The sequence below is a fragment of the Pseudomonas benzopyrenica genome (assembly GCF_036884265.1).
GTDB classification, from domain to species: Bacteria; Pseudomonadota; Gammaproteobacteria; order Pseudomonadales; family Pseudomonadaceae; genus Chryseomonas; species Chryseomonas benzopyrenica.
Window position 1 is genome coordinate 3,514,071 of the sequence record NZ_CP145723.1, and the last position, 55,281, is coordinate 3,569,351.

Consider the following 55,281-nt stretch of genomic DNA (forward strand, 5'->3'; position numbering starts at 1 on the left):
CCATGGTCGATCGCATCCGCGAGGTCGTGCCCAACGCCAAGCTGGTCTACAACAACAGCCCGTCGTTCAACTGGACGCTGAGCTTCCGCCAGCAGGTGTTCGACGCCCTGCAGGCCGAGGGCAAGGACGTGTCCGCCTACGACCGCGCCAAGCTGATGAGCGTGGACTACGACGACACCGAGCTGGGTCGCCTGGCCGATGCGCGCATCCAGAGCTTCCAGCGCGACGCCGCGCGGGAAGCGGGCATCTTCCACCACCTGATCACCCTGCCCACCTACCACACCGCGGCCCTGTCCACCGACAACCTGGCCAAGGGCTACTTCGCCGAAGAAGGCATGCTGGCCTACGTCAAGGGCGTGCAGCGCCAGGAGATCCGCCAGGGCATCGCCTGCGTCAAGCACCAGAACATGGCCGGCTCGGACATGGGCGACGACCACAAGGAATACTTTGCCGGCGAGGCCGCGCTCAAGGCGGCGGGCAAGGACAACACCATGAACCAGTTCCATTGATCACGGCCACTGTGGAGGACACGCTCATGAACCTGAACGACAACCCCAGCCTGGACGATCTCAAGCAACTCTTCGCCGGGCTCAAGGACAAGAATCACAACCACATTCTCTGGGTCTGCGAGAGCGGCGCGGTGCACGTTGACCGCCTGCCTGGCGGCGAGACGCCCGAGCAGTTCGAAGAGCGCCATCCCAGCCTGCGCATCCGCTTCAAGACCTACAACAGGGGTGGCGGCTACGTCGGCAAGTCGGCGGCGGCGGACGACAACTTCATCAAGAGCGTCCACGCCGCCCTGCAGGAACACTGGCGCCTGGCCGGTCGGCAGCAACGCCCGGCCTATGTGGACCGCTATTACTAGCAATGAAAAAGGGCGCGACGGGTAGTTGACCACCCGCCACGCCCTGCCCCACTTTCGAGGCGACTCGCCTGACCCCGCATGGCCCTGCGAGGTTGAGCGAGTCGCCTCTTCTCTTTCTCTACAGCACGAACAGATCCACGAAGCGGTGCACCGGAGTCGCTTCCAGCCCTGCCTGGTTCTTGCACAGGTCGAAGATCTGGGCGCAGCGACCGGCCGGGAAGCGCGTCGCCAGGTTGTTCTGGAATTTGCGCTCCAGCAGCGGAATGCCCTCTTCACGACGACGGCGATGACCTACCGGGTACTCGATGGCGATCTTCTCGGTGCTGCTGCCATCGGTGAAGAACACCTGCAGGGCGTTGGCGATGGAACGCTTGTCGGCTTCCAGGTACTCGCGGCTGTAGCGCTCGTCCTCGACGATCTCCATCTTCTCGCGCAGTTGGTCGATGCGCGGATGGGCCTGGTGGAAGGCATCCTCGTAATGCTCGGCGACCAGGTCGCCGAATAGCAGCGGTACGGCGATCATGTACTGCAGGCAGTGGTCGCGATCGGCGGCATTGGCCATGGGGCCTTGCTTGGAGATGATACGGATGGCCGATTCGTGGGTGGTCACCACGATCTTCTCGATCTGATCGACACGATCGCGCACCTGGGGATGCAGGATCACCGCGGCTTCGGCGGCGGTCTGGGCATGGAATTCCGCCGGGAAGCTGATCTTGAACAGCACGTGTTCCATCACGTAGCTGCCAAAGGCCTGGGGAAAGCTGAATTGGCGCTGGTCAGCCGGCTTGGTGGCCAGGTCCTTGTTGGTGTGGCTGAACAGCACGTCGTAGAAGCCCCACTGGGGCGCGCTGAGTACGCCAGGGATGCCCATCTCGCCACGCAGGGCGATGTCGGCCAGGCGCACGCCGCGGCTGGAGGCGTCGCCGGCGGCCCAGGACTTGCGGCTGCCGGCATTGGGCGCATGGCGATAGGTGCGCAGCGCCTGGCCATCGACGAACGCATGGGACAGGGCTGACAGCAGTTGCTCGCGGTTGGCGCCCATCAGCTTGGCGCTGACCGCGGTGGACGCCAGCTTGACCAGGAAGACGTGGTCCAGGCCGACGCGGTTGAAAGAGTTCTCCAGGGCGAACACCCCCTGGATCTCGTGGGCCATGATCATGGCCTCCAGCACCTGGCGCATGGTCAGGGGTGCTTCGCCCTGGGCGACGCGGCGCTGGGAGAGGTGGTCGGCCACCGCCAGGATGGCGCCGAGGTTATCGGAAGGGTGGCCCCATTCGGCCGCCAGCCAGGTGTCGTTGTAGTCCAGCCAGCGAATGATGCAGCCGATGTCCCAGGCCGCCTTGACCGGATCCAGGCGATAGCTGGTGCCGGGCACCCGCGCGCCCTGGGGTACCACGGTGCCTTCCACCTGGGGGCCGAGCAGCTTGGTGCACTCGGGGAAGCGCAGGGACAGCAGGCCGCAGCCGAGGGTGTCCATCAGGCAGTTGCGGGCGGTGTCCAGGGCTTCCCGGGATTCCACCTGGTAGTTCAGCACGTAGTCGGCCAGGTCCTGGATGACCTGGTCGTAGTCGGGCCGGTTGTTGAGATCGACGTTGGCGCTCATGGGTTTTGGTTCCTTATCGCGGCCTTGGGCCGCTCCTACAAGTTTGGTCATGGATCGCTCCCGTAGGAGCGGCCCATGGCCGCGATCAGAGATATTCAGCGATTGGCGATGGGCGTGAAGGCCCGCTGCTCGACACCGATGTAGTCCGCGCTGGGGCGGATGATGCGGTTGTCGGCGCGCTGCTCGAAGACATGGGCACACCAGCCGGCCGTGCGCGAACAGACGAAGATCGGGGTGAACAGCGGCGTCGGGATGCCGAGGAAGTGATAGGCCGAGGCGTGATAGAAGTCGGCGTTGGGAAACAACCCCTTCTCTTCCTTCATGGTGCGATCGATGGCTTCTGAGACGGGGAACAGCACCCTGTCGCCCACTTCCGCCGCCAGTTGCCGGGCGTAGTCCTTGATCACCTCGTTGCGCGGATCGCTGTCGCGGTAGATGGCGTGGCCGAAGCCCATCACCTTTTCCTTGCGTTCGAGCATCTGCTTGAGGCCGGTGACCGCCTCCTCGGGCGAGGCGAAGCGCTCGATCAGCGCCATGGCCGCCTCGTTGGCGCCGCCATGCAGCGGGCCGCGCAGGGAGCCGATGGCGCCGGTGACGCAGGAATAGAGATCCGACAGCGTCGAGGCGCAGACCCGGGCGGTAAAGGTGGAGGCGTTGAATTCGTGCTCGGCATAGAGGATCAGCGAGACGTTCATCACCCGGGCGTGCAGGTCGCTGGGTGCCTTGCCGTGCAACAGGGTGAGGAAGTGGCTGGCGATGTCCGGGGCGTCACTGCTGCAGTCGATACGAGTGCCGCTCTGGCTGAAGTGATGCCAGTAGAGCAGGATCGCCGGGAAGGCGCCGAGCAGGCGGTCGGCGACCTGCTGCTGGTCGGCGAAGCTGTGCTCCGGCTCCAGGGTGCCCAGCAAGGAGGCGCCGGTGCGCATCACGTCCATGGGGTGGGCACTGGCGGGAATGCGCTCCAGGCCTTCCTTGAGTGGCTGCGGCAGGTCGCGCAGGGCAGCCAGGCGCTGGCGATAGGCGTCCAGTTGCGCCTGGGTAGGCAACTCGCCATAGAGCAACAGGTGAGCCACCTCCTCGAAGTCGGCCCCGGCGGCCAGTTCGCGGATGTCGTAGCCCCGGTAGGTGAGCCCGGCGCCGGTCTTGCCGACGGTGCATAGCGCGGTACGGCCGGCGACCTGGCCACGCAGGCCGGCGCCGCCGAGGGTTTTGCTGTCTGCCATCGTCTCGCTCCTCTTGGAGTTGTTGTGCGAAAAAGCGGGCGTTCAGGGTGGAGCGTCAGTGCTTCTGCTGCTGGAACAGGCGATCCAGCTGGTCCTCGTAGCGGTGATAGTCGATGCGGTCATAGAGCTCGGCGCGGGTCTGCATGGTGTCGACCACCGCCTGCTGGCTGCCATCGCGGCGGATCGCCGTGTAGACGTTTTCGGCGGCGCGATTGGCGGCGCGGAAGGCCGACAGCGGATAGAGCACCAGGCCGACCTCGGCCCCGGCCAGTTCCTCGGTGGTGAACAGCGGCGTGGCGCCGAATTCGGTGATGTTGGCCAGGATCGGCACCCCCACCGCCTGGGCGAACTGGCGGTACATGGACAGCTCGGTGATGGCCTCGGGAAAGATCATGTCGGCGCCGGCCTCGACGCAGGCGCAGGCGCGGTCGATGGCGGCCTGCAGGCCTTCCACCGCCAGGGCGTCGGTGCGCGCCATGATGACGAAGTCCGGATCGGTGCGGGCATCCACCGCGGCCTTGATCCGATCGACCATCTCCTGCTGGCTGACGATCTCCTTGCCCGGCCGATGACCACAGCGCTTGGCGCCGACCTGATCCTCGATGTGCATGGCCGCGGCGCCGGCCTTGATCAGCGCACGGGTGGTGCGCGCCACGTTGAAGGCCGAGGCACCGAAGCCGGTGTCGACGTCCACCAGCAGCGGCAGATCGCAGACATCGGTGATCCGGCGGACGTCGATCAGCACGTCTTCCAGGCCGCTGATGCCCAGGTCCGGCAACCCCAGGGAGCCGGCCGCGACCCCGCCGCCGGAGAGGTAGACGGCCTGGAAGCCGGCGCGCTTGGCCAGCAGCGCATGATTGGCGTTGAGGGTGCCGACCACCTGCAGCGGGCGTTCGGCGGCGACGGCGGCGCGGAATTTCTGGCCGGGACTGACGGCAGGCATGGCGTTACCTCGACTGATCGGTGACTAGGGGATGGTGCTGCAGGTTGCGCTTGGAGGCGGCGATGTGGCGGCGCATCAGCAGTTCGGCCAGTTCGCCATCGCCTTCGGCCAGGGCATCGAGGATGCGATGGTGCTCGGCGAAGGCCTGGCGCGGCCGATTGGGGGTGGCGGAGACCTTGAGCCGGTACATGCGCACCAGGTGATAGAGCTCGCCGCAGAGCAGTCGCACCAGCATGCCGTTGCCGCTGGCCTGGATGATGCGGTAGTGGAAGTCGTGGTCGCCTTCCTGCAGGTAGTAACCGGTGCCGGCCTGGAACGCCGGATCGCGCTCGTGGGTATCCAGCAGCTGGCGCAGTTCGTCGATGCCCTGGGGCGTGAGGCGTTCGGCCGCCAGGCAGCAGGCCATGCCTTCGAGGGATTCGCGGATCTCGTAGAGTTCGACCAGCTCGGCCAGACTCAGGGCGGCGACCCGCGCGCCGGCATGGGGCACCCGCACCACCAGGCGCTGGCCTTCCAGCCGGTGGATGGCCTCGCGCAGCGGCCCGCGGCTGATGCCGTAGGTGCGCGCCAACTCGGGCTCGGAAATCTTGCTGCCCGGCGCCACGTCGCCACGGACGATGGCCTCGCGGATCCGGCGGAAGACCTGCTCGGAGAGGGTCCCACTGTCGGTCTCGGGCGCTTCGACCTGGAGGGGGCTATCGATCATTGTCGACACCTTTTGTGTTTATGAGTCAGATAACTACGCCTGAACGCCATTACAGTCAATCTTTGTCGACAATCCAGCTGTGACAGCCTGTATCTCGCTCTCGCCCCAGGCGGTTCGCTACACTAGCGCGCTGCCCACCCCAGCCGACCTCGCCATGCCCCTCTGCCAGTTGCATCCCCTGCCCTACCACGCCGATCCCACGGTGCGGTTCGCCCTGTTGCAGGGCGAGCCCGGCGCGGTGCTGCTGGACTCCGGGCGGCCGGTAGCCGAGCGCGGTCGCTACGACCTGATGGCGGCCTGGCCGCGCGAAGTGCTGCAACCCGACTTCGGCGAGTCGGGGCGAGCCTTTTTCGCCCGGACACGCACCGCCCTGGCCAGCCTGGGCCACGCGGACCTGCCGGAGGACGTGGACCTGCCCTTCGCCGGTGGCCTGCTGGGTTATCTCGGCTATGACTTCGGTCGCCGCCTGGAGCGCCTACCGGACGGCGCCCGCGCTGACCTGCAGCTGCCCGATGCCCGCCTGGGCCTCTATGCCTGGGCGCTGATCAGCGATCATCAGGCGCGGACCAGCCAACTGGTCTTTCATCCCAGGCTGGACGAGACGGAAAGGCAACGCCTGATCGCGCTGTTCGCTACCGATGCACGCCCCGAGGCCGACGGCTTCCGCCTGACCGCGCCCTTCGCCGCCGACATCGACCGCGCCACCTATCGCCAGCGCATCGAGGCCATCCAGGCCTATATCGCCGCTGGCGACTGCTACCAGGTCAACTTCGCCCAGCGCTTTCGTGCGCCCTTCCAGGGTTCGCCCTGGCGCGCCTACCGGACCCTGCGTGCGGCCTGCCCGACGCCCTTCTCCGGCTATCTGGCGCTGGAGCGCGGCGCCCTGCTCAGCCATTCGCCGGAGCGCTTCCTACGGGTGAGCCGTAGTCAGGTGGAAACCCGGCCGATCAAGGGCACCCGGCCGCGTCGGCCCGACGCCCAGGCTGACGCCGCCGAAGCCCGTGCCCTGCTGGCCAGCCCCAAGGATCGCGCCGAGAATCTGATGATCGTCGACCTGCTGCGCAACGACCTGGGGCGCAGTTGCCGGATCGGCTCGGTACGGGTGCCCGAGCTGTTCGCCCTGGAGAGCTATCCCAACGTCCATCACCTGGTCAGCGCCGTCACCGGTGAACTGGCCGCAGGGCTGGACGCCCTAGACCTCTTAGCTGGCAGTTTCCCTGGTGGCTCCATCACCGGCGCGCCGAAGATCCGCGCCATGCAGATCATCGACGAGCTGGAAGAGACCCGCCGCGGCCCCTACTGCGGTTCGCTGCTCTATCTGGACGTGCGCGGTGAGAGCGACAGCTCCATCCTGATCCGCAGCCTGCAGGCCGAAGACGGGGTGCTCAGCTGCTGGGGCGGCGGCGGCATCGTCATGGACTCCCACTGGGAAGACGAATACGCCGAATCCCTGGCCAAGGTGCGGGTGCTGCTGGAGACGCTGGAAGCCCACAGCTGATCCGGCTTTGCTACCATGACGTCATCTCTTCCCCGGCTGGAGCCCGCCATGTCCCTCGATCTCGCCCGCCTCAACGCCGACCTCGGCCGCGATCCCGAAAAGCTCGTCGCCTGGGCCCTGGGCCTGGGTAAGAGCGCCATCGTCACCACCAACTTCCGCCCCTTCGAGGCGGTGATCCTGCATATGGTCAGCCAGGTCAAGCCGGACATCCCGGTGGTCTGGATGGACAGCGGCTACAACACCCCTGCCACCTACCGTTGCGCCGACGAGATCGTGCGCAAGCTGAACCTCAACCTGGTGACCTACCTGCCCAAGCGCTCCCGCGCCCACCGCGAGGCCATCGACGGCCCGGTGCCGGGGCTGGACGATCCGCGCCACGCCGCCTTCACCGAAGAGGTCAAGCTGGAGCCCTTCGCCCGCGCCCTGCGCGAGACCGCCCCCGAGGTCTGGTTCACCGCCCTGCGTGCCACCGACACCGCGGTGCGTGCCCAGATGGATCCGGTCAGCGTCAATCCGGACGGCCTGATCAAGGTCGCGCCGCTGCTGCACTGGACCTCCAAGGACCTCTACCAGTACCTCACCGCCCACGACCTGCCCAACGAATTCGACTACTTCGACCCCACCAAGGGTGACGAAAACCGCGAGTGCGGCCTGCACCTCGCCCACTGAGTCGATGCCTCCCGCGCGCCCCCTCCCGGGCGCGCCCTGCTCCTGCTGAAACCTCGCCCATGACCGCTTCCCGCCCTATCCACTCCCGCAAGGGCGTCTTTGCCGTGGTGCTCGGCAACGCCGTGGAGTTCTTCGACTTCGGCGTCTACGCCACCTTCGCCGTGCTGATCGGCCAGGTGTTCTTTCCTTCTGACAATCCCTTCGCCAGTCTGATGGCCAGCGTCATCACCTTTGGCGTCGGCTTCGTCGTCCGCCCGCTGGGCGCCATTCTTATCGGCGCCTGGGCCGACCGCGTCGGGCGCAAACCGGCGATGCTGCTGACCATGGTGCTCATGGCCCTGGGCACCGGTGGCATCGCCGTGCTGCCAGGCTACGAGCAGATCGGTATCGCCGCGCCCATCCTGCTGGTGCTGACGCGCCTGTTGCAGGGCCTGGCCTGGGGTGGCGAAGCCGGCCCGGCCACCACCTACATCCTGGAAGCGGCGCCGCTGCACAAGAGGGGCACCTACGCCTGCTGGCAGGTAGTGGCCCAGGGCCTGGCCGCGGTGGCGGCCGGGCTGATCGGCTATGGCCTGACCCTCTGGCTGACGCCGGAGCAACTGCTGGCCTGGGGCTGGCGGCTGCCCTTCCTGCTGGGCTTGGCGATCCTGCCCATCGGCCTCTATATCCGTCGCGGCCTGGTGGATACCCACGTCGGCGAAGCCCGGGGCACCGGCGCGGTGCTGGGCGAGGTGCTGGCCACCCAGCGGCGGCCACTGCTGCTGGGGCTGCTGATCCTCTCCGGCAGCACCATCACCCAGTATTTCCTCAATTACATGACCACCTTCGCCCTGGTGGAACTGAAGCTGCCGGCCGGGATCGCCATGCTCGCCACCCTGGTGATGGGCGCGGCCATGGCGGTGTGCTCGATCCTGGGCGGCGTGCTCAGCGATCGCTATGGCCGGCGCATCGTGCTGATCCTGCCGCGATTACTACTGCTGGTGCTGCTCTATCCGGCCCTGGAACTCATCACCCAGGCGCCTGGCTCCGGTACCTTCCTGCTGACCCTGGCGGTGCTCTCTGGCCTGCATGGCATGAGCGGCGCGGCGCTGATCGTGCTGCTCGTGGAAAGCTTTCCCCAACGGGTGCGGGCCACCGGTTTCTCCCTGGTGTACGCGGTAGGCGTGGCGGCCTTCGGCGGCACGGCCCAGATCGTGGTGACCTGGCTGATCGGCGCCACGGGGGATCGCATGGCGCCGGCCGCCTATCTGCTGCTGGCCAATCTGGTCTGTCTCGGCGCCGCCTGGTTCGCCGCCGAGACCTGCCCGGGGCGTCAGCCGGCGGAGCGCTCCGCGGCATAACCCTCTTCCCGACGGTTCTTGCGCTCCAGGCGGGTATAGACGATGCCGGTCAGCAGCAGGCCGAATACCAGCACCGCGGCCAGCAGATAGAGCCCCGAAGCCAGGGTACCGGTCGCGGCCTTGAGCGCGCCGATGCCATAGGGGCCGAGATAGCCGCCGAGGTTGCCCACCGAATTGATCAGGGCGATACCGGCGGCGGCGCTGGCCCCGGCGAAGAAGCGACCCGGCAGGGTCCAGAACAGCGCGGTGAGGGAAAACAGACAGAAGGCCACCACCGACAGCGCCGCCAGCTGCAGCACCGCGGTACCGAACCAGGCACTGCCGGCCATGGCCAGGGCGCCCACGGCATAGAGCACCGCCAGGTGCCCATAGCGATCGCCCAGACGATCGGAACTGCGCGGCACGATGAGCAGGCCGAGGATGCCGAAGGCATAGGGGATGGCGGAGATGAAGCCGGTGGTGAGATCGCTGCCACCGAACTGGTGGATCAGCGTCGGCAGCCACAATCCGAGACCGTAGATGCTTAGGGTCACCGGCAGGTAATACAGCGCTAGCAGCAGTACCCGACGATCCTTGAGCGCATGCAGGGGATTGCCATGGCGGGTCTGGTCGAAGAGGTGCAGGTCCTTTTCCAGCTCCGTGGCCAGCCAGCGCTTTTCCTCGGCGTCCAGCCAGGTGACCTGCTGCGGGCCGTCCGGCAGCCGGGTCAGGGTCGGCCAGGCCAGCAGCACCGCCGGGGCGCCGATGCAGAGGAACAGCCACTGCCAACCGTGCAGACCAAGGGCGCCATCCAGCTGCAACAGCATGCCCGACAGCGGTCCCGTCACCAGCATGGCGATGGGCTGGGAGAGGATGAACAGCCCCATGATCTTGCCGCGATGGCGCACCGGGAACCACTGGGTGAGGTAGTAGAGCACCCCGGGAAAGAAGCCGGCCTCGGCGACCCCCAGCAAAAAGCGCATGACATAGAAGCTGTTGGGCCCCTGGACGAAGGCCATGCCCATGGTGATGGCACCCCAGGTGATCAGGATGCGGGCGAACCAACGACGCGCACCGAAGCGTTCCAGCAGGAGGTTGCTGGGCACCTCGAAGAGGAAATAACCGATGAAGAACAGGCCGGCACCGAGGCCATAGGCGGCATCGCCGATGCCGACGTCGGCGCCCATGTGCAGCTTGGCGAAGCCCACGGCAGAGCGGTCGATGTAGGCGACCAGATAGAGCAATACGAGAAAGGGGATCAGCTTACGCGTGATCCGGCGGATGAGGACGGATTCGGGGTGCATGGCGTTCTCCGACTTGTTGTTGTTGTGCGGTTGAAGCGCAGATTGCTCAAAATTCTAACGTACTATCATTGAATCGTTAAACACCAAAATTAAGCCATTAATCGACTCTTAAGGTAATTTTGATAATACTAAAATATTGTTACGAAGTAGGAAATCTTACCTCTTGATTTCCGCTGATCCGCGTTACAGAGCCGCTTGGCCCGCGATAACATCGGTTATCGCGCTGATGGTGTTATAGTGATGGCACGACGACTTCGGATGCCTTTCGATGAATTACAAGACACCGCTGCCGCGCAAAAGCAGACACGCTCGCATCGTCCACGAACTCGGTACTCAGATCGTGTCTGGCCAGTTTTTGCCAGAACAACGCCTGCCTCCCGAGTCGCAACTGTGCGAAGACTACGAGGTGAGCCGGCCCGTCCTGCGGGAAGCCACCAGAGTGCTGGTCGCCAAGGGCTTGGTCAGATCCAAGCCCAAGGTCGGAACCGTTGTGAAGCCACGCAACGAGTGGCATCTGCTCGACCCCGACGTCCTGCATTGGCTGTTGCAGAGTGATTCCCGGCACTCCTTTTTTGAAACCCTGGTCAAGGTGCGTAACATCATCGAGCCGGAGGTCGCTGCCATGGCGGCGGCCAATGCCCAGCCCGAAGACCTGACGGCGATCGAAGAAGCCTATGAGCGCATGGAGCAGGCCGAGGATCTGACCGCCATGGCCGAGCCGGACATGGCCTTTCATCTGTCCATCGCCAATGCCACGCACAACGAGTTGCTCATTCACCTCTACAGCATCATGCTGATCCCGGTACGGGACTACCTGGAACGCTCTGCGGCGCTGTTCAAGGATGAAAGCCTCGGTCTGCTGGTACCACGACACAAGGCCATCCTGACCGCCATTCAGCATCGCGATCCGATCTGCGCCCGCCATGCCGCCATCGCGCAGCTGGCCGGGGTCGATGACCTGGTCACCGAGACCTTCCGGACGGATCCCTTGTCTGCCAAGGAAGTTTCGTATGATCATTAAGGGCAATAACCCACTCGCGGTATGCCCTCATGTCCAGCAGCTACCACGCTTCCACCGTCGAACAGCTCGGCCAGCGTCTGGCGGCTGGGCAATTCCCACCCGGTAGCTCGCTCAAGGTAGAGGCGGACCTCTGCCAGGAACTCGGCGTCAGCCGTACCATCCTGCGCGAGGCGATCAAGACCCTGGCGGCCAAAGGCATGCTGGAAGTCGGTCCTAAGGTCGGTACCCGGGTCCTGCCGCTCAGCCGCTGGAACCTGTTCGACACCCAGGTGGTGGGCTGGTTGGCCACGGGCGGCCTGCCCGCGCATTTCGTCAAAGACCTGCTGGACCTGCGCCACGCCATCGAGCCGGCCGCGGTGCGCTGGGCCTGCGAAAGAGCCACCCCCGAGCAGGTCCAGGCGATTCAGGTCGCCTACCAGCATCTGGAAGCCTCCCTCGACGGTGGCGACTACAACACCGCCGACCAGCGCTTCCACGAATGTGTCCTGGCGGCCAGTCACAATCAGTTCATCGAGCAGATGGTGCCCGCGCTGGGCGCGCTGCTGGCAGCCTCCTTCACCCTGTCGTCGGCCGACCCTGACGAGCTGCGACGCACCCTCCCCCTGCACAAGACCCTTGCCGATGGCATCGCGTCCCGCGATGCCGCGCGCGCCGTCTGGGCCTGCATGATGCTGATCGACAGCGCAGCGGTGACCCTCGCCCGCTATACCGACTGACGTCCCGGTCGGCAACCTCGGCGTCTCTCCAGGTTCCTATGCTTGGATTTTCCGTCCTGCCACAACAAGAGAGGTGAACGATGGATTGGCAGCCGCTGCTTCCCCAGCGCTTCAAACTGGCCGAGGGCCCCTTCTGGGACCAGGAGACCCAGGCGCTCTACTGGGTGGACATCGCCGGCTTCAAGGCCTGCCGCCTGCGCGGCGAGCACTACCAGGAATGGCAATTGGATAGGCCCTGCTCCGCCTTCGTGCCTACAACCCGTGGCGACGCCCTGGTGACTTTGCCGGATGGCGTCTTCCGCCTGGATCTCGATTCCCCGCCAGAGCGTCCCGCCCTGGAGCTGTTCTGCGTCGCCGATCCCGATCCAGGCAATCGCGGCAATGAAGCGCGCTGCGATGCCCAGGGCCGGCTCTGGCTCGGCACCATGCAAAACAATCTCGATGCCCAGGGTGGCGATGTGGCCATCGATCGCCATTCGGGCGGGCTGTTCCGCATCGACCCTGATGGCAGCGTCAGTCGTCACGCCAGCGATCTCGGCATCGCCAATACCCTGGTGTGGAGCGCAGCCGACAACCACGTCATCAGTGCCGACACCCTGAAGGACACCCTCTATCGCTATCCACTGGATGCCAGCGGCAACCTGGGCGAACCCACCGTTTGGGCCGGTCCCCACGAGCGCGGCTCGCCGGATGGCTCGGCCATCGACAGCGAAGGCTGTGTGTGGAACGCGCGCTGGGACGGCAACTGCCTGCTGCGTTTCTCGCCCGAGGGCGAATTGCTGGAGATCGTCGAGCTGCCGGTCCAGCGCCCCACCAGCTGCGTCTTCGGCGGACCGGATCTGCGCACCCTCTACGTCACCAGCGCCGCCGCCGATGGCGTCCTCGACGGCGCCCTGCTCACGGCGACCGCGCCGGTAGCCGGCATGCCCTGCCACCGTTTCGCCGGCTGATTCATCCTACCGACCCTGGCGCCCTCTGCGGCGCCTTTCAGCGCCAGACCCTATGTAACAGCCTGGTGACAGAGGTGACGAAAAATCCTGTCACCTTTTCCTTGCACCCGCATTCATCCAATCATACTATCAATAAAGAGCGGCGTCGTCTGACCTCCACGACGGCAGCCCGCCGCCTTGCATTGCCTGGCCACACCAATAAAAACAAGGAGTTCCAGCTATGTTCCGTGTTCCGGGAGTTCGTTCTCTGCTGCGTGCCGCCCTCGCCGCCGGTGCCGTCAGCCTGTCTCTCTCCGCCTTCGCTGCCGATCCGGTCAAGATCGGCTTCCTGGTCAAGCAACCCGAGGAACCCTGGTTCCAGACCGAGTGGGCCTTCGCCGAGAAAGCCGCCAAGGACAAGGGTTTCACCCTGCTCAAGATCGCCGTGCCGGATGGCGAGAAGACCCTCGCCGCCATCGACAGCCTGGCTGCCAACGGCGCCAAGGGCTTCGTGATCTGCCCGCCCGACGTCTCCCTCGGCCCGGCCATCGTGGCCAAGGCCAAGCTCAACGACCTCAAGGTGATGGCGGTGGACGACCGCTTCGTCGACGCCAAGGGCAAGTTCATGGAAGACGTGCCCTACCTGGGCATGGCCGCCTTCGAGGTCGGTCAGCAGCAGGGCGCGGCCATGGCCGCCGAAGCCGAGAAGCGTGGCTGGAAGTGGGATGACACCTATGCGGTGATCAACACCTACAACGAGCTGGATACCGGCAAGAAGCGCACCGACGGTTCGGTGGAAGCCCTGAAGAAGGCCGGCCTGCCCGCCGACCACATCATCTTCGCCCCGCAGAAGACCCTCGACGTGCCTGGCAGCATGGACTCCACCACCTCGGCCCTGGTCAAGCTGCCCTCGGGCGCCAAGCACCTGATCATCGGCGGTATGAACGACAACACCGTGCTGGGCGGCGTCCGCGCTACCGAAAGCGCCGGCTTCAAGGCCGAGCAGGTGATCGGCATCGGCATCAACGGCACCGACGCCATCGGCGAACTGAAGAAACCCAACAGCGGCTTCTTCGGCTCCATGCTGCCCAGCCCCCACGAAGAGGGCTACCAGACCGCCAGCATGATGTACGAGTGGGTGACTACCGGTAAGGAGCCGCCCAAGTACACCGCGATGGACAAGGTCACCCTCATCACCCGCGCCAATTTCCAGCAAGAGCTGGAAAAGATCGGCCTCTGGAAGTGATGACCCCGGCGGCGCCGGTCCTGGCGCCGCCCCCTTTCATATTGGAGCCTTTATTACGATTTAGCGAGCTAGCGACAAACAAGGCGAAAAGGCTTTAGGAAACGCAGTTTACGATTAGTAAATGAGCATTCCGACGGGGCTGGCCCTCCAGAGGCTTTTCAACACAGTTTGGCCGACGCGCAGCAGATCGTAAAAAGGTTGTGACAGGAGTGCCTCATGGCAGCCTTGGAACACACCACCGCCCAGAGCGCCGACAGCCTCGGCTTCGTTGGCATCGGCAAGACCTTTCCCGGCGTCAAGGCGCTCGCCGACATCTCCTTCAGCGTGCGTCCCGGCTCGGTGCACGCCCTCATGGGCGAGAACGGCGCCGGCAAGTCGACCCTGCTGAAGATCCTCAGCGGCTACCACGCTCCCACCACCGGTCACCTCAACATCGACGGCCAGGAGCTGGTGTTCAAGAGCACCGCCGAAGCCATCCGCGCCGGCGTCGCGGTGATCCAGCAGGAACTGCAGCTGGTGCCGGAGATGACCGTCGCCGAGAACCTCTTTCTCGGTCACCTGCCGGCGCGCTACGGCATCGTCAATCGTGGCCACCTGCGCCGCCAGGCCTTGGACCTGCTCAAGGGCCTGGCCGAAGAGATCGACCCCAATACCAAGGTCGGGCGCCTGTCGCTCGGTCAGCGTCAGCTGGTGGAGATCGCCAAGGCGCTCTCCCGCGGCGCCCGCGTCATCGCCTTCGACGAACCCACCAGCTCGCTGTCCGCCCGCGAGACCGATCGGCTGATGACCATCATCGCCCGGCTGCGCGACGAAGGCCGGGTGGTGCTCTATGTCTCCCACCGCATGGAAGAGGTCTTCCGCATCTGCGACGCGGTGACGGTGTTCAAGGACGGTCGCCACGTGCGCACCATCGAGCGCTTGGCCGACATCACCCCCGACCAGCTCATCACCCTGATGGTCGGCCGGGATCTCGCCGATATCTACGACTACCGGCCGCGCGAGATCGGCGGCGGCTGCCTCAAGGTCGAGGGCCTGCTCGGCCAGGGCCTGCAGCAGCCGGTGGGCTTCGAGGTCTGCCAGGGCGAGATCCTCGGCCTTTTCGGCCTGGTCGGCGCCGGCCGCACCGAGCTGCTGCGCCTGCTGGCGGGCCTGGAAAAGCACAAGGCTGGCAGCCTGAGCCTCAAGGGCGCCCCGGTCAGCCTCAGGTCCCCACGCGACGCCATCGCCGCTGGCATCCTGCTGTGCCCGGAAGATCGCAAGAAGGAAGGCATCGTGCCCCTGGCCAGCGTGGCCGAGAACATCAACATCAGCGCCCGTGCCCATCACGCCAGCCTCGGCTGCCTGATCCAGGGTCGCTGGGAAAAGGCCAACGCCGAAAAGCAGATTCGCGCCCTCAACGTGAAGACCCCGCACGCCGGGCAGAAGATCAAGAATCTCTCCGGCGGCAACCAGCAGAAGGCCATTCTCGGTCGCTGGCTGTCGATGCCCATGCAGGTGCTGCTGCTCGACGAACCCACCCGCGGCATCGACGTGGGTGCCAAGTCGGAGATCTACGCCATCATCCATGACCTCGCCGCCCGCGGCATCGCCGTGGTGGTGGTCTCCAGCGACCTGATGGAGGTCATGGGCGTGGCCGATCGCATCCTGGTGATGAGCGAAGGCGCCATCACCGGCGAGGTGGCCCGCGCCGAGTTCAACGACGAGCGGCTGCTGCAGCTCGCCCTGCCCCGTACCCGTGCCTGAGGGCGCGCCTTGCTGGTCGAGATAACAATAAAGAGGTCCTATCCATGTCCGCCCAACCCCACAGCCTGACCCCGCCGCGCCGCGGCTTCGACATGCGTCGCTTCCTCGACGACTGGGCCATGATGCTGGCCGCGCTGGTCATCTTCGCCCTTTGCGCGCTGTTCGTGCAGAACTTCCTCTCGCCGCTGAACATGCGTGGCCTGGGCCTGGCGATCTCCACCGTGGGCATCGCCGCCTGCACCATGCTGTTCTGCCTGGCCTCCGGCCACTTCGACCTCTCGGTGGGCTCGGTCATCGCCTGTGCCGGCGTGGTCGCGGCGGTGGTGATGCGCGACTTCGACAGCGTCTTTCTCGGCGTCGCCGCCGCCCTGGCCATGGGCCTGGTGGTGGGCCTGATCAACGGGCTGGTGATCGCCAAGCTCAAGATCAACGCCTTGATCACGACCTTGGCGACCATGCAGATCGTGCGCGGCCTGGGCTACATCTTCTCCGACGGCAAGGCCGTGGGCGTCTCCCAGGAGCAATTCTTCGTGTTCGGCAACGGCCAGCTGTTCGGCCTGCCGGTGCCCATCGTCATCACCCTGCTGTGCATCCTGTTCTTTGGCTGGCTGCTCAACTACACCACCTTCGGCCGCAACACCATGGCCATCGGTGGCAACGAGGAGGCCGCGCTGCTGGCCGGCGTCCACGTCGACCGCACCAAGATCATCATCTTCGCCATGCATGGAGTGATCGGCGCCCTGGCCGGCGTGGTCCTGGCCTCGCGCATGACCTCCGGCCAGCCGATGATCGGCCAGGGCTTCGAACTCACGGTGATCTCCGCCTGCGTGCTGGGCGGGGTCTCCCTGGCCGGCGGCATCGGCATGATCCGCCACGTGATCGCCGGCGTGCTGATCCTGGCGATCATCGAGAACGCCATGAACCTGAAGAACATCGACACCTTCTACCAGTACGTCATCCGCGGAACCATCCTGCTGCTGGCGGTGGTGATCGACCGCTTCAAGCAGCGCTAAACCCAGACTCTGCCCTCCCCCGCGGCGCCACGGGCGCCGTGCCGGGGACCGCTTTGCCCGTGAAATGCCCGAGGACAAGACAATGACCACGCCCAAACGCCCGCTCCGCTCCGCCCAGTGGTTCGGCAGCAACGACAAGAACGGCTTCATGTACCGCAGCTGGATGAAGAATCAGGGCATCCCGGACCATGAATTCCAGGGCAAGCCCGTCATCGGCATCTGCAACACCTGGTCCGAACTGACCCCCTGCAACGCCCACTTCCGCAAGATCGCCGAACACGTCAAGCGCGGCATCTACGAAGCCGGCGGCTTTCCGGTGGAATTCCCGGTGTTCTCCAATGGCGAATCCAACCTCAGACCCACCGCCATGCTGACCCGCAACCTGGCCAGCATGGACGTGGAAGAAGCCATCCGCGGCAATCCGGTGGACGCCGTGGTGCTGCTGACCGGCTGCGACAAGACCACGCCAGCGCTGCTGATGGGCGCCGCCAGCTGTGACGTGCCGGCCATCGTCGTCACCGGTGGCCCCATGCTCAACGGCAAGCACCACGGTCGCGACATCGGCGCCGGCACCATCGTCTGGCAGATGCACGAGGCCTACAAGGCGGGTGCCATCGACCTCAACGAATTCCTCTCCGCCGAAGCCGGAATGTCGCGCTCGGCCGGCACCTGCAACACCATGGGCACCGCCTCCACCATGGCCTGCATGGCCGAAGCCCTGGGTACCTCGCTGCCGCACAACGCCGCCATCCCGGCGGTGGATTCGCGTCGCTACGTACTGGCGCACCTGTCCGGCATGCGCATCGTCGAGATGGTGGAAGAAGACCTGCGGCTGTCGAAGATCCTCACCAAGGAAGCCTTCGAGAACGCCATCCGCGTCAATGCCGCCATCGGCGGTTCCACCAACGCGGTGATCCACCTCAAGGCCATCGCCGGCCGCATCGGCGTGGACCTGGAGCTGGACGACTGGACCCGCGTCGGCCGCGGCACCCCCACCATCGTCGACCTGCAGCCCTCCGGCCGCTTCCTGATGGAGGAGTTCTACTATTCCGGCGGTCTGCCGGCGGTGATCCGCCGCATGGGCGAAGCCAACCTGCTGCCCCACCCCGAGGCCCTGACCGCCAACGGCAAGAGCCTCTGGGCCAACTGCGCCGAGGCACCCATCTACGGCGACGACGAGGTCATCCGCGCCCTGGACAACCCCCTGCGCGCTGACGGCGGCATCTGCGTGCTGCGCGGCAACCTGGCACCCAAGGGCGCGGTGCTCAAGCCATCGGCCGCGACCCCCGCGCTGATGCAGCACCGTGGTCGCGCCGTGGTGTTCGAGAACCTGGAAGACTACAAGGCGCGCATCGTCGACCCGGACCTGGATATCGACGAGACCTGCGTGATGGTGCTGAAGAACTGCGGACCCAAGGGGTATCCGGGCATGGCCGAGGTGGGCAACATGGGCCTGCCGGCCAAGCTGCTGGCCAAGGGCATCACCGACATGGTGCGCATCTCCGACGCCCGCATGAGCGGCACCGCCTACGGCACCGTGGTCCTGCATGTGGCACCCGAGGCCTCGGCCGGCGGCCCGCTGGCGGTGGTTCGCGAAGGCGACATGATCGAACTGGACTGCGCTTCCGGGCGCCTGCACCTGGATATCCCCGACGAAGAACTGACCGCGCGCCTGGCCGACTGGCAACCGCCGGCCGACCAGCTGCTGGCCGGCGGTTATCGCCGCCTCTACGTCAACCATGTGCTGCAGGCCGACGAAGGCTGCGACTTCGACTTCCTGGTCGGTTGCCGCGGTTCCGAAGTGCCCCGTCACTCCCATTGACCGGCTCTACCGTTGGGCTTCGCTACGCTCAACCCAACCTACGGGGTCTCGTAGGTTGGGTTGAGCAACGCGAAGCCCAACAAACCACAACACCCGCTGTTCCCTGTACAACAACAAACCGAAAAGGTGGTCGAGATGAAACGCACGTTAGCCCTCACCGGACTTGGACTGTCACTCATGATCAGCACCCTTACCGCCCAGGCGGCCGGCCTCACCAGCCAGCAGTCGAGCTTTGGCAAGCTGCCCGATGGCACTCCCATCGAGAAGTTCGTCCTGACCAACAGCCACGGCATGCAGGCCACGGTAATCACCTACGGCGGCGTATTGCAGGCGCTCAAGGTGCCCGACCGCAAGGGCCATGGCGAAGACGTGGTCCTGGGCTTCGATGACGTCCAGGGTTATCTCGACAACCCCACCGTATTCTTTGGCGCCACCATCGGCCGCTTCGGCAACCGCATCGCCGAGGGCCGTTTCAGTCTCGACGGCAAGAGCTACCAGATCCCCCAGAACGACAAGACCAACGCCCTGCACGGCGGCCCCCAGGGCTTCAACACCAAGGTGTGGAAGGCCGAGCCGGCCAAGGGCGACGGCTGGGTCGGCGTGACCCTGAGCTATGTCTCCCCCGATGGCGAGATGGGCTTTCCCGGCACCCTGACCACCCAGGTGACCTACCAGCTGGACGAGCACAACCAGCTGACCCTCAAGTACCGCGCCAGCACCGACAAGCCGACGGTGCTCAACCTGACCAATCACAGCTACTTCAACCTGGCGGGCGCCGGCAGTGGCACCGTGCTCAAGCAGGTGGCGATGCTCAATGCCGACACCTACACCCCGGTGACCGCTAAGCTGATCCCCACCGGCGAATTGCCGCCCGTGGCCGGCACGCCCATGGACTTCCGCAAGCCGACCGCCATCGGCAAGCACATCGCCGACGACAACCAGCAACTGAAGTACGCCGAACCCAAGCAGGGTGGCTATGACTTCAACTGGGTGCTCAACACCGCTGGCGATCTGCAGAAAGCCGCTGCCGTGGTGACCGACCCGGGCTCCGGCCGCACCCTGACCCTCTACACCACCGAACCGGGCGTGCAGTTCTATACCGGCAACTTCCTGGAAGGGAACATCAAGGGCAAGGCCGGCAAGACCTACGGCCACTGGGGTGCCTTCACCCTGGAAACCCAGCACTACCCGGATGCGCCCAACCAGCCCAACTTCCCTACCACCCGCCTGGATCCCGGCCAGACCTACACCCAGACGACCATCTTCAAGTTCGCCAGCAAGTAAGGCTGCTCCTGATGCAAGAAAGGCCGCTCTCAGGAGCGGCCTTTTCTGTTGGGCTCGTGCTGGGCGCTTCCCTCACCCCAACCCTCTCCCAGAGGGAGAGAGGGTTGCTCCAACGCGGCCCGTAGCCTGGTGCCTGGTGCCTGGTAGCGTGGAAAGCAGCGAGCCTTTTCCACCATCCAATAAAAAACCCGGCGTCTCGCGACACCGGGTCTTGTCTCACTCAAGACAACGCGATCAGATCGCGGCCTTGGTGTTCTCGCCGTTCACCAGGCGCTGGATACCCAGCGGGTTGGCGTTTTGCAGGGCTTCCGGCAGGAAGGCATCCGGATAGTTCTGGTAGCACACCGGGCGCAGGAAGCGATCGATGGCCAGAGTGCCGACCGAAGTGCCACGGGCATCGGAGGTCGCCGGATAGGGACCGCCATGGACCATGGCATCGCAGACTTCCACGCCGGTGGGATAGCCGTTGAGCAGCAGGCGACCGGCCTTCTGCTCCAGCAGGCCGATAATGGCCTCGAAGCGTTGCAGATCGGCCGGTTCGGCCAGCAGGGTGGCGGTCAGCTGACCATGCAGGCCTTGCAGCGCCTGCTGTAGCTGGGCTTCATCAGCCACCTCGACCACCACGGTGGTGGGGCCGAAGACTTCTTCCTGCAGCAGCTCGTCGCTTTCCAGCAGCAGACTCACGTCAGCCTTGAACAGCTGCGGACGCGCCTGGTTGCCTTCCTGGTTGGCGCCGGCCAGGTGTTGTACACCCGAATGAGCCAGCAGCGCCGCGACGCCCTTCTCGTAGCTCTTAAGGGTGCCCGGATTGAGCATGGTCTGGGGCGCCTGCTCGTTCATGGCACCGGCCAGGCGTTCCAGGAAGCTGCTGAATTCCGGCGAACGCAAGCCGATGACCAGGCCCGGATTGGTGCAGAACTGGCCACAGCCCAGCACCACGGAGGCCGCGAGTTCACCGCTGATGGCGTCGCCACGGGCCTTGAGCGCCTCGGGCAGCACGACTACCGGGTTGATGCTGGACATCTCGGCGAAGACCGGGATGGGTTGCGGACGAGCCGCGGCCATGTCGCACAGGGCACGACCACCACGCAGGGAGCCAGTGAAGCCCACCGCCTGGATGGCCGGGTGCTTGACCAGCTGCTCGCCCACGCCACCGCCGTAGATCATGTTGAACACGCCCTTGGGCATGCCGGTCTTCTCGGCGGCGCGGATCACCGCGTCGGCCACGTATTCGGCGGTGACCATGTGGCCACTGTGGGCCTTGAACACCACCGGGCAACCAGCGGCCAGGGCCGCGGCGGTATCGCCACCGGCGGTGGAAAACGCCAGCGGGAAGTTGCTGGCGCCGAACACGGCCACCGGACCCAGGCCGATGCGGTACTGACGCAGGTCAGGACGCGGCAGCGGCTTGCGGTCGGGCAGCGCGGTGTCGATACGGGCACCGTGGAAGTCACCGCGGCGCAGCACCTTGGCGAACAGGCGCATCTGGCCGCTGGTACGGCCACGCTCGCCCTGGATACGGCCAGCCGGCAGCGCGGTTTCCTGGCAAACCAGCTGGACGAAATCATCGCCCAGGGCATCCAGTTCGTCGGCGATGGCATCAAGGAAGGCCGCGCGCTTCTCGGCGCTCAGCTTGCGGTACAGGGGCGCGGCCTGCTCGGCGGCACGGGCGGCGGCATCGACCTCGGCCGCGGACGCCTGGAAGAATTCGTAGGGCAGCTTTTCGCCGGTGCTGGCGTCGATGCTATAGACCCGCACCTCGCCCTCGCCGCTGCGAGCGCCACCGATGTAGTTCTTGCCTTGGATCTGCATTGTTCTCGACTCCTTATACCTAGGGGTTCAGGGAAGACCACCCGCCTCGGGGCGGTCTTCGAAAGGGTGGCACGCTCAGCGTCTGAGCGGCCGGACCAGCCTGTGCGATACCCACTCTAGCATTCGCATAGTCAGCAGTCATCATACAACTATCAGAGTTGGCGGACCTGCCCTGGCTGGAAGGCGGCCGTGCCGGCCTTGACGCCATTGCTCAGCGGCTCGCCGAATTCCGGCACCGCGATCTCGAATCTGTCGCCCGGTTCGACGCGCACACCGTCGGCGAAGGACAGGGTCGCCGTGCCGAAGAAATGCACATGGACATCGCCCGGCCGTAGGAACTGCGCATACTTGAAGTGGTGATATTCCAGGTTCTCCAGGCTGTGGCACATGTTGTCCTCGCCCGAAAGAAACTCCTTCTCCCAGACCACCTGCTCGCCGCGACGGATGCGGCTGGTACCCACCAGATGGCGCGGCAATTCCCCAGTACGCAGCGCCGGACCAAAGCTGCAATAGCGTAGTTTGGAATGGGCCAGATAGAGATAGTTCTTGCGCTCCAGCACGTGGTCGGAGAATTCGTTGCCCACCGCATAACCCAGGCGATAGGGCTTGCCGTCGTCGCCGATCACATAGAGACCGGTCAACTCGGGCTCTTCACCAGCGTCCTCGGCGAATTCCGGCAGCGGGATGTCGGCACCTGGGCGCACCAGGATGCCGCCGTCGCCCTTGTAGAACCATTCCGGCTGGGCACCGGCGGTGCCGGTCGCGGGCCGACCGCCCTCCACGCCCCATTTGAACATGCGCATGGAGTCGGTCAGCTTGGCCTCTTCCTGGCTGTTCTGCTGATGCATCTTGTCGCGGGTAGCGGCGCTGCCCAGGTGGGTCAGGCCGGTTCCGGTGACCAGGCAGTGCGCCGGATCTTCATGGTCCAGCGGCGGCAGCAGACGGCCGCCGTCGAGCAGCTCGGCATAGGCCGGTCCCGGCTCCAGGCCCAGGGTCTGCACCTGAAACTCCAGCGAAACGCCGGCACGGATGGCCTGCAGCGCCAGGGTCCGGGTGCTGGTGGCACCGCGGACCTGCTGGACTTCGCCGCGCTCGACAACGCCGACGCGACGCTGGCCCTGTTGGTTTTCGAACTGAATCAGGTGCATGGCATTCTCCTTGTTGGTTATCGCCTGAGGAAGACTTTACTCGGCGCTACGGGGCCTGCCTAATGAGAGCTCCCTATCCCGTGATAACCAACGGTTATTCCCATGCTGCCATCCCTGGGCTCCATCGCCTCTCGCCTACGCCTGCGTCAACTACGGTTGCTGATCGCCCTCGACGAAGAAGGCTCGCTGCACAAGGCCGCCGAACGCATCGCCATTTCCCAGCCCGGGGCCACCAAGGCGCTGCACGAAATCGAGAGCACCCTGGGCGCCACCCTCTTCCTGCGCACCCACCAGGGCCTGCAGCCCAACGACCTGGGCCGCTGCGTCATCCGCTATGCGCGGTTGATCGAGAGCGACCTCGCCCATCTGCGCGAAGAGATGCTCGGCATCCTCCAGGGGGAAGGCGGCCGTCTGGCGGTGGGGGTGATCATGGGCGCCGTGCCGCGATTGATCGCCGCGGTATCGCGCCTGGGCGCGGCGCAACCGCAGCTCGGCATCGAGATCATCGAGGACACCAGTGTGCGCCTGCTCGATTTGCTCGACGCCGGCCGCATCGAACTGGCCATCTGCCGCAGCAGCGTCAGCCGTCGTCCGGATGCCTATGACTGCCTGGAGGTGCGCGAAGAGCGGCTGGAGATCGTCTGCCATCCCCGCCATCCGCTGGCCGAGGCGCCAGAGCTGAGCCTGGCCGACCTGGTCGACAGTCGCTGGATCGTCTATCCGGCCAATCTGCCGATGCGCCTGACCCTGGAACGGGAATTCCGCGCGGCGGAGCTGGAGTTTCCTCGCTATCCGGTGGAAACCGCCTCCACCTTCACCCTGCTCGGCTTGCTGCAGGAAGACCCCAACCAGGTGGCCATGCTGCCCAGCGACATCGCCCAGTTCGGCGCAAGACACGGCCTGCTGCGTCGCCTGCCGGTCGTCCAGCGCACCCGCAACGAACCCTATTCGATCCTGGTGCGCCAGGGCGCGGGGTTGTCGGCCGCAGCGCAGCTGCTGCTGGAGCAGTGGCGACTGGCGGGGTAGATGGTAGGTTGGGCTGAGACGGCTCCATCGTCGAAGCCCAACATTGCCGCGTCCCCAGGCAAAGCCTGTTGGGCTTCTCTGCGTTCAACCCAACCTACGACGGTCCGCAGCCAACCTCAATACGTCGGCAGCGTCACCCCATGGAACAGCGTCTCCAGCTCCTGGCGGGTCGGCGTCTGCATGGCCTCGGTCAACACATCGCGGGTCAGGTGCGGCGCGAAGCGGCCGATGAAGTCGCACATGAAGCCACGCAGGAAGGTGCCGCGGCGCAGGCCGATCTTGGTCACGCTGGCCTCGAAGAGGTGGCTGGCGTCCAGGCAGACCAGGTCGGCATCGGCTTTGTGGTCCACCGCCATGTCGGCGACGATGCCCACGCCCAGGCCCAGGCGCACATAGGTCTTGATCACGTCGGCGTCCGCGGCGGTCAGCACCACGTTGGGCTCCAGGCCTTGGCGGGCAAAGGCCTCGTCGAGCTTGGAGCGCCCGGTGAAACCGAAGACGTAGGTCACCAGCGGCTGTTCCGCCAGTTGTTCCAGGGTCAGATTCTCGACCTTGGCCAACGGATGGTTCTGCGGAACGATGACGCAACGGTTCCAGCGATAGCAGGGCATCATCACCAGATCATTGAAGCGCTCCAGGCCTTCGGTAGCGATGGCGAAGTCGACGGTGCCGTCGGCGGCCATCTCGGCGATCTGGGTCGGCGAGCCCTGATGCATGTGCAGGGCCACGTCCGGATACTGCTTGATGAACTCGCTGATCACGTCCGGCAGCGCATAGCGCGCCTGGGTGTGGGTAGTGGCGATGGACAGGGTGCCCTTGCGCTCGTTGGAGAACTCCTGGGCGATCTGCTTGATGCTCTCGCACTTGCGCAGGATCTCGCCCGCGGTCTGGATGATGCGTTCGCCAGCCGGCGTCACCCGGGTCAGGTGCTTGCCGCTGCGGGCGAAGACCTCGACCCCCAGCTCGTCCTCGAGCAGGCGGATCTGCTTGCTGATGCCGGGCTGCGAGGTATAGAGGCTCTGGGCCGTGGCGGAGACGTTCAGATCGTGGTGGGCGACTTCCCAGATATATCGCAACTGTTGCAGCTTCATGCCGGCTCCTCGCTGACCCATGCGCAAGCATATAACAGTAAAGCAGGCCTCAAGCTTTTTCTAGACCGAAATCGAATTAAGTCGCTGGGGGACAAGGGCTGACGCTGGCGGATCACCCCTGGCGCAGCGGCACCAGGTACACAGGGATGCGCGCGGTCTGCAGCAGGCGGCTGGCAGTACGGCCCAACGGCGCGACCTGGGCATCGCCCTGGCTGCGACTGCCGATCACCAGCAAATCCGCGGCGAACTCCTGAGCCTGCTTGAGGATGACCACTGGCGGATCGCCCTGCACCACCCGTACGGCCCTCACCAGACCCACGGTGGCGGGGGTTTCCTGCAGGTCCTCGCGCAGGGACTCGAACACCTGCTGTTCGATGGTCTCCAGGACGAGGTCCAGACCGCCATTGCGCAGGCGATCCAGAGATTCGCCATCCAGATACTGCTGCAGCAGGGTGGAGGCCAGGAGGCCGAGCGGCTCCACCACATGGACGACATACAGCCGGGCCTGATGGATGCGAGCGAGATTCAAGGCGTGTTGAAAGACGTAGGACGAACACAGGCCCAGGTCCGTGGCATAGAGCAGCGAGCGGATCACGATTCCTCCTGGCCAGATCAGCCGATCAGGCCGGTACGACGCGGGATAGCCCTTTCCAGCGTAGCAGGGGATTGCGGTTTGCGCTGCGAACCGCACGTTAGAGCCCTTTCAGGGCAGCTCCTCGGGCTCGCGCTCCGCGGCGGTCAGGATCGCCGCCACCAGCGCCGGCTCCCGTAGCGGCGCCTGCACCGGACCGAGAAAATCGCCATCCCGGACCAGGAACAACGCCGGCAGATGAAAGACGCCATAGCGCTGCACCAGTCCCCCGCTGCGTTCGGCATCCACCCAGTACAGTCGCTCGACCGGCAACGTCGCCACAGGCAGTACCTGGCGTGCCAGGCGGCAGGTGGCGCAGCCAGCGCTGGTAAAGATCAGCAGCGAGCGCCCAGACGCCGCCAGCAGGACGGCATCCGCCGTGCCATCGTCCAATTCCATCGCTTCCTCGTCGCGATCATCGCCAAAGCCCGCCCTCGGGCGCGCCAATAGCGTCGTAACCATTGTGAGCAGGCGGGACACGCGTTAAGGTGCCCCACCCTCTCCACCGTATTTTGCCTGCACGGGCCCCGTCCTGTCGCAGCGCCGTGACCGACGAGTAGCACCATGGCCGCACAGCCCCGCCTTAACGACCTCAACATCGAAGCCAACGAGCCGCTCATCACGCCCGAGCAGCTCAAACAGGAGATCCCGCTGAGCGATCTCGCCGCCGACACCGTCGCCCAGGGCCGCCAGGTCATCCGCGACATCCTCGACGGCAAGGACCATCGCCTGTTCGTGGTGATCGGCCCCTGCTCGATCCATGACATCAAGGCCGCCCACGAATACGCCGAGCGGCTCAAGACCCTGGCCGCCCAGGTCAGCGACAGCCTCTATCTGGTCATGCGCGTCTACTTCGAGAAACCCCGGACCACGGTGGGCTGGAAGGGTCTGATCAACGATCCCTATCTGGACGACTCCTTCAAGATCCAGGACGGCCTGCACATCGGCCGCCAGCTGCTGCTGGACCTGGCGGAAAAGGGCCTGCCCACCGCCACCGAGGCCCTGGATCCCATCTCCCCCCAGTACCTGCAGGACCTGATCAGCTGGTCGGCGATCGGCGCCCGCACCACCGAATCCCAGACCCACCGGGAAATGGCCTCGGGCCTTTCCTCCGCGGTCGGCTTCAAGAACGGCACCGACGGCAGCCTGACCGTGGCCATCAATGCCCTGCAGTCGGTCTCCAGCCCGCACCGCTTCCTGGGTATCGACCAGCGCGGCCAGGTTTCGGTGGTGATGACCAAGGGCAATCCCTACGGCCACGTGGTGCTGCGCGGCGGCAACGGCAAGCCCAACTACGATTCGGTCAGCGTCACCCTGTGCGAGCAGGCGCTGGTCAAGGCCAAGGTCAAGCCGAACATCATGGTCGACTGCAGCCACGCCAACTCCAATAAGGATGCGGCCCTGCAGCCGCTGGTGATGGACAACGTCGCCAACCAGATCGTCGAGGGCAACAATTCCATCGTCGGCCTGATGGTGGAAAGTCACCTGGGCTTCGGCAGCCAGCCGATTCCGGCGGATCTGTCGCAGCTGGAGTACGGCGTCTCGGTGACCGATGCCTGCATCGACTGGGCCATGACCGAGAAGAGCATTCTCGACATGCACCGCAAGCTCAAGGATGTGCTGCCGCGCCGCGCGCGCAGCTGATCCAGCAGCGGATACGAAAACGCCGGGCTCAGCCCGGCGTTTTTCATGGCGCGGCCGTTTAGGCCAGCGGCGTCACCTGGCCACGCCGCTCCAGGTAGTGCTCCACATAGGAGCAGGAGGGAATGACGCTGTAGCCGCGACTCTCGGCGTAGTTCAGCGCATGCTCGGTCAGCCGCGCTGCCAGGCCGCGCCCACGCAGGGCATCGGGGACGAAGGTGCGATAAAAATCCATCGTCTGCTTGCCCAGATCCATATAGGCGAGATAGGCGCGCTGGCCGTCGACGGAAAGCTGGAACTGATGATTGGCTTCATCGTGTTCCACGTGCAGGGACTCGTTCATGACTACTCCTTGGCGGTTTGGCTCCGCCTTATCCATTGTTATCGGTGTACCCGAAGACGAGAACGCACCCTTCCTGTGCGGGACTGAGCCACAGCGCGTCAGACCCCTCCGGAAGAAGCAGGTTCTGACCAGCCGTCGCACCGAGAAATCACACTATATCAGGCGGCCTGCGCGGGAGCAGGCGCGGCTTTGAACTTGACAACTTCCGGTCATCCTCTAACGTTTTGTTTTGAAACGTTCGTGGCTTTCAGCCATCCAAGCAGTTGCTGATACCGGCTGCACGCATTCGGGGACGAACTCGGGGGAGCGAAGGAGGATTTCCGCAAAAAATCTTTCTTCAACGGGTTTAGCTCAGTTTACTTACGACCGGTAATGAGTAGTATGTAGCCGCAATTTTCCACCTGGAAAATTGATCTTAAAACAGGATGTCTACCTCAAGGGGTTTACGATGAACAATGCTCTGAAATTCGCCGCCCTGGCTCTGGCCGCTGCTCTGGCCACTGGTTGCAGCACCGCTAACAAGGAAAGCGAAGCTCGCCTGACCGCTACCGAAGACGCCGCTGCCCGCGCCCAGGCTCGTGCTGACGAAGCCTACCGTCACGCTGACGAGGCTCTGGCCGCCGCTCAGAAAGCTCAGCAGACCGCTGACGAAGCCAACGAGCGCGCCCTGCGTATGCTGGAAAAAGCCAGCCGCAAGTAAGCGCCTCGGCTGGAAAGGCGAGTGGCAACAGTCGCCTTTCCCGGAGCAAACAAAAAGCCCGCCATCTCAGATGGCGGGCTTTTTGTTTGCCTGGCCGGCTGAGCGCGCTCAGCCAGTCCAGCTCACAGCGACTTGGCGGGCGCATTGGCTACCGTACCGGTAACCATGCCGGCAGGCAGGTCGGCGATTTCCACCGGCAGGCCGTCCTGGCCCTGGACCACGTCACGCACCGTGTTCCAATTCACCGCGCTGTTGGCCTGCAGCAGGTCGTCACGCTTGATCAACGCATTGACCACCGCGGCCTGACGGTCGATCTCGGTCGGATCGCCCTTCACCGTCACCGGCTGATGAGCTTCCAGATAGAGCTTGCCCTGGCTCACGCCGAACTTGTAGGGCTCATCGATGATGCGCACCGGGGTACCCACGGGCAGCATGCTGACCAGTTCGGTCACATTGAAGTTGTACATGCGGAAGCAGCCATGGCTGACCTGCATGCCGATGCCGAATTTCTTGTCCGAGCCATGGATCAGATAGCCAGGCAGGGTCAGGCGGATCTTGTAGGGACCCAGGGGGTTGTCCGGACCGGGCGGCACCACCTTGGGCAGCGGATCGCCTTCGGCGGCGTGCTCGGCACGCACCGACTCCGGCGGATACCAGGCCGGATCCTTGATCTTGTCCACCACCTTGGTCACGCCGATGGGCGAGCCCCAGCCTTCGCGGCCGATGCCCAGCGGATAGGTGAACACCGAGTGACCACCCTTGGGGTAGTAGTACATACGGTACTCGGCGATGTTGATGACGATACCTTCGCGCGGGCCGGGCGGCAGGATGAAGCGCGTCGGCAGCACGATCTCGGTACCGGCGCCCGGCAGCCAGGCATCCACGCCCGGGTTGGAGGCCACCATCTCGGTGTAGCCCAGGTCGTACTTCTGGCCGAGGTCGGCAAAGGTGTCTTCGTAGGCGGCCTTGATGACCTGAACCTCGCCGACCACGTCTTCACCGGGCGGCGGCAGCGGCAACTCCAGTGCCTGCGCCGTACCCGCGCTCAACAGACCAAACAGCGAGAGGGAACCGACCAGGGTCGAAACGCGCGCGGGCATGGGATGAATCCTTGCAAGGAGCAAAAAGGTGACGGCGCGAATTGTACACGCCTCGATCCGCGTCCGGCAGGGCCTCAAAAAGCCTGTAACGGATTGGGCAGCCCCCGTTTGGCGCCTTGCAACCGCTGCAGGCAGGCCGGGCACAGGGTCTTGAGCGCCAGTCCGCGGCGATCCAGCGGGTGCAGCCGCGGCCGCGCCGGCAGCAGGGTGCCGCACAGGGTCCGGTCGGTAGGCGAGCCCAGCTCCAGCTGCCGGGCGACGATATGGACCCGACCCTCGCGGCAGGCGAACAGGTCGAGCTGGGCATCGGGCTGGATCAGCTGATAACCGTGCATGGACCGGGAAAGGCGGGACATCGGGATACTCCAGGGGCGGTTCCGCCGGGCGGTCGATTGGCCGGACCGGCGGGGCGCGCAACCTTAGCGGAAAGCCCCGTCGGGGAAAAGTCCGACGTTCAGTCGCGCAGCAGCGGCTGCAGCTGCGGCCAGGCGTTGTCCAGCAGCCGCTGCTGGGCATTGGCTTGGGGATGAATGCCGTCCGGCTGCATGAAGGCGGGATCGCCCCCTACCCCTTCGAGCAGGAAGGGCACCAGGGCCACCTGCTGGGCCTTGGCCACGTCCGTGTAGACCTGGGCGAAGCCGTCGGTATAGCGCGGCCCGTAGTTGGGTGGCAGGCGCATGCCCAGCAGCAGGACACGGGCACCCTGGGCCTTGGCCTGCGCCACCAGGGCGGTGAGGTTGCGTTCGATCTGGGCCAGGGGCTGGCCGCGCAGGCCGTCGTTGCCGCCCAGTTCGATGGCCACCACCTCGGGCTGGTGATCGGCCAGCAGTCTGGGCAGTCGCGCCAGGCCACCGGTGGTGGTGTCGCCGCTGATGGAGGCATTCACCACCTGATAGTCGAGCTGTTGCTCCTGCAGGCGCCGCTCCAGCAGCCGCACCCAGCCCTGACCCTCGGCCAGGCCGTAGCCAGCGCTGATGCTGTCGCCCACCACCAGCAGGGTGCGCGCCATGGCCAGCGGTGTCAGGGTCAGACAGAGCAGGGCCAGCAGCCAGGCAATGCCTTGGCGCAAAGGTGCGCTGGACTTCGTCCGGCTTTTTGACTCTAACTCGCCACAGCCGCCCGCGTGCGGGCCCCTCGAATACGGCATCGGATACCTCATGAGCGAAGTCATTTTGCTGGCACGCGACCTTAGCAAGGTCGTCACGGGCGCGGAAGGCGCGCTGCCAATCCTCCAGGCGCTGGATCTGCAACTGGAAGCCGGCGACAGTTTGGCCATCGTCGGCAGCTCAGGTTCCGGCAAGTCCACCCTGCTGGGGCTGCTGGCCGGTCTCGACCTGCCCAGCAGCGGCGAGGTGCATCTCGCCGGCCAGCGCCTGGACACCCTCGACGAAGACGCCCGCGCCCGCCTGCGTGCGGAACGGGTGGGCTTCGTCTTCCAGTCCTTCCAGTTGCTGGACAGCCTCACCGCGCTGGAAAACGTCATGCTGCCGCTGGAGCTGGAGGGTGCGCGCCAGGCCCGCGAGCAGGCGGTGGCCCTGCTCGAACGGGTCGGCCTGGGCGAGCGACTGCGGCACTACCCGCGCCAGCTCTCCGGGGGCGAGCAGCAGCGGGTGGCCCTGGCCCGCGCCTTCGCCCCGCGCCCCAGCATCCTCTTCGCCGACGAGCCCACCGGCAATCTCGACAGCCGCACCGGCGCCCACATCAGCGATCTGCTGTTCGAGCTCAATCGCGAGCGGGGCACGACCCTGGTGCTGGTGACCCATGACGAACGCCTGGCCGCGCGTTGCGCCCGCCAACTGCGCCTGGAAGGCGGCCGGCAGGTCGCGGCATGAGGCGCACCGGTCTACCGCTGACGCGGCTGTTCGGACTGGCCTGGCGCCAGAGTCTGCGCGAGCTCCGCGCCGGCGAGATCCGCATGCTCTGCCTGGCGCTGGTGGTGGCGGTCGCCGCCAGCGTCGCCATCGGCTACTTCACCGCCCGCCTCGGCGCGGGCATGGAAAATCGCGCCAGCGAATTCCTCGCGGCCGACCTGGTGCTGCTGGGCAGCGAACCGGCGCGACCGGAGCAGGTGGACGCCGGTCTGCGGCTCGGCCTCGACCACAGCCGCTCGCTCAACTTCAGCACCATGGCGGCGGGTGCCGAGGCCTTACAGCTGGCCAGCGTCAAGGCGGTCCAGGCCAACTTTCCGCTGCGCGGCGAGGTGCGCAGCGCCGTGGCGCTAGAGGCGCCCGACCAGCCAGGTAGCGCCCCGGCGCCCGGGGAGGCCTGGGTCGAGCCGCGCCTGCTGCTGGCCTTGGACGCCAAGGTCGGGGATCGTCTGGACATCGGGCGCAAGGCCCTCACCATCACCCGGGTGCTTACCTATGAACCGGATCGCGCCGGTGACCTCTACAGCCTGACGCCGCGGGTGCTGATCAATCTCGACGACGTGGCCGCCACCGGGGTCATCCAGCCCGGCAGCCGGGTGCGCTATCGCGAACTCTGGCGCGGCGAAGCCCAGGCCCTGGCCGCCTATCGCCAGGCGCTCACGCCGGCTCTGGCCGCCAACCAGCGCTTCGAGGGACCGGGCGACGGCAATCGGCAGCTGGGTAACGCCCTGGAGCGCGCCCAGCGCTATCTCGGCCTGGCCAGTCTGGTGGCGGTGGTGCTGGCGGGCGTGGCGGTGGCGCTGTCAGCCAATCGCTTCGCCACGCGGCGCTTCGACGCCAGCGCCCTGCTGCGTTGCCTGGGCCTGACCCGCCGTGATGCCCTGCTGCTCTATGGCCTGCAACTGGGCCTGCTGGGGCTGGCGGCTAGTCTGCTCGGCGCCCTGCTCGGCTGGCTGGCACAGCTGGTGTTGTTCGAACTGCTGCACGGACTCCTGCCAGCGCGCCTGCCAGCGGCCGGAATCGGTCCGGCGCTGGCCGGCATGGGTACCGGGCTGGTGGCCCTGGTCGGCTTCGCCCTACCGCCCCTGGCCGCCCTGGGCCGAGTACCGCCGCTGCGGGTGCTGCGCAGCGATCTGCAACCCGTGCCCCTGCGGACCTGGCTGGTCTACGGCTGCGCCCTGCTCGCCCTGGGGCTGATCATGTGGCGACTGTCGCTGGATCTGCGCCTGACCCTGGCGCTGCTGGTGGGCGGCCTGGTCGCCGGCCTGCTGTTCGGCAGCCTGCTGTACCTGGCCCTGCGCGGCCTGCGTCGGGCCATGCAGGGTGCGCCCCTGGCCTGGCGGCTGGGTCTGGGCCAGTTGCTGCGTCATCCGCTGGCGGCGGTGGGCCAGACCCTGGCCTTCGGCCTGATCCTGCTGGCCATGAGCCTGGTGGTGCTGCTGCGGGGCGAGCTGTTGGAACGCTGGCAGGCGCAACTGCCGGCCGAAGCGCCCAATCACTTCGCCCTCAATGTGCTGCCGGACGAGCGCCAGGCCTTCGCCTCGGCGGTGGCCGGCCTTTCGCCCCATGCCAGTCCGCTCTACCCCATCGTCCAGGGCCGTCTGGTCAGCGTGAAAGGGCATCCGGCGCAGGAAGGCCTGGAGGACGACTCCCGCGGCGGTCGCGCCACTCGACGCGACCTCAACCTGACCTGGTCGGCTGGGTTGCCGGACGGCAACCGCCTGGAAGCCGGTCAATGGTGGGATGCGCTGCCCGCCGGCGATCTGCCCGGCGTCTCGCTGGAAAGCGAGCTGGCGCGCAGCCTCGGCGTTGGGCTGGGCGACACCCTGGGCTTCGTCATCGGCGACCGCCAGATCGAGGCGCGAGTCAGCAGTCTGCGCCAGGTCGGCTGGGACAACTTCCAGCCAAACTTCTTTGTCATCTTCGCCCCGGGCGCCCTGGAAGACGTGCCTTTCACCTACCTGGGCAGCTTCTACCTGCCGCCCGGCCACGACCGCGAATTGCTGGCCCTGGCCCGTCAATTCCCGGCGGTGACCCTGCTGCCCATCGACGCCCTGCTCGATCAGCTGCGCAGCATCCTGCGCCAGGTCAGCGTGGCGGTGGAATTCGTGCTCCTGTTCGTGCTGGCCGCCGGTATCGCCGTGCTGCTGGCCGGCTTGCAGGCGACCCTCGACGAGCGCATTCGCCAGGGTGCCCTCCTGCGTGCGCTGGGCGCCCGGCGCGAGTTGCTGCAACGAGCGCGGCGGACCGAATTCATCCTGCTCGGCGGCGCCAGCGGCTTGCTCGCGGCGCTCGGTTGCGAGATCGTCAGCGCCCTGCTCTACCGGCTGGCCTTCGACCTGGACTGGCAACCCCATCCCTGGCTGCTGCTCTTGCCGGTGCTGGGCGCCCTGCTGGTCGGCGCGGCCGGTCTGCTGGGCACGCGGCGGGCCCTTACCGCCAGTCCGTTACTCATCCTGAGAGAAAGCTGATCCATGAGTCGTTATCGTCCGCCGCGCACCGCCGGCACGCCGCTGATCACCGCCGCCGGCGAAGCCCGGCTGCGCGCCGAACTCCATGAGCTGTGGAACGTGCGCCGGCCCCAGGTCACCCAGGCGGTGAGCGAGGCGGCCGCCCTGGGTGATCGTTCGGAGAACGCCGAGTACATCTACGGCAAGAAGATGCTGCGCGAGATCGACAGCCGGGTACGCTTCCTGCGCAAACGCCTGGAAAATCTCAAGGTGATCGACGCGCGGCCCGCCGATCCGACCAAGGTCTACTTCGGCGCCTGGGTCACCTTGGAAGACGAAGCGGGCGTCGAAAAGCGCTACCGCATCGTCGGCCCGGACGAACTGGACCTCAGGCAGAATCTCATCAGCATCGACTCGCCCCTAGCGCGCGCCCTGGTGGGCAAGGCACTGGACGCGGAAGTCCGCCTGCAGACGCCGGCCGGCGAACAGTGCTGGTATATCGTCGAGATCGAGTACCTCGATAACTGATCGCTTCGGCAGGCGCTTCCGTCTGAAAAAATGTGATTCAAGTCACATAAATAGGGCAACATCTAGGGCGCAACCGGCGGAGGACCGCCACCTTCTCAAGCAAGGATTCGCTGCATGAGAGCGCCGACGCTTTACGCTTTGCCCAATCAACGCCTACTGCGCTGGCTCGTGACCAGCCGGGACCCGCTCGACGAAAATCTGCTGCGGCAGCTGCTGGCCGGCCCGTTTTCCTCGCGGGGCTCTATGTTCGTCGGGGCCCTGAACAGTCTGTTGATCAGTTGGACCTGCGCCCTCCTGCATCCCACGCCCTTTTTCATCGGCTGGATGATTCTCGATACCCTGATCTGGATCACCCGCCTGTTGCTGCTGCACTGCATCCAGCTGATGGAAGGGCTCGCGCCGCCGCGGCTCAGCGAAGTCTCCCTGCTACTCGGGCTGCTGTGGACGGCCACCCTGGGCCTGGGCACGGCCGCCTGCGTCCTCAGCGGCGATGTGGTGCTGCAGGTGCTGGGCTGTACCTCGGCGGTAGCCATGAACGGTGCCATCACCATGCGCAACCAGGGCATCCCGCGCTATGCCTTCTTGCAGATCCTGCTGACCGACATCCCGATGAAACTGGCCACCCTGTTCCAGCCCGAGCCCATGCTGCGACTGTTCCTGCTGCAGGCACCGCTCTATCTGACGGCCAACTGGATGCTGCTGGACAGGCTCAACCGCACCCTGGTGCGCGCCCTGACGGCCGAAGTCGACAGCCGTTGGCATGCCACTCACGACAGCCTGACCGGACTCTACAATCGCGCTGGCATTCTCGCGCTGCTCGAAGGCGCCCTGTACCGGCCTCGCTCGGAGTCTGGGCGCGTAGCGGTCTTCTATATCGATCTGGACGACTTCAAGGGCGTGAACGACTCCCAGGGCCATGCTGCCGGCGATCGTCTGCTGCAAGCCTGCGGCGAGGTGTTGACCCTGAGCGTGCGGCAGAGCGATTTCGCCGGACGCCTGGGCGGCGACGAGTTCCTGCTGGTGATGCAGGACGCCACCGAAGACGGGGCTCGGGACCTGGCCCGGCGTATCCTCGGACGCCTGGTGTCACAGGGCACGAGCGTGAGCATCGGCATCGCCCTGCAGCGGGCCATGGAGGACAGCCCGACCCTGCTGGCGCGGGCGGACCAGGCGCTCTACACCACCAAGCTGGCCGGCAAGGGCGGCTTCAGGCTGGCGGATACCTGTGCTAGCGCCGTCGGGTAATCACGCCCTGACGCGCCACCCGAGTCAATTCCCGCACCAGGGCTGCGAGACCGGCTTGGCCCGGCGACTGCACCACGGCGAAGTCGAAGCTGTCGTCGCCGAAGCCGCGCAACTGCTCGGCGCGGTCGGCGAAACGGATCTGCAGGGTACGGCTGTGGGGCCAGCGCTTGGGCCAGCCTTCGAGATAACGCAGCAGGGTAGGCTGGTCGGGACCGCCGAGCAGGATGGTGGGATGACAGGCGAGCTTGCCCTGGGTGAGCGGAGTAAGGCGTAGCGGGAGCGGTAGCATGGACGAAATTCCGCCTCGTGGATCCAGCTGGGCGGTAGTACGAGGCCTGTTCCGTCCAGCGCTTTAGCGGTATTTGGGAGCGCCCCGCAAGTTGCTGTTTAAATCGGCGCAGGATCATCCTAGGGAGGGCTCGACCGCCCTGTCAAGCGACCCTCAACCGTCTTCGTGCCTGGCACCTTTGGCGTTCGTCGTGGCCACTGCCGGCGCCTCGAGACGTGCTCGTTCGCGACTGAAGGCCACCCGATACTTGTTGACGCTGGCCACGTAGTTGACCACCCCGATGCCCACCTCCTCGGCGGCGATGCGTTCGACCTGGAAGAACCAGCGATCACCGTCCAACCCCTGTTTGCGGGCCTTGGCCCTGAGCGCCTGGACGCGCTCCGGCCCCAGGTTGTAGGCCGCCAGGGTAAAGGCACGGCGTTCGCGCTCGGTCAGGCGTGGACTGGAAAAGAATTCCCGGCGCAGGCGAGCCAGATAACGGGTGGCGGCCTTGACGTTGTCTTCGGCGGAATGCAGGTTGCGCACCCCGACACTGCGCGCCGCCCGGGGGGTGATCTGCAGCAGTCCCGCCGCCCGTCCGGCGCCGCGGGCGTGGGGATCCAGGCCGGATTCCTTGTAGGCCATGGCGGCCAGGGTCAGCCAGTCGAAGTCGTAGGCCTTGGCGTAGCGTTGCAGCAGCGGTCGCACCCGGGCCAGGCGCTTGCGGTCGTGGGCTTGCAGCGGATCGCGCACCTGGTAGCGGCGCGCAGAAGCCTGACGAAAGGCCTTGTCGTCATCATGCGCCTGGGGTTGCCGGGCGAAGGCCCGTATCCGTTCGGCGAGCTGGTGCGCCGGGGTGCGCAGATACCAGAGCTGTGCCTGGTCATGGGCCACCACCACCCGATCGGCCACCCGCAGACGCGACAGCACCCGCGCCCAGCGGTGGGCCAGCCCGGACTCGACGACGGTGAGCGGATAGATGCCGGCCTGGGTCAGTTCCAGGACGTCTTCCACCGCCAGGGTAGGATCGGCCCACTCGACCTGTACCGGCCGCAGCCGGCGCCTTTCCAGCTGGGCGTTGAGCCGTGCCAGGGCCGGGCCGGCGGCGCTGCCCTGGGGCAGCACCACCCGGCGCCCGGCCAGTTGTTCCAGCTGACGCGGCAGGCGCTGGCCGCGCCCACCCACCACCACCAGGCTGGTGGGCGCCGCCACCGACGCGGCGATCAGCGCCGAATGCGGCGGTGGCAGCAGGGTTTCGCCCGGCGCCACCAGATCGCCCTCGCCTCTCTGCAGCGCCGCCAGCAGATCGTCCTTGGCCTTGGGGACAAGGACCAGGCGCAACGTCCGGCCCCCCGGTTGATGCCGCAGGTAGCGGGCGAAGGCCTCCAGGCGCCGATACTCGATGCCCAGGGCCTGACCGTTCCATTCGCCGGAGCTGTGACGACTCTGGTTGACCAGGACGCGCAATTCTCCGGCACGCTCGATGGCGACCAGGTCGCGGGCCGCTACATGGCGCGGCGCCTCGGGTGGCAGGGCACCGAGCCGCGCCTGGGCGGAACCGGCGAGCAGGCAGCCGAGGATGGCAAGGGTGAATCGAAACGGCATCCAGGACTCCTGACCTGGCCGGGACAGCGCCGATAGCACCCGGACTACGGATAGAATGAGAGAACAAAGTCTGTAGAAGGTCCGCACCATGCAATTGATCGACATCGGCGTCAACCTCACCCACCCCAGTCTGCTCAAGGAGGTGGACGCGGTGATCGAGCGGGCCCAGGCCGCCGGTGTGATGCAACTGGTGCTGACCGGTACCACCCTGGAAGACAGCGAGAACGCCCTCAATCTCTGCCTGCGCCTGGACGCAGGCGAAGCGCTGTTCAGCACCGCCGGCGTCCATCCCCATGAAGCCTCGACCTGGAACGCGGCCGCTGCCAGGACCCTGCGTGACCTGGTCAGCCAGCCCAAGGTGCGGGCCCTGGGCGAATGCGGCCTGGATTTCAATCGCGACTTCACCCCGCGACCGCAGCAGGAGCGCTGCTTCGAGGAACAGCTGGCCCTGGCCGCCGAATTACGCCGCCCGGTGTTTCTCCATGAGCGCGACGCCAGCGAGCGAATGCTGGCGATCCTGCGCGACTATCGCGACCATCTGCCGGCGGCGGTGGTGCACTGCTTCACCGGCGAGCGCAAGGCGCTCTATGGCTATCTGGATCTCGACCTGCACCTGGGCATCACCGGCTGGATCTGCGACGAGCGCCGTGGCCTGCACCTGCACGAGCTGGTCGGGCAGATCCCGGTCGGGCGGCTGATGCTGGAAACCGATGCCCCCTACCTGCTGCCACGCACTCTCAGACCCAAGCCGCGCCATGGCCACAACGAACCGGCCTTCCTCCCCGAGATCCTGCGTACCGTGGCGCGCCTGCGCGACGAAACGGCCGAGCAGACCGCCCTGCACACCACCGCCACCGCTCGTGCCTTCTTTGCGCTGCCGGAGATCGCCGTGCCAGAGCGGGTCGAGGAATTCGACTAGGCGCAGGACGCCGCTGCGCTAAAGTCGAGGCCGCGCGGGCCGTTAAACTCAGGGCTTGTTCCACGGCGTTGCGCCCCTGTTCGCGGGACGTTGACGCCAGTCAAGATCCGGGGCGCGCCGGCCTGCCAGGCTGTGCGGCCCCGCCGACTGGAGGCCCCCTATGTTTGCCTGGCTGCGCGATATCTCTCTCAAGTACAAGTTCTGGGCGGTCAATGCCGTCGCCTTCGTCACCAGCCTGCTGCTGGTGCTGTTCGCCATGCAGCTGGAAGTCTCCGGTCGCGCCGAACAGCTCAAGGCGGTCAAGGTCGCCGTGGGCGACGCGGCGGCCAAGCTGAGCGCCCCGACCTTCGGCGACATCTTCCTGGCCCGAGCGCCGGAATACGCCCTGGCCGTGGGTGTGCTGATGCTGGTGCTGCTGGTGGCCTCGCAGCTCCTGATCCGCTTCATCCTCGGCAATCTGCAACGCCTCAAGGACACCATGCTGCGGGTGGAGCGCGACGGCGATCTCACCGCCAGGGTCGAGGTGCGCGGGCGTGACGAGGTCGGGCAGATGACCCAGGCCTTCAACGCCATGCAGGACAGCTACACCCGCGTCGTCGGTACCGTGGCTGCCAGCGCCTCGCGCCTGGACGAAGGCGCCGGGCGCCTGGCCAGCGGTATGCAGGGCGTCCGCGGCGGCATGCAGGATCAACAGCACGAGACCGATCAGGCCGCCACCGCCATCAACGAGATGAGCGCCACCGTGCAGCAGATCGCCGAGCACGCCGCCGGCACCCGCGACCAGTCCCAGGAAGCCGACCGCCTGGCCGGCGCCGGCCAGCAGGCGGTGGAGCGCGTCAGCCATTCCATCGCCGACCTCTCCCAGGGCGTGCAGCAGACCGCGGTGATGATCCAGGAGCTGGCCGAGAACAGCGAGCGCATCACCAGCGTGGTCAACGTCATCCACGGCATCGCCGAGCAGACCAACCTCCTGGCGCTCAACGCCGCCATCGAAGCCGCCCGCGCTGGCGAGGCCGGCCGTGGCTTCGCCGTGGTGGCCGACGAGGTGCGCAACCTGGCCAAGCGCGTCCAGGGTTCCACCGACGAGATCACCCGCATGATCGACGGTCTCCAGGCGGGCACTCGCGATGCCGTGGAATTCATGCGCGAGAGTTCGCTCAAGGCCGACGACTGCGTGGTCCAGGCCGGCGCCGCCGGGCAGGCCCTGGCCGACATCACCGCCGCCGTGACCCTGATGCGCGACAGCAACACCCAGATCGCCGTGGCCGCGGAACAGCAAGCCCAGGTGGCGGAAGAGATGAGCAGGTCGGTTGTAGGCATCCGCGATGTCACGGAAAGGACCATGCTGCTGACGCAGGAGTCGGCCAGCACCAGCACCGAACTAGCCGCCCTCGCAGGAACCCTGAATCAGGCGATCCGCCAGTTGCGCCTATAGCCTCCATAGCGAGAGCGCATTCGCACGGTTGCCCGACAGGCGGCAAGATGCCCGCACGTTTTCGGAGAACCGTCATGCGCTCGGTCACTACCCTCACTTCTGCCGTTCTGCTCTTGCTTGGCCTGGGCTGCATCGCCCAGGCCCTGGGCAACCCCCATCCGCAACCGCTGATCCTGGCGGCCGTCGTCTGTCTGGTGGCCTTCGCCCTGCAAGCGCCTGACGCCCTTCCCGTGCCTCAGTCGCTGCGCGCCTGACGGCCACGCAGCTGGCGTTTCAATCGCTTCAGCGCCCCGGTCAGAGCCGCCGTGTCCTGCGGCCGACCAGCATAGCGCTGCGCCTGGAATTCCTGGGCAAAGGCCAGGATAGCCGCGCGTGCCGCTGGCAGTTCCGCCATGGCGCGCCCGGCGAAGCGGCCGGCCGTTTCGCCGCTTTCGCGCGTCACCCCCTGGCGCGCCAGCAGGCGTTCGAACTGGGCGAAGCGTGCCAGCAAGGGATCCCGGGTCCGCTGCCAGGGCTTGAGCACCAGCAGCGTCATCACCCCGAGCACGCCCAATACCAGCAGCGCCAGGAGCAGCCCCAGCCGTTGCAATGAGCCCTCGCCGAGCAACCGCTTGAGCAATTCGCCCTGGGTATCCTCCTGGTAGTTGAGCACCCACCGCTGCCAGCCGTAGTTGATCCGGTCCCAGCCCAGACGCAGCTCATTGAGCCAGGCCAGGTTGCGATAGCGATTGGCGGCGAAGGGGTTGTCCGCGAGGAATTCATTGGCCGCGCCCTGGGCCGCCAGGGCCTCCTGCAAGCCGCGCTCGACCCGCTCGGGCGCCACCTGGGCAGTAGGATCGACGCTGATCCAGCCCCGCCCCGGCAGCCAGTACTCCACCCAGGCATGGGCATCGAATTGCTGCACCAGCAGATAGCCACCCGCGGCATTGAATTCGCCACCTTGGTAGCCCGCCACCACCCGCGCCGGGATACCTGCCACCCGCAAGGCGAAGGTCATGGCGCCGGCATAGTGGGCGCAGAAACCGCGACGGTTATCGAAGAGAAAGGCGTCGATGGCATCGACGCTGGCCGTGGGCGGCTGCAGGGTGTAGACGAAGGGCTGCTGGCGGAAGTAGGCCAGGATCGCCTGGGCCAGGGCTTCAGGGGTCGGAGCACGCGCCTTGAGCCCGGTCACCCAGGCGCGGGTGCGCGGTTCGCCGCCGCTGGGCAGCTGCAGCGCTCGGCGCTGGCTGGACGCGGACAGCCGCTCCGCCTCGCGGGTCGCCTGTGGCCAACTGGATACCCGATAGAGCAGCGCCTGGTCCACCGGACGGCGGCGCTGCAGATGGAAGTCGCTGGCCAGGCGCACGTCATGCTGATCGCTGCGCGCCACGTCCAAGCCATAGAGCCAGGGTCGACCGCTCGGCTCCATCACCACCTGATAGTCCAGCCGGGGTCCAACGGGCGTCCAGGCCGGCTCCGGACTCCAGGCCGTGTCGGGGTCGACCGACCAGCGCGCGCCGTCGAAGCGCTCGTAGGTGGTGGCGCGCCAGTAGAGGTCGCGCTGCGCCGGCCGCTCGCCGTCGAAGCTCACCCTGAACACCCGCTCGGCGGACTGCGACAGCTGGGCGATCTCCCCGGGCGCCATGCTGTCGCCCAGCCCGGTGCGCGCCTGGTCGCCCGGTTGCGGCAGCGACCACAGCGGACCGATACGGGGAAACACCAGGAACAGCAGCAGCATCAGGGGCACCGCCTGCAGCAGCAGCGTGCCGGCGACCCTGAGAGTCGCCAGCGGGCGGCTGGCCAGGGTGCTCTGCTGCAGCCCGATCAACGCCGCCACCAGGGCGGTCACCGGCAGCAGGCTGTAGAGCGCGGCGAGCAGGCCGTCCTCGAACAGGTAGGCGATCACCACGGAAAAGAAACCCAGGTAGATCACCACCAGGGCATCGCGGCGACTGTGCATCTCGATCAGCTTGAGGGCGAAGGTCACCAGCAGCAGCACGGCGCCGGCGTCCAGGCCGATGAAGGAGCCGCGCGACAGCCAGATGCCGCCCATGGTCAAAAGCAGCAGGCCGCCCTTTTCGATCCGCGTCGGCGCCCGCACCCTCATGCGAAACAGCAGCACCCGCCAGCCGGCGCAAAAGGCCCAGAGCAGCCCGACCCAGGGCGGCAGATGGGTGAGGTGCGGCAGGATCACCAGGGCCTGGGCCACTAGCAGCCAGATCAGGGCGATGCGCGGAATGGGTTGCGGCACGGCGCCACTCATGCCGGCCGCCCGAACAGGGCCAGAGCCTGCAGCGCCGCGTCGCGATGGCTTTCGCCGCTAGCCGGCGGCAGCTCTACCCCGGGCACCCTCAGGCCGAAGCGCAGTTGGCGGGCGCTGCAATCGAGCACCGCCTGGCACAGCCAGGACAGCCGCGTCTCGGTGTCGCCATCGAGCACGCTGAAATCCAGCCAGAGTTCGCTACCGGCCAGGGCGGTGAAGTCCTTGACCAGCAGGCCCTGGCCCCGGGAAAAGGCCTTCCAGTCCAGCCGCCGGCGCGAATCGCCCGGCTGATAGGGCCGCAGCCCCTGAAAGTCGTCGGCGCCCTGCCCCGTCTGGCGCTGGCCCTCTTCGCTTCCGGCAGCCTGGCCACTGCGCAGCGGCGTCGTGGTCGCCAGTGGCTGCGGGTAGACCAGGGCGCGTACATCCAGGTCCAGCCAGCTCCAGGCGACGAACAGGCCAAGGGGGAAACGGCTCTCCACCCGCAGTCGCCCGGGCCTCAGCCAGCCACGGCTCGGCGCCGGATGAAAGACCTGCAGGGCGACGCTCTCCCCCGCTGGTACGTCGCTGAGCATCAGCGGCTCGTTGCGCCAGCCCAGGGCGATCCCCTGGTGCGCGCGGCGATCGCTCTCCAAGCGCAGGCGAAAGCCGGCGGCCTCTCCGGCGAACACCGGGCTGGCGCCGCCACTGGCCAGTTGCAGGCCGGCCAGGTTGCGATAGGTGTGCAACATGGCCACCAGCGCCAGGGAAAACAGCAGGAAGGTCAGGCCATAGGCCAGGCTGTTCTGGTAGTTGATGCCGGCCAGCAGCATCAGCAGCAGGGCGATGGCGAAGGCGCCGCCCTGGCGGGTGGGCAGAATGAAGATGCGCCGCTGATCGAGGGTGATGCGCGTGGCCGGGGGAATCCGTCGGGCCAGCCAGCCGTCTCGATAGCGCTGCCAGGCGCCGCCGGTCACAGCGCCGGGACTTCGCGCAGCAGCCATTGCACCAGGGCGCCGCCACCGTGCCCGGCGGGATCGGCGATGTCGCGCAGCCGATGCCCGGCCACCGCTGGCAGCACCGTCTGGACATCCTCGGGCAGCACATGGTCACGGCCCGCCAGCAGCGCCCAAGCCCGCGCCGCGGCTAGCAGCGCCAGGCTGCCGCGGGGCGACAGGCCGAGGGCGAAGGAGGTCTGGGTGCGGGTGGCCTCCACCAGGCGCAGTACGTAGTCCACCACCGCCTCACTGGCATGGATGCGCGGCACCTCGGCCTGGATCAGCCGCAGCTGGGCGTGATCCAGCAGGGGCTCCAGCCGCGGCAGCTGGTCGCGTCCGGAGCCGCCGAGCAGCAGCGCCCGTTCCGCGGCGCGGCCGGGATAGCCGAGCGACAGCCGCATCAGGAAGCGATCGAGCTGGGATTCCGGCAGGGCGAAGGTGCCGCCCTGGGAGACCGGATTCTGGGTGGCGATGACGAAGAAGGGATCGGGCAAGGGCCGGGTGGCGCCCTCAATGGTCACCTGTCCCTCTTCCATGGCTTCCAGCAGCGCGCTCTGGCTCTTGGGCGTGGCGCGATTGATCTCGTCGGCCAGCAGCAACTCGGCGAACACCGGCCCGGGATGGAAGACGAACTGGCCGCTGTCGCGATCGAACACCGAGGTGCCGAGGATATCGCCGGGCAAGAGATCCGAGGTGAACTGGATACGCTGGAAGGACAGCCCCAACACCTTGGCCAGGGCATGGCTGAGGGTGGTCTTGCCCATGCCGGGCAGGTCTTCGATCAGCAGGTGCCCCCGTGCCAGCAGGCAGGCCAGCGCCAGCCTGACCTGGGTTTCCTTGCCCAACAAAACGCCGTCTACCGCCTTGAGACAGGCGTTCAACCTATCGTGCATACCCTGAGGTCTCTCGCCTTGCGCCGACGCGAGAAGGCGTCGGCCTGCAGAACGAGAATAGCAGCACCTTTTGCTGGCGACCGCTGCCCTGGAGGTTTACCGCTTATTTCAGGGTGGCGAGGATGTCTTCCACGGCGCGCGCCGGATCGGCGGCACGGGCGATGGGTCGACCGATCACCAGGTAGTCGGAGCCGGCGTCCAGCGCCTCGCGTGGAGTCAGGATGCGGCGCTGGTCGTCCAGGGCGCTGCCGGCCGGGCGGATGCCGGGAGTGACCAGTTGCAGCGCCGGTTGCGCGGCCTTGAGCGCCGAGGCCTCCTGGGCCGAGCACACCAGGCCGTCCATTCCCGCGCGGGCGGCGAGGCCGGCCAGGCGCAAGACCTGCTCCTGGGGATCCACGTCCAGGCCGATGTCGGCCAGGTCCTCACGCTCCATGCTGGTCAGCACGGTGACACCGATCAGCAGCGGCTTGGGGCCCTGGAAGGCCTCCAGGGTCTCGCGACAGGCGGTCATCATGCGCAGGCCACCCGAGCAGTGGACATTGACCATCCAGACGCCCATTTCCGCCGCGGCCTTGACCGCCATGGCGGTGGTATTGGGGATGTCGTGGAATTTCAGGTCGAGGAAGACTTCGAAGCCACGCGTGCGCAGGGCTTCCACCACCCCGGCGGCGCTGGCGGTGAACAGCTCCTTGCCGACCTTGACCCGGCAGCTGGCGGGGTCGAGCCGGTCGGCCAGCGCCAGGGCAGCGGACGACGAAGGGAAATCCAGGGCGACGATGATGGGAGACGGGCAGGCGGACATGGGAGCTCTCGGCAAAACGGCAAAGGCCGGCATTTTCGCAGAAAAGCGCCGCGCCGGCACTTGGCCGCTGTCTGCATGCGCCCCCCTCCTTCAACTCGGCTTGAGCAATCGCTCGCGCAGCCAGTTGCCCGCCGGACCCAGCGGCCGCCGCCGCGACCAGACCACGTCCACCGCCACCCGTTGCGGCCAGCCCGGCACGGCCAGCTCCACCAGGCGGCCCTGGCCGAAGGTCGTCACCAGCCACAGCGGCAGCTCGGCCCAGCCGAAGCCCTGCACCGCCATGTCCAGCAGCAGCAGATAGTCCGGGGCCGACCAGCAGCGGCCACGGGTATCCGGCAGGCGGCTGACCTGCTGGGAGGCCTCGGTCACGGTGCTCAGACGGAGCAACCGGTAGGGTGCCAGGTCAGCCGGTGTGACCCGCTCCAGCGCGGCCAGCGGATGATCGGCAGCGACATAGAGGCCAAAGGTCACCAGGCCATCCAGGGTCGCCGCTTCGATATCCGCCGGATAGGGTGGCTGACCCGCCAGCAGGCCCAGGTCCGCCCGCCCCTGCACCAGGTTGAGCACATCGGCGTCCTCGGCGATCAGGCATTCGAATTCGAGATCCGGATAGCGCTGGTCCAGCTCCGTCAGCAGCGCCTCATACCGGGTGGGCTGATAGGTATCGGAGATCACCAGGGTCAGGCGTGGCTCCACCCCGGCCGCCAGCTGGGTGGCGCGATTGGCCAGGCGATCGTGAGCCGACAGCACGGCGCGGGCCTGGTCGAGCAGTTGCTCGCCGGCCGCCGTGAGCTGGGGATAGCGGCCCTGGCGATCGAACAGCAGCACACCCAGTTCGTCTTCCAGCCGGGCAATGCTCTCGCTGATACTGGACTGGCGCTTGCCCAGCACCCGCGCTGCCGCACTGAAGGAGCCTGCCGCAGCGGCCTCGACGAAGGCCTCCAGGGCTTCGGCATTGGGATACATATCGGCTCAGCCTATGGATACCATTTTGATCTCCCTAGCTTAACCGATGAGACTGAAGGCCTGTCCATCGTGGAGTCGTCTCATGTCCAGCCCGCTCACCCAGCGTCCCGCCAGCGCCCGCATCCTGCACGCCCTGCTGTTCGAGGGAATCGCGGTACTGCTTGCCACCCCAACCCTTGCCTGGCTGCTGGATCGGTCTCTAGGGCACATGGGCCTGCTCACCGCAGCCTTTTCCGCCATCGCCATGCTCTGGAACCTGGTGTTCAATCTGGGCTTTGATCGGCTGCAACAGCGCCTGGGCTTCACCCGTGGCCTGGGTGTACGGCTGCTTCACGCCCTCGGCTTCGAAGGTGGCTTGATCCTGGTGCTGGTGCCCCTGGCCGCCTGGTGGCTGTCCATCAGCCTGTGGCAGGCCCTCCTGCTGGACCTCGGACTGATCCTGTTCTTCCTGCCCTATACCTTGGCGTTCAACTGGCTCTACGACCTGGGTTATGCCGCCTGGCTGAAGCGTACGAACACGACTTGCCGGGCGCACTGATAAGCTCTCCCGTGGTCGAAACCTTACAGCCACTCAAGGAGAAGAAAGATGCCCTGGTATGCCTGGTTGATCCTGCTGATCGCCATCGGCTCGGTGGTCGGCAGCCTGCTCATGCTCAAGGACACGGCGCGCAAGGTGCCCTTGACCGACGAACAGAAAACCAAGATCCGGCAGCGCAATGCCGAGATGGATGCCAAGGAGGCCCAGGACCGCTAAGCGCACCCTGGCTCCCAGACAAGGCCCTGCCGCACCAGCGTGCCGCAGGGCCTTGCTTCGTCAGGACTCCAACGGCGCCTTGGTGTTGACGTACTCTGGCACCTGCGCCAGCGGCAGGCTGCGTACCTGCTCACGGGTCGGTCCCTGGCGTTTGGGTAGCGGGTCCAGGCGTTGCGGCTGACCGCTTTCCAGGGCGCGCTCGATGGCCGCCAGCACGCGCACGTCGCGCCAGCCCTCCTCCCCATCCATTTCCGGCTGCCGATCCTGCAGGATGCAATCGGAGAAATAGGCTGTCTCGCCGCCGAAGTGGTCCACCACCTGCGCCTTGAATTCCTCGGTCTCCCCGTCCACGGTCAGGCGATAGCTGATGGCGACGCCCTCACCGAAGCCAAAGCACGGCGAGGCCTCGATCTCGCCTTTGCGACCCACCAGCTGGAAACGCTCGGTATTAGGGCCGCTGAAGCTGACGGTAAAGCTCGCCAGCCGCTCTTCGGGGAAGCGCAGGGTCACGGCCACGGCATCCCAGGTCGTGACATCGCGCCCGGGTGTTTGCACGCCCACCGCACTGACTTCGATGGGTTCGTCGGCAAAGAGCGCTCGCACGGCATTGAGCGGATAGGGCCCCATGTCGGTGACCGGGCCGGCCCAGAAGCCGCTCTGCGCGCGGTGGTTGGCCGTATCGACCGGCTGGGCGAAGGTCGCGGTGAACAGGCGCGGATCGCCGATCTCGCCCTTGCGCACGCGCTCGATCATCTCCACCGTGCCCGGCTCACAGTGCAGGCGGTAGGCGATCATCAGCTTGGCTCCGGAGCGTTCTGCCGCGGCATTGATCGCCTGGCATTCTTCCTCGCTGATCGCCATGGGCTTTTCCAGCAGGACGTGAATGCCGGCGTCCAGCGCCGGTACGGCGAATTCCAGATGGCGGAAATTGGGCGTGGCCAAGTAAATGGCATCGATCTCGCCGGATGACAGCAGCGCCGGGAATTCTTCGTAGCTGTAGCTCTTGAGGCCGTACTTGGCGGCCAGGTCCCGCGCCTTGATGGGATCGCCGGTGACCAGGGCGGTCATCTCGGAATTGCCGGTCTGGCCGACCCCAGGCATGAAGGCGCCCTGGGAAATCCAGCCACCGCCTACTACCGCATAACGAATCTTGCCTGTCGCACTGGGCATGGAACGCTCCCGAATCCAGGCGGACGTTGTGTCCGCCACCTGAACTGTCGGCAAGCGTCGTGGCGAGTAAGTTCCGGACCGCTGTTCAACAACGGCAGGCCGCCCTCATCGGATTAACGGCGAAAGCGCAACTCGACTTCCGCGCCTTCGAAATCGTCACTGCGATCCCGGCTGATCACTCGACCGCCCAGTTCGAAACGACCAGGGTCGTCCTCCTTGCGAAACAGCTGCGGCAGCAGACCTGCTTCGGCCACGCTGTTTTCAACCCGTTTGGCAGCCCCGGGATGCGATCTCAAGGCCTGAGGCGTATCGGCCTCACTGGGTACGCTGAGGTCGAGCGGATGGGCCGGCGTCGGCGTGGCCTTGGGCACGGCAGGTTTCTTGAGTTGACTGTTCTTGGCCAGGTCCCGCTTTTTCGGCGGCGGCGCAGGCAGCACCAAGGCCTTGGCCGGGAGCGGATCCAGCCGATACGCGCGCAGATCGGCGGCAGTGGCGGGTGGCGCTTTGCTCACCGGCGACTGGGCCATCGGCGCAGGCGTTGGTGCGGAAGAGGTCTTGGCCGTCGTTGGCGGCGAATCATTGTCGCAACCCACCAGCAGCAGGGGCACTGCCAGCGCCATCATCGCCAGGTATTCACGCATGGGCCCACCACTCAAGGCATCGCGCCTGGACCGGAGCGGCAGACGCGACAGGAGTCAGTCACTACAACCGACCTTCCTGCCCGGCGGCGGGTTCCGAGGGCGCCGCTAGGCGGCCAGGGTTTCCTGGCAGAGCTGACGGGCGAGCAGTCCGAGGGTCATCAGCGCCCGCTGGGCATCACGCCCCCAGGGCAGCCCGCAATTGAGGCGGATGCAGTGGTTGAACTGGTCGGTGTTGCTGAAGATCATGCCCGGGGCGATGCTCACCCCCTGATCCAGGGCCCGCTGGTGCAACAGGCGGGTATCCACCCGCATCGGCAGGCTGACCCAAAGGATGAAGCCACCCTTGGGCCGACTCATCTGGGTACCCTCCGGGAAGTGCTCCTGGATCGCCAGCTGGAAGGCGGTCATGTTGCGCCGGTATTCCTGGCGAATGGCGCGCAGGTGGCGATCATAGCCACCGTTCTCCAGATAGGCCGAGACGCCCATCTGGGTCACGCTGCAAGCGGAATGGGTGGTAAAGGTCTGCAGCCGGCAGATGTCTTCCTGATAGGGTCCGGCCACCACCCAACCGATGCGCACCCCGGGTGAGAGGGTCTTGGAAAAGCTCGAGCAGTAGATGACGCGCCCCTGCTTGTCGAGAGCCTTGAGCGCCTTGGAGCCGCTCTCATAGGTCAGTTCGCCGTAGATGTCGTCCTCGACGATGGCGATGTTGCGCTCGGCCGCCAGCCTGAGCAGCTGCTTCTGCCGTGCCTCGGGCATGCTGCCACCCAGGGGATTGCTCAGGCGCGCGGTGACTACCAGGGCCTTGACCGGCCATTGGCTGGCCGCCAGTTGCAGCGCCTCGACGCTGAGCCCGGTCTCGGGGTCGCAGGGGATCTCGATCACCTTGAGACCGAGCACCTCGGCCAGTTGCAACAGGCCATAGTAGGACGGTGACTCGGTGGCGATCAGATCGCCCGGCTTGGTCAGCACCCGCAGCGACATCTGCAGGGCATCCACGCAGCCATGGGTGATCACCACCTCCTCCGGCCCCACCACCACCCCGGCATCGCGCAGACGGATCGCCACCTGACGGCGCAGGGGCTCGAAGCCCGGACTGTGCAGATAGGAGAAAGCCGCACGGGCCTGGAAGCGGGTGACCTTGGACAGTTGCTGGTGCAGCGCCCGCAGCGGCAGGTAATCGGTCTGGGGCACGGCCATGCCCAGGGGCACCACCCCTTCGCGCCGGGATTCGGCGAGGACCTGGCTGATGATGCCGGCGCGGGTCACCAGGCTCGGTCGCTCCACCGTGGCGATATCCGGCGTCGGCGCGGTCAGCGCCGGGGTCTGGTGCACATAGAAGCCCGACTGCGGTCGAGCGCGGATCAGCCCCTGGTCTTCCAGGGTGGCATAGGCCTGCAGGACGCTGGCGTGGCTCACGCCCAGCTGCTGGCTCAGCTTGCGCACCGACGGCACCCGCTCGCCGGGTTTGTAGACGCCCGTGCGGATATCGTTCGCCAACTGCTGGGCGATGCGCTGATAGAGCAACAGGTTGGTCATGGCGTCTTCCTGGACGAGAGCGGAACAGTAGCAGGCTATTCTGGAGGTATACCGGTACAGCTAGCCTCGACCTTACCGCTTCCCTTCCCGGGGCGGCAATGTCCAAAAACGACAAGGAACTGGCGCGCCCCTCCATGACGCCTGAGACTCTGCCGAGAGGCTTGCCGCGCCCATGAAAAAGCCCGCCAAAGGGCGGGCTCTTGGCTGACGCAAGGCCTCAGATGGCCTTTTCCAGCTCCGGGATCAATTCGAACAGATCGCCCACCAGGCCATAGTCGGCCACCTGGAAGATCGGCGCCTCCTCGTCCTTGTTGATCGCGACGATCACCTTGGAATCCTTCATGCCTGCCAGGTGCTGGATGGCACCGGAGATGCCGACGGCGATGTACAGCTGCGGCGCGACGATCTTGCCGGTCTGGCCGACCTGCATGTCGTTGGGCACGAAGCCGGCATCCACCGCGGCGCGCGAGGCACCTACCGCCGCGCCCAGCTTGTCAGCCAGGGCGTAGAGGATCTTGAAGTTGTCGCCGTTCTGCAGACCGCGGCCACCGGAGACCACCACCTTGGCGGCGCCCAGCTCGGGACGATCGGACTTGGCCAGCTCTTCGCCGACGAAGCTGGAAACACCAGCGTCCTTGACCAGGCTCACGGCTTCGATGGCGGCGGAACCACCTTCGGCGGCGACCGGGTCGAAACCGGTGGCGCGCACGGTGATCACCTTGACCGGGGCCGTGGAGCGCACGGTGGCGATGGCGTTACCGGCATAGATCGGCCGCTTGAAGGTGTCAGCGGATTCGACAGCGATGATCTCGGAGATCTGGTCGACGTCCAGCAGCGCGGCCACGCGCGGCAGGAAGTTCTTGCCATTGGTGCTGGCGGCGGCCAGCACGTGGCTGTAGTTGGCGGCCAGCTCGACCACCAGCGGCGCGACGTTTTCCGGCAGCTGATGGGCATAGGCGGCGTTGTCGGCCAGCAGCACCTTGCTGACGCCAGCGATCTTGGCGGCGGCCTCGGCGACCGGCTGGGCATTCTGGCCGGCGACCAGTACATGGATATCGCCGCCGATGGCCTGGGCCGCGGCCACGGTATTCAGGGTGGCGCCGAAGAGGCTGGCGTTGTCGTGGTCGGCAATGACGAGAATGGCCATCAGATCACCTTCGCTTCGTTCTTGAGTTTTTCGACCAGTTCGGCCACGGACTTGACCTTGATGCCTGCCTGGCGACCGGCCGGGGCTTCCACCTTGACCACCTCGTAGGAGGCGTTCACCGCCACGCCCAGGGCGTCCGGGGTCAGGGTTTCCAACGGCTTCTTCTTTGCCTTCATGATGTTGGGCAGCGAGGCGTAGCGCGGCTCGTTCAGGCGCAGGTCGGTGGTGACCACCGCCGGCAGCTTGAGCGATACCGTCTGCAGACCGCCATCGATCTCGCGGGTCACGTTGAGGCCGTCACCCGCCTGCTCCACCTTGGAGGCGAAGGTACCCTGGGCGAAGCCGGTCAGGGCGGCCAGCATCTGGCCGGTCTGGTTGTTGTCGCTGTCGATGGCCTGCTTGCCAAGGATCACCAGCTGCGGCTGTTCCTTGTCCACCACCGCCTTGAGCAGCTTGGCGGTGGTCAGCGACGACAGTTCGGCAGTGCCGGTATCGATCAGCACGGCGCGATCGGCGCCCAGTGCCAGGGCGGTACGCAGTTGCTCCTGCGCCTGGGCCGGACCCGCGGTCACGACCACGATCTCGCTGGCGATACCCTTTTCCTTCAGGCGCACCGCTTCTTCCACGGCGATCTCGCAGAAGGGGTTCATGGACATCTTGACGTTGGCCAGATCGACACCGCTCTGGTCGGCCTTGACGCGGACCTTGACGTTGTAGTCCACCACGCGTTTGACAGCTACGAGAACCTTCATGAATCCCTCGATTTATTCTGGTGAATAAACAGGACGCCAAGGCGGCCTTGCGTTGGACACGACCCCTGCCGATCCAACCTTGTTGCAAATCTTTCCTATGTTGACCTCCACGGCAGCAGGGGTCAACGCGACAGTCCGTCAGGGGCCAGTAACTCCCGAGTCTAACAGGCTTGCAGAAAATTTAAACAAACGTTTGAATGGGTGTCAGGGAGCACGCCGGATATAATGAAGTCTTTTGTTGCACCCCTACATAAATAACCAGATCGTGAGTTTTGCCTGAGGAGAGTGAGCCGTGGAACGCGAATACATGGAATTCGACGTGGTGATCGTCGGGGCCGGCCCCGCGGGCCTGTCCGCGGCCTGTCGCCTCAAGCAGCAGGCCGCCGAAAACGGCCAGGAAATCAGTGTGTGCGTGGTCGAGAAAGGCTCCGAGGTCGGTGCCCACATTCTCTCCGGCGCCGTCTTCGAACCCCGTGCCCTGGACGAGCTCTTTCCCAACTGGAAAGAGCTGGGCGCGCCGCTCAACACCCCGGTCAAGCGTGACGACATCTACCTGCTCAAGGACGATCGCCAGGCGACCAAGGTGCCGAATTTCTTCGTGCCCAAGCCCATGCACAACGAAGGCAACTACATCATCTCGCTGGGCAACCTCTGCCGCTGGCTGGGTCAGCAGGCCGAGGCCCTGGGCGTGGAGATTTATCCGGGCTTCGCTGCCCAGGAACCGCTGATTGATGACCAGGGCGTGGTGCGCGGCATCATCACCGGTGACCTGGGCGTGGATCGCGAAGGCCAGCCCAAGGATGGCGTCTACACCCCCGGCATGGAGCTGCGCGGCAAGTACACCCTGTTCGCCGAAGGCTGCCGTGGCCATCTGGGCAAGCAGCTCGGCCAGAGATTCAAGCTTGGCGAAGGTGCCGATCCGCAGCACTACGGCATCGGCATCAAGGAGCTGTGGGAGATCGATCCGGCCAAGCACGAGCAGGGCCTGGTGATCCATACCTCTGGCTGGCCGCTGGACAAGGAGAATCCGGGTGGTTCCTTCCTCTATCACCTGGAAGACAACCAGGTGGTGGTCGGTTTGATCGTCGACTTGGCCTACAGCAATCCGCACCTCTCGCCCTACGACGAATTCCAGCGCTACAAGCACCACCCGGTGGTGGCCCAGTACCTGGAAGGCGGCAAGCGCGTCTCCTATGGCGCCCGTGCCCTGGTCAAGGGTGGCCTGAATTCCCTGCCGAAGATGGTCTTTCCCGGTGGCGCCCTGATCGGTTGCGACCTGGGCACCCTCAACCCGGCCAAGATCAAGGGCAGCCACACCGCCATGAAGTCCGGCATGCTCGCCGCCGACGCCATCGTCGCCGCCCTGGCGGCCGGTCGCGAGGGTGACGAACTCCAGGGTTACGTGGATGGCTTCAAGGGCAGCTGGGTGCAGGAAGAACTCCATGCCAGCCGCAACTTCGGTCCGGCCATGCACAAGTTCGGTCCGCTGCTGGGCCCGGCCTTCGCCTTCGTCGAGCACAACCTGCTGGGTGGCGCCCTGCCCTTCACCCTGCACGACCGGCGCATGGACCACACCTGCCTGAAGAAGGCCGACGAGGCGCCACGCATCAGCTATCCCAAGCCGGATGGCAAGCTGAGCTTCGACAAGCTGTCCTCGGTGTTCCTCTCCAACACCAACCACGAGGAAGACCAGCCGGTTCACCTGAAGCTCAAGGACCCGTCGATTCCCATCGCGCAGAATCTGCCGTTGTACGACGAACCGGCGCAGCGCTATTGCCCGGCCGGGGTCTACGAGGTGGTCCGCGATGGCGGCGAGCCGCGCTTCCAGATCAATGCCCAGAACTGCGTCCACTGCAAGACCTGCGACATCAAAGATCCGGCGCAGAACATCACCTGGGTGGCACCGGAAGGCAGCGGCGGTCCCAACTACCCCAACATGTAAGCGTAAAAAAGGGCCCTTCGGGCCCTTTCTCTATTCAGCGGGCGCGACAGGAAAGAAGCTGCCGCGACTCCAGAGGCCGAGCCAGGCCCGGCCCTCGTGGGTGCCCTCCTCGACCTTCTCCATCAACCGGTAGAACACCGCCCGATTGAGCCGCGCGTCCAGCCCGCCACGCACCCGTACATAGGGTGCCGGCTGGTCATCCTGTTCTTCGAAGCGCAGCGGATGCTCGGCAGCGACGGCGACCCTGTCGCCCACGTTGGTGACCAGATCCAGGGCCTGCGCCTTGCCACTGCCACTCCACTCGACGTCCACGGCCAGGAAGGGCACGTCATCCACCTGGATGCCCACGCATTCCACGGGCGTCACCAGCACATAGCGCTCGGGATCGCGGCGCAGGATGGTGGAGAAGAGTCGTACCATGGCCGGGCGGGTGATGGGCGTGCCCTGGTGATACCAGGTGCCGTCCCGGGCGATGCGCATGTCGATGTCGCCGCAGAAGGGCGGATGCCAGAGGTCCACGGGCGGCAGACTGCCCTCTTCGCCCGCTGGCAGTTGCGCCAACAGGTTGCGCGTCACATCGGCCTGGCTCACGTCTCTCTCCACTAGCGACTGCCCAACCCCAGCAGGCGTTGGGCGTATTGATTGAGCGCCGGTCCGAGCAGGTCTTCCGGGCGCTCGTCATAGAACGTCAGGAAACCGCCACGACTACGGATCCGCGCGGTGTCCACCAGGCGGAAGGTAGCGGTCTCCACCAGCATCATCTGCACGACGCTGCGATCGCGACCGACCCGCCCGATATCGTCCTGATCTTCCCACTCCTCCCAGGTGCCGATGCGATCGTCTGCGCCGGCGAAGCGGGTATAGAGCACATAGTGGGCGCCCAGTTGCCGGGCCTTGGCCATGGCTTCATCGAAGCCCTCGGGCTTGTCCGCGCGCCTTACCCGCGGGAAAAACTCCACGAAGCCCTTGAAGGCCTCTTCGGCTACCACATTGGGTCGAGCATAAGGATGGCCGATGGGTACGAAGGCGCCCTGGGCTATGTAGATATAGGAGTCGGCCTGCAAGCGAAAGTTGTTCAGCCGCTGGGTCTTGCTGTAGTCGAGCAGCCCCGCGTCGCGGAGGTGGTACTCGACACCGGACGCCATGTCGCTGACGTTCATGCAGCCACCCAGGCAGGCCAGCAGCACGGAAATGAAGAGAAAACGCAGTTTGACCATGAAAAGCAGACCCCTGTCCGGCGCCAAGTTGTCGTCGATACAGGGGCCTTAGCAGCTTTCGCGCCAGCTCCAGGCGCAACGGGTGAATCAGCCGCCGATGATCTTCATGACGGTCACGCCGCCCGAGAAGGCCACATCCTGCTTGTCGCCCAAGGCCTTGACCAGCAACCGCTGCAACGCCGGCAGGGCCAGATGACGCGGCTTGTCCAGCAGATCGCCGACATAGTGGCGGTTGCTTGACGACAGGCAGCCATGCAGCCAGCCGGTGGACGATAGGCGCAGCCGCGAGCAGGTCCGGCAGAAGGGCACGCTTTCATTGGCAATGATGCCGAAGTGACCGCCCGACTCGACGCGATAGCGCAGCGCGGTGGAATCCACCGGCGCATCGGCCTGCACATAGGCATGGCGCGAACCGATGATCTCCAGCAATTCGGCCAGGGGCACCAGCTGGTTATTGAAGGTCGCGGGATTCTTGGCCAGGTGCCCCATGCGCATCAGCTCGATGAATCTGAGCTCGAAACCGCG

55 protein-coding genes (2 of these 55 running past the window's edge) are annotated in these 55,281 nt (G+C 66.1%); 26 read left to right on the forward strand and 29 right to left on the reverse strand.

Translation table 11 applies throughout. The annotated features are described in order from the left end of the window. Together V6W80_RS16625 and V6W80_RS16630 are read left to right on the forward strand one after the other, a co-directional pair. Positions 1-509, forward strand: partial view of an isocitrate lyase gene (locus tag V6W80_RS16625; protein ID WP_338544851.1) — the end only. It extends 1,087 nt beyond the left edge of the window; only the last 509 of its 1,596 coding nucleotides appear in the window; its start codon lies off the left edge, out of view; its stop codon occupies positions 507-509. Between the two features lie 26 nt (positions 510-535). After that, positions 536-865 carry a hypothetical protein gene (locus V6W80_RS16630; protein ID WP_160923388.1) on the forward strand — a complete coding sequence of 110 codons (330 nt, stop codon included), beginning with the start codon at positions 536-538 and terminating at the stop codon, positions 863-865. 118 nt (positions 866-983) lie between these two features. Here the strand turns inward: V6W80_RS16630 and prpD are convergent, their stop codons facing one another. From prpD to V6W80_RS16650, 4 genes are all read right to left on the reverse strand, one after another. After that, positions 984-2,468, reverse strand: coding sequence for a 2-methylcitrate dehydratase (prpD, locus tag V6W80_RS16635; protein WP_338544852.1), 1,485 nt, complete (start codon positions 2,466-2,468; stop codon positions 984-986). A gap of 95 nt (positions 2,469-2,563) precedes the next feature. Next, positions 2,564-3,691, reverse strand: coding sequence for a bifunctional 2-methylcitrate synthase/citrate synthase (prpC, locus tag V6W80_RS16640; protein WP_017641937.1), 1,128 nt, complete (start codon positions 3,689-3,691; stop codon positions 2,564-2,566). Between the two features lie 55 nt (positions 3,692-3,746). Further along, positions 3,747-4,634, reverse strand: coding sequence for a methylisocitrate lyase (gene prpB, locus V6W80_RS16645; protein ID WP_338544853.1), 888 nt, complete (start codon positions 4,632-4,634; stop codon positions 3,747-3,749). 4 nt (positions 4,635-4,638) lie between these two features. Beyond that, positions 4,639-5,340 carry a GntR family transcriptional regulator gene (locus V6W80_RS16650; protein WP_338544854.1) on the reverse strand — a complete coding sequence of 234 codons (702 nt, stop codon included), beginning with the start codon at positions 5,338-5,340 and terminating at the stop codon, positions 4,639-4,641. A gap of 154 nt (positions 5,341-5,494) precedes the next feature. On the opposite strand from V6W80_RS16650, the gene pabB reads away from it, so the two are divergent. The 3 genes from pabB to V6W80_RS16665 are packed head-to-tail and all read left to right on the forward strand — an operon-like array spanning position 5,495 to position 8,847. After that, entirely contained in the window at positions 5,495-6,838 is a 1,344-nt protein-coding gene (gene pabB / locus V6W80_RS16655) for an aminodeoxychorismate synthase component I (RefSeq protein ID WP_338544855.1), read from the forward strand. A gap of 48 nt (positions 6,839-6,886) precedes the next feature. Next, entirely contained in the window at positions 6,887-7,507 is a 621-nt protein-coding gene (locus tag V6W80_RS16660) for a phosphoadenosine phosphosulfate reductase family protein (protein ID WP_093254618.1), read from the forward strand. Between the two features lie 59 nt (positions 7,508-7,566). After that, entirely contained in the window at positions 7,567-8,847 is a 1,281-nt protein-coding gene (locus V6W80_RS16665) for an MFS transporter (RefSeq protein WP_338544856.1), read from the forward strand. Here V6W80_RS16665 and V6W80_RS16670 read toward each other — a convergent pair. Further along, positions 8,820-10,130 carry an MFS transporter gene (locus V6W80_RS16670; protein WP_017641931.1) on the reverse strand — a complete coding sequence of 437 codons (1,311 nt, stop codon included), beginning with the start codon at positions 10,128-10,130 and terminating at the stop codon, positions 8,820-8,822. The genes V6W80_RS16665 and V6W80_RS16670 overlap by 28 nt on opposite strands. Positions 10,131-10,398: 268 nt before the next feature. Between V6W80_RS16670 and V6W80_RS16675 the strand changes: the two genes are divergently transcribed. From V6W80_RS16675 to V6W80_RS16710, 8 genes are all read left to right on the forward strand, one after another. After that, positions 10,399-11,151, forward strand: a complete 753-nt coding sequence (locus tag V6W80_RS16675) for a FadR/GntR family transcriptional regulator (RefSeq protein WP_017641930.1) — start codon at positions 10,399-10,401, stop codon at positions 11,149-11,151. Between the two features lie 29 nt (positions 11,152-11,180). Further along, a complete protein-coding gene (locus V6W80_RS16680) occupies positions 11,181-11,867 on the forward strand; it encodes a FadR/GntR family transcriptional regulator (protein WP_017641929.1) in 687 nt (228 codons plus the stop codon). A gap of 80 nt (positions 11,868-11,947) precedes the next feature. Next, positions 11,948-12,817 (forward strand): SMP-30/gluconolactonase/LRE family protein, encoded by an 870-nt coding sequence (locus V6W80_RS16685; RefSeq protein WP_338544857.1) that lies wholly within the window; start codon positions 11,948-11,950, stop codon positions 12,815-12,817. 220 nt (positions 12,818-13,037) lie between these two features. Continuing rightward, positions 13,038-14,042: a substrate-binding domain-containing protein gene (locus tag V6W80_RS16690; RefSeq protein ID WP_007160547.1), complete on the forward strand. Its 1,005-nt coding sequence runs from the start codon at positions 13,038-13,040 to the stop codon at positions 14,040-14,042. A gap of 216 nt (positions 14,043-14,258) precedes the next feature. Further along, a complete protein-coding gene (araG, locus tag V6W80_RS16695; RefSeq protein WP_017641927.1) occupies positions 14,259-15,785 on the forward strand; it encodes an L-arabinose ABC transporter ATP-binding protein AraG in 1,527 nt (508 codons plus the stop codon). 44 nt (positions 15,786-15,829) lie between these two features. Beyond that, positions 15,830-16,798, forward strand: coding sequence for an L-arabinose ABC transporter permease AraH (gene araH, locus V6W80_RS16700; protein WP_059315695.1), 969 nt, complete (start codon positions 15,830-15,832; stop codon positions 16,796-16,798). Positions 16,799-16,880: 82 nt separating this feature from the next. Further along, the gene (locus V6W80_RS16705) at positions 16,881-18,620 is read left to right on the forward strand and encodes an IlvD/Edd family dehydratase (RefSeq protein ID WP_338544859.1); all 1,740 of its coding nucleotides are present in this window, start codon (positions 16,881-16,883) and stop codon (positions 18,618-18,620) included. A 135-nt stretch (positions 18,621-18,755) separates the two neighbouring features. Beyond that, positions 18,756-19,904: an aldose epimerase family protein gene (locus V6W80_RS16710; RefSeq protein ID WP_338544860.1), complete on the forward strand. Its 1,149-nt coding sequence runs from the start codon at positions 18,756-18,758 to the stop codon at positions 19,902-19,904. A 234-nt stretch (positions 19,905-20,138) separates the two neighbouring features. On the opposite strand, the gene V6W80_RS16715 is transcribed toward V6W80_RS16710, so the two are convergent. Together V6W80_RS16715 and araD1 are read right to left on the reverse strand one after the other, a co-directional pair. Further along, positions 20,139-21,716 carry an aldehyde dehydrogenase (NADP(+)) gene (locus V6W80_RS16715; RefSeq protein WP_338544861.1) on the reverse strand — a complete coding sequence of 526 codons (1,578 nt, stop codon included), beginning with the start codon at positions 21,714-21,716 and terminating at the stop codon, positions 20,139-20,141. A 152-nt stretch (positions 21,717-21,868) separates the two neighbouring features. Then, the gene (gene araD1 / locus V6W80_RS16720) at positions 21,869-22,864 is read right to left on the reverse strand and encodes an AraD1 family protein (protein ID WP_338544862.1); all 996 of its coding nucleotides are present in this window, start codon (positions 22,862-22,864) and stop codon (positions 21,869-21,871) included. Between the two features lie 102 nt (positions 22,865-22,966). Between araD1 and V6W80_RS16725 the strand changes: the two genes are divergently transcribed. Further along, positions 22,967-23,890: a LysR family transcriptional regulator gene (locus V6W80_RS16725; protein WP_017641922.1), complete on the forward strand. Its 924-nt coding sequence runs from the start codon at positions 22,967-22,969 to the stop codon at positions 23,888-23,890. A 116-nt stretch (positions 23,891-24,006) separates the two neighbouring features. On the opposite strand, the gene cysB is transcribed toward V6W80_RS16725, so the two are convergent. From cysB to V6W80_RS16740, 3 genes are all read right to left on the reverse strand, one after another. After that, positions 24,007-24,981, reverse strand: coding sequence for an HTH-type transcriptional regulator CysB (cysB, locus tag V6W80_RS16730; RefSeq protein WP_064307456.1), 975 nt, complete (start codon positions 24,979-24,981; stop codon positions 24,007-24,009). 112 nt (positions 24,982-25,093) lie between these two features. Next, positions 25,094-25,576 carry a universal stress protein gene (locus V6W80_RS16735; protein ID WP_017641920.1) on the reverse strand — a complete coding sequence of 161 codons (483 nt, stop codon included), beginning with the start codon at positions 25,574-25,576 and terminating at the stop codon, positions 25,094-25,096. 108 nt (positions 25,577-25,684) lie between these two features. Continuing rightward, complete coding sequence (locus V6W80_RS16740; protein WP_068383835.1) at positions 25,685-26,011, reverse strand: thioredoxin family protein; 327 nt, start codon at positions 26,009-26,011, stop codon at positions 25,685-25,687. Positions 26,012-26,176: 165 nt separating this feature from the next. On the opposite strand from V6W80_RS16740, the gene V6W80_RS16745 reads away from it, so the two are divergent. Beyond that, complete coding sequence (locus V6W80_RS16745) at positions 26,177-27,256, forward strand: 3-deoxy-7-phosphoheptulonate synthase (RefSeq protein ID WP_017641918.1); 1,080 nt, start codon at positions 26,177-26,179, stop codon at positions 27,254-27,256. 58 nt (positions 27,257-27,314) lie between these two features. On the opposite strand, the gene V6W80_RS16750 is transcribed toward V6W80_RS16745, so the two are convergent. Continuing rightward, entirely contained in the window at positions 27,315-27,596 is a 282-nt protein-coding gene (locus V6W80_RS16750; RefSeq protein ID WP_017641917.1) for a GNAT family N-acetyltransferase, read from the reverse strand. 448 nt (positions 27,597-28,044) lie between these two features. Between V6W80_RS16750 and V6W80_RS16755 the strand changes: the two genes are divergently transcribed. Continuing rightward, a complete protein-coding gene (locus V6W80_RS16755; RefSeq protein ID WP_007160560.1) occupies positions 28,045-28,296 on the forward strand; it encodes an Lpp/OprI family alanine-zipper lipoprotein in 252 nt (83 codons plus the stop codon). A gap of 122 nt (positions 28,297-28,418) precedes the next feature. Here the strand turns inward: V6W80_RS16755 and V6W80_RS16760 are convergent, their stop codons facing one another. The 3 genes from V6W80_RS16760 to V6W80_RS16770 form a co-directional block, all read right to left on the reverse strand. Beyond that, positions 28,419-29,396 (reverse strand): L,D-transpeptidase family protein, encoded by a 978-nt coding sequence (locus V6W80_RS16760; protein ID WP_338544863.1) that lies wholly within the window; start codon positions 29,394-29,396, stop codon positions 28,419-28,421. 74 nt (positions 29,397-29,470) lie between these two features. Further along, complete coding sequence (locus V6W80_RS16765; protein ID WP_017641915.1) at positions 29,471-29,752, reverse strand: hypothetical protein; 282 nt, start codon at positions 29,750-29,752, stop codon at positions 29,471-29,473. A gap of 98 nt (positions 29,753-29,850) precedes the next feature. Continuing rightward, complete coding sequence (locus V6W80_RS16770; RefSeq protein WP_236712144.1) at positions 29,851-30,405, reverse strand: arylesterase; 555 nt, start codon at positions 30,403-30,405, stop codon at positions 29,851-29,853. 148 nt (positions 30,406-30,553) lie between these two features. On the opposite strand from V6W80_RS16770, the gene V6W80_RS16775 reads away from it, so the two are divergent. The 4 genes from V6W80_RS16775 to V6W80_RS16790 all read left to right on the forward strand — a co-directional run bounded on the left by V6W80_RS16775 (position 30,554) and on the right by V6W80_RS16790 (position 35,487). Further along, entirely contained in the window at positions 30,554-31,228 is a 675-nt protein-coding gene (locus V6W80_RS16775) for an ABC transporter ATP-binding protein (protein WP_017641913.1), read from the forward strand. After that, the gene (locus tag V6W80_RS16780; protein ID WP_338544864.1) at positions 31,225-33,735 is read left to right on the forward strand and encodes an ABC transporter permease; all 2,511 of its coding nucleotides are present in this window, start codon (positions 31,225-31,227) and stop codon (positions 33,733-33,735) included. The genes V6W80_RS16775 and V6W80_RS16780 overlap by 4 nt, the downstream gene beginning before the upstream one ends. 3 nt (positions 33,736-33,738) lie before the next feature. Next, complete coding sequence (gene greB, locus V6W80_RS16785; protein WP_338544865.1) at positions 33,739-34,242, forward strand: transcription elongation factor GreB; 504 nt, start codon at positions 33,739-33,741, stop codon at positions 34,240-34,242. Positions 34,243-34,410: 168 nt separating this feature from the next. After that, positions 34,411-35,487, forward strand: coding sequence for a GGDEF domain-containing protein (locus V6W80_RS16790; RefSeq protein WP_338544866.1), 1,077 nt, complete (start codon positions 34,411-34,413; stop codon positions 35,485-35,487). Here the strand turns inward: V6W80_RS16790 and V6W80_RS16795 are convergent. Beyond that, complete coding sequence (locus V6W80_RS16795) at positions 35,471-35,776, reverse strand: hypothetical protein (protein WP_338544867.1); 306 nt, start codon at positions 35,774-35,776, stop codon at positions 35,471-35,473. The two genes, V6W80_RS16790 and V6W80_RS16795, sit on opposite strands and share 17 nt — an antisense overlap. 153 nt (positions 35,777-35,929) lie before the next feature. Continuing rightward, positions 35,930-37,360: a transglycosylase SLT domain-containing protein gene (locus V6W80_RS16800; protein ID WP_338544868.1), complete on the reverse strand. Its 1,431-nt coding sequence runs from the start codon at positions 37,358-37,360 to the stop codon at positions 35,930-35,932. A gap of 88 nt (positions 37,361-37,448) precedes the next feature. On the opposite strand from V6W80_RS16800, the gene V6W80_RS16805 reads away from it, so the two are divergent. The 3 genes from V6W80_RS16805 (at position 37,449) to V6W80_RS16815 (ending at position 39,968) form a co-directional block, all read left to right on the forward strand. Continuing rightward, on the forward strand, positions 37,449-38,279 hold the full coding sequence (locus V6W80_RS16805; protein WP_257705548.1) for a TatD family hydrolase: 831 nt from the start codon (positions 37,449-37,451) through the stop codon (positions 38,277-38,279). 160 nt (positions 38,280-38,439) lie between these two features. Beyond that, positions 38,440-39,714, forward strand: a complete 1,275-nt coding sequence (locus V6W80_RS16810; protein WP_338544869.1) for a methyl-accepting chemotaxis protein — start codon at positions 38,440-38,442, stop codon at positions 39,712-39,714. A 74-nt stretch (positions 39,715-39,788) separates the two neighbouring features. Then, positions 39,789-39,968, forward strand: coding sequence for a hypothetical protein (locus tag V6W80_RS16815; protein ID WP_160923365.1), 180 nt, complete (start codon positions 39,789-39,791; stop codon positions 39,966-39,968). On the opposite strand, the gene V6W80_RS16820 is transcribed toward V6W80_RS16815, so the two are convergent. From V6W80_RS16820 to V6W80_RS16840, 5 genes are all read right to left on the reverse strand, one after another. Continuing rightward, positions 39,950-41,959: a transglutaminase TgpA family protein gene (locus V6W80_RS16820; RefSeq protein ID WP_338544870.1), complete on the reverse strand. Its 2,010-nt coding sequence runs from the start codon at positions 41,957-41,959 to the stop codon at positions 39,950-39,952. The genes V6W80_RS16815 and V6W80_RS16820 overlap by 19 nt on opposite strands. Then, on the reverse strand, positions 41,956-42,939 hold the full coding sequence (locus V6W80_RS16825) for a DUF58 domain-containing protein (RefSeq protein ID WP_221433629.1): 984 nt from the start codon (positions 42,937-42,939) through the stop codon (positions 41,956-41,958). The genes V6W80_RS16820 and V6W80_RS16825 overlap by 4 nt, the downstream gene beginning before the upstream one ends. Next, positions 42,909-43,826 (reverse strand): AAA family ATPase, encoded by a 918-nt coding sequence (locus V6W80_RS16830; protein WP_026083939.1) that lies wholly within the window; start codon positions 43,824-43,826, stop codon positions 42,909-42,911. The genes V6W80_RS16825 and V6W80_RS16830 overlap by 31 nt, the downstream gene beginning before the upstream one ends. Positions 43,827-43,929: 103 nt before the next feature. Continuing rightward, on the reverse strand, positions 43,930-44,628 hold the full coding sequence (gene pyrF / locus V6W80_RS16835) for an orotidine-5'-phosphate decarboxylase (RefSeq protein WP_064307442.1): 699 nt from the start codon (positions 44,626-44,628) through the stop codon (positions 43,930-43,932). 90 nt (positions 44,629-44,718) lie between these two features. Next, the gene (locus V6W80_RS16840) at positions 44,719-45,594 is read right to left on the reverse strand and encodes a LysR family transcriptional regulator (RefSeq protein ID WP_064307441.1); all 876 of its coding nucleotides are present in this window, start codon (positions 45,592-45,594) and stop codon (positions 44,719-44,721) included. An 82-nt stretch (positions 45,595-45,676) separates the two neighbouring features. Here V6W80_RS16840 and V6W80_RS16845 point away from each other — a divergent pair, with 82 nt between their 5' ends. Then, positions 45,677-46,132: a multidrug/biocide efflux PACE transporter gene (locus V6W80_RS16845; protein ID WP_017641899.1), complete on the forward strand. Its 456-nt coding sequence runs from the start codon at positions 45,677-45,679 to the stop codon at positions 46,130-46,132. Positions 46,133-46,180: 48 nt separating this feature from the next. After that, a complete protein-coding gene (locus V6W80_RS16850; RefSeq protein WP_081320910.1) occupies positions 46,181-46,348 on the forward strand; it encodes a DUF2897 family protein in 168 nt (55 codons plus the stop codon). A gap of 60 nt (positions 46,349-46,408) precedes the next feature. On the opposite strand, the gene V6W80_RS16855 is transcribed toward V6W80_RS16850, so the two are convergent. The 5 genes from V6W80_RS16855 to V6W80_RS16875 form a co-directional block, all read right to left on the reverse strand. Beyond that, positions 46,409-47,518, reverse strand: a complete 1,110-nt coding sequence (locus V6W80_RS16855) for a Gfo/Idh/MocA family oxidoreductase (protein ID WP_184286169.1) — start codon at positions 47,516-47,518, stop codon at positions 46,409-46,411. A gap of 113 nt (positions 47,519-47,631) precedes the next feature. Then, positions 47,632-48,159, reverse strand: a complete 528-nt coding sequence (locus V6W80_RS16860) for a hypothetical protein (protein ID WP_017641896.1) — start codon at positions 48,157-48,159, stop codon at positions 47,632-47,634. A gap of 105 nt (positions 48,160-48,264) precedes the next feature. Next, a complete protein-coding gene (locus V6W80_RS16865) occupies positions 48,265-49,698 on the reverse strand; it encodes a PLP-dependent aminotransferase family protein (RefSeq protein WP_017641895.1) in 1,434 nt (477 codons plus the stop codon). 217 nt (positions 49,699-49,915) lie between these two features. Continuing rightward, entirely contained in the window at positions 49,916-50,845 is a 930-nt protein-coding gene (locus tag V6W80_RS16870; protein WP_231354664.1) for an electron transfer flavoprotein subunit alpha/FixB family protein, read from the reverse strand. Further along, complete coding sequence (locus V6W80_RS16875; protein WP_059315725.1) at positions 50,845-51,597, reverse strand: electron transfer flavoprotein subunit beta/FixA family protein; 753 nt, start codon at positions 51,595-51,597, stop codon at positions 50,845-50,847. The genes V6W80_RS16870 and V6W80_RS16875 overlap by 1 nt, the downstream gene beginning before the upstream one ends. Positions 51,598-51,889: 292 nt before the next feature. Here V6W80_RS16875 and V6W80_RS16880 point away from each other — a divergent pair, with 292 nt between their 5' ends. Then, positions 51,890-53,539 carry an electron transfer flavoprotein-ubiquinone oxidoreductase gene (locus V6W80_RS16880; protein ID WP_338544871.1) on the forward strand — a complete coding sequence of 550 codons (1,650 nt, stop codon included), beginning with the start codon at positions 51,890-51,892 and terminating at the stop codon, positions 53,537-53,539. Positions 53,540-53,569: 30 nt separating this feature from the next. Here the strand turns inward: V6W80_RS16880 and V6W80_RS16885 are convergent, their stop codons facing one another. From V6W80_RS16885 to V6W80_RS16895, 3 genes are all read right to left on the reverse strand, one after another. Next, positions 53,570-54,130 carry a DUF1285 domain-containing protein gene (locus V6W80_RS16885; RefSeq protein WP_338544872.1) on the reverse strand — a complete coding sequence of 187 codons (561 nt, stop codon included), beginning with the start codon at positions 54,128-54,130 and terminating at the stop codon, positions 53,570-53,572. 11 nt (positions 54,131-54,141) lie between these two features. Then, positions 54,142-54,756: a DUF4823 domain-containing protein gene (locus V6W80_RS16890; RefSeq protein ID WP_093254574.1), complete on the reverse strand. Its 615-nt coding sequence runs from the start codon at positions 54,754-54,756 to the stop codon at positions 54,142-54,144. Between the two features lie 87 nt (positions 54,757-54,843). Then, on the reverse strand, positions 54,844-55,281 hold the 3' portion of the coding sequence (locus V6W80_RS16895) for a GTP 3',8-cyclase MoaA (protein WP_017641889.1). It continues 531 nt past the right edge of the window; the window shows 438 of its 969 coding nt (coding positions 532-969); the start codon falls outside the window, past its right edge; its stop codon occupies positions 54,844-54,846.

What these genes read in the sequence shown, in the direction of transcription:
- V6W80_RS16690 (WP_007160547.1), top strand. Translation starts at nt 13,038, where the DNA reads ATGTTCCGTGTTCCGGGAGTTCGTTCTCTGCTGCGTGCCGCCCTCGCC.
- prpC (WP_017641937.1), bottom strand. Translation starts at nt 3,691, where the DNA reads ATGGCAGACAGCAAAACCCTCGGCGGCGCCGGCCTGCGTGGCCAGGTC.
- V6W80_RS16775 (WP_017641913.1), top strand. Translation starts at nt 30,554, where the DNA reads ATGAGCGAAGTCATTTTGCTGGCACGCGACCTTAGCAAGGTCGTCACG.
- V6W80_RS16755 (WP_007160560.1), top strand. Translation starts at nt 28,045, where the DNA reads ATGAACAATGCTCTGAAATTCGCCGCCCTGGCTCTGGCCGCTGCTCTG.
- V6W80_RS16830 (WP_026083939.1), bottom strand. Translation starts at nt 43,826, where the DNA reads ATGCACGATAGGTTGAACGCCTGTCTCAAGGCGGTAGACGGCGTTTTG.
- V6W80_RS16850 (WP_081320910.1), top strand. Translation starts at nt 46,181, where the DNA reads ATGCCCTGGTATGCCTGGTTGATCCTGCTGATCGCCATCGGCTCGGTG.
- V6W80_RS16825 (WP_221433629.1), bottom strand. Translation starts at nt 42,939, where the DNA reads ATGGCTGCTGCGCGAAGTCCCGGCGCTGTGACCGGCGGCGCCTGGCAG.
- V6W80_RS16715 (WP_338544861.1), bottom strand. Translation starts at nt 21,716, where the DNA reads ATGCAGATCCAAGGCAAGAACTACATCGGTGGCGCTCGCAGCGGCGAG.
- V6W80_RS16660 (WP_093254618.1), top strand. Translation starts at nt 6,887, where the DNA reads ATGTCCCTCGATCTCGCCCGCCTCAACGCCGACCTCGGCCGCGATCCC.
- araH (WP_059315695.1), top strand. Translation starts at nt 15,830, where the DNA reads ATGTCCGCCCAACCCCACAGCCTGACCCCGCCGCGCCGCGGCTTCGAC.
- V6W80_RS16860 (WP_017641896.1), bottom strand. Translation starts at nt 48,159, where the DNA reads ATGCGTGAATACCTGGCGATGATGGCGCTGGCAGTGCCCCTGCTGCTG.
- V6W80_RS16705 (WP_338544859.1), top strand. Translation starts at nt 16,881, where the DNA reads ATGACCACGCCCAAACGCCCGCTCCGCTCCGCCCAGTGGTTCGGCAGC.
- pyrF (WP_064307442.1), bottom strand. Translation starts at nt 44,628, where the DNA reads ATGTCCGCCTGCCCGTCTCCCATCATCGTCGCCCTGGATTTCCCTTCG.
- pabB (WP_338544855.1), top strand. Translation starts at nt 5,495, where the DNA reads ATGCCCCTCTGCCAGTTGCATCCCCTGCCCTACCACGCCGATCCCACG.
- V6W80_RS16855 (WP_184286169.1), bottom strand. Translation starts at nt 47,518, where the DNA reads ATGCCCAGTGCGACAGGCAAGATTCGTTATGCGGTAGTAGGCGGTGGC.
- V6W80_RS16630 (WP_160923388.1), top strand. Translation starts at nt 536, where the DNA reads ATGAACCTGAACGACAACCCCAGCCTGGACGATCTCAAGCAACTCTTC.
- V6W80_RS16810 (WP_338544869.1), top strand. Translation starts at nt 38,440, where the DNA reads ATGTTTGCCTGGCTGCGCGATATCTCTCTCAAGTACAAGTTCTGGGCG.
- greB (WP_338544865.1), top strand. Translation starts at nt 33,739, where the DNA reads ATGAGTCGTTATCGTCCGCCGCGCACCGCCGGCACGCCGCTGATCACC.
- V6W80_RS16780 (WP_338544864.1), top strand. Translation starts at nt 31,225, where the DNA reads ATGAGGCGCACCGGTCTACCGCTGACGCGGCTGTTCGGACTGGCCTGG.
- V6W80_RS16890 (WP_093254574.1), bottom strand. Translation starts at nt 54,756, where the DNA reads ATGGTCAAACTGCGTTTTCTCTTCATTTCCGTGCTGCTGGCCTGCCTG.
- V6W80_RS16710 (WP_338544860.1), top strand. Translation starts at nt 18,756, where the DNA reads ATGAAACGCACGTTAGCCCTCACCGGACTTGGACTGTCACTCATGATC.
- cysB (WP_064307456.1), bottom strand. Translation starts at nt 24,981, where the DNA reads ATGAAGCTGCAACAGTTGCGATATATCTGGGAAGTCGCCCACCACGAT.
- V6W80_RS16840 (WP_064307441.1), bottom strand. Translation starts at nt 45,594, where the DNA reads ATGTATCCCAATGCCGAAGCCCTGGAGGCCTTCGTCGAGGCCGCTGCG.
- V6W80_RS16870 (WP_231354664.1), bottom strand. Translation starts at nt 50,845, where the DNA reads ATGGCCATTCTCGTCATTGCCGACCACGACAACGCCAGCCTCTTCGGC.
- V6W80_RS16805 (WP_257705548.1), top strand. Translation starts at nt 37,449, where the DNA reads ATGCAATTGATCGACATCGGCGTCAACCTCACCCACCCCAGTCTGCTC.
- V6W80_RS16770 (WP_236712144.1), bottom strand. Translation starts at nt 30,405, where the DNA reads ATGGCGCGCACCCTGCTGGTGGTGGGCGACAGCATCAGCGCTGGCTAC.
- V6W80_RS16875 (WP_059315725.1), bottom strand. Translation starts at nt 51,597, where the DNA reads ATGAAGGTTCTCGTAGCTGTCAAACGCGTGGTGGACTACAACGTCAAG.
- V6W80_RS16845 (WP_017641899.1), top strand. Translation starts at nt 45,677, where the DNA reads ATGTCCAGCCCGCTCACCCAGCGTCCCGCCAGCGCCCGCATCCTGCAC.
- V6W80_RS16685 (WP_338544857.1), top strand. Translation starts at nt 11,948, where the DNA reads ATGGATTGGCAGCCGCTGCTTCCCCAGCGCTTCAAACTGGCCGAGGGC.
- V6W80_RS16820 (WP_338544870.1), bottom strand. Translation starts at nt 41,959, where the DNA reads ATGAGTGGCGCCGTGCCGCAACCCATTCCGCGCATCGCCCTGATCTGG.
- V6W80_RS16765 (WP_017641915.1), bottom strand. Translation starts at nt 29,752, where the DNA reads ATGTCCCGCCTTTCCCGGTCCATGCACGGTTATCAGCTGATCCAGCCC.
- V6W80_RS16800 (WP_338544868.1), bottom strand. Translation starts at nt 37,360, where the DNA reads ATGCCGTTTCGATTCACCCTTGCCATCCTCGGCTGCCTGCTCGCCGGT.
- V6W80_RS16675 (WP_017641930.1), top strand. Translation starts at nt 10,399, where the DNA reads ATGAATTACAAGACACCGCTGCCGCGCAAAAGCAGACACGCTCGCATC.
- prpB (WP_338544853.1), bottom strand. Translation starts at nt 4,634, where the DNA reads ATGCCTGCCGTCAGTCCCGGCCAGAAATTCCGCGCCGCCGTCGCCGCC.
- V6W80_RS16795 (WP_338544867.1), bottom strand. Translation starts at nt 35,776, where the DNA reads ATGCTACCGCTCCCGCTACGCCTTACTCCGCTCACCCAGGGCAAGCTC.
- V6W80_RS16740 (WP_068383835.1), bottom strand. Translation starts at nt 26,011, where the DNA reads ATGGAATTGGACGATGGCACGGCGGATGCCGTCCTGCTGGCGGCGTCT.
- V6W80_RS16650 (WP_338544854.1), bottom strand. Translation starts at nt 5,340, where the DNA reads ATGATCGATAGCCCCCTCCAGGTCGAAGCGCCCGAGACCGACAGTGGG.
- V6W80_RS16680 (WP_017641929.1), top strand. Translation starts at nt 11,181, where the DNA reads ATGTCCAGCAGCTACCACGCTTCCACCGTCGAACAGCTCGGCCAGCGT.
- V6W80_RS16725 (WP_017641922.1), top strand. Translation starts at nt 22,967, where the DNA reads ATGCTGCCATCCCTGGGCTCCATCGCCTCTCGCCTACGCCTGCGTCAA.
- V6W80_RS16865 (WP_017641895.1), bottom strand. Translation starts at nt 49,698, where the DNA reads ATGACCAACCTGTTGCTCTATCAGCGCATCGCCCAGCAGTTGGCGAAC.
- V6W80_RS16815 (WP_160923365.1), top strand. Translation starts at nt 39,789, where the DNA reads ATGCGCTCGGTCACTACCCTCACTTCTGCCGTTCTGCTCTTGCTTGGC.
- V6W80_RS16665 (WP_338544856.1), top strand. Translation starts at nt 7,567, where the DNA reads ATGACCGCTTCCCGCCCTATCCACTCCCGCAAGGGCGTCTTTGCCGTG.
- araD1 (WP_338544862.1), bottom strand. Translation starts at nt 22,864, where the DNA reads ATGCACCTGATTCAGTTCGAAAACCAACAGGGCCAGCGTCGCGTCGGC.
- V6W80_RS16670 (WP_017641931.1), bottom strand. Translation starts at nt 10,130, where the DNA reads ATGCACCCCGAATCCGTCCTCATCCGCCGGATCACGCGTAAGCTGATC.
- V6W80_RS16760 (WP_338544863.1), bottom strand. Translation starts at nt 29,396, where the DNA reads ATGCCCGCGCGCGTTTCGACCCTGGTCGGTTCCCTCTCGCTGTTTGGT.
- V6W80_RS16745 (WP_017641918.1), top strand. Translation starts at nt 26,177, where the DNA reads ATGGCCGCACAGCCCCGCCTTAACGACCTCAACATCGAAGCCAACGAG.
- V6W80_RS16750 (WP_017641917.1), bottom strand. Translation starts at nt 27,596, where the DNA reads ATGAACGAGTCCCTGCACGTGGAACACGATGAAGCCAATCATCAGTTC.
- araG (WP_017641927.1), top strand. Translation starts at nt 14,259, where the DNA reads ATGGCAGCCTTGGAACACACCACCGCCCAGAGCGCCGACAGCCTCGGC.
- prpD (WP_338544852.1), bottom strand. Translation starts at nt 2,468, where the DNA reads ATGAGCGCCAACGTCGATCTCAACAACCGGCCCGACTACGACCAGGTC.